Raw genomic sequence first — 57,221 nt, forward strand, 5'->3', positions numbered from 1 at the left:
GCCGAGCTCCTCGTCGACCTCGCGGTGCAGCGCGGCGACGACGGTCGCGTCCTCGGGCTCGACCCCTCCACCAGGCGTGAGCCAGTACGGGTCGACACCGGGCTTGGTGCGCTTGATCAGGATGAGGTCATCGCCGTCGAGCAGGACGGCGCGGGCCGTGCGCTTGACCACGGGGCGTTCGGTCATGGCAAGAGCGTGGCCCGGGAAAGCCGGTCTGAAACTCCTGTCGGCCGACCGGTCACCAGTCCACAGCAGCCCGCACCAGCCACTCGTGCGCCCGCGCGATGTGCGGGAGGCCGAGCGTGCCGGTTCTGGCGACGAGGAAATACGTGCGGAGCGGGGGTACCGGCGGGTCGAGCAGCGCCACGACCTCGCCCCGCTCCAGCGCGCTCTCGCACAGATAGCGCGGCAGCACGGCTAGGCCCGCACCCGCTGCCGCGCACTCGAGGACCGCGCGGAGGTCCGGTGCGATCACGGCGGCGGCCGCGGCCGGACGGCTGTCGAACACCGTTGCCCAGTAGCGGGATACCAGGGGGAGGCTCTCGTGCACTTCGACCACCGGCAACTGCTCCAGCAGTACGGAGCCCTTGTGCCGCAGCGCCCCGGGTCCCAGACGCCCTGCCCAGCGCGGGGCGGCGACCAGGATGTGCTCCTCGTCGCAGAGAGTGGTCGACGTCAGCAGACCCCCGCGTGGACGAGCCGTGGTGATGGCCAGATCATGATGTCCTGCCGCCAGCCCTTCCAGCGTGTCCTCGGCGTTCGCGACCAAGGTGCTGCGCAGCGCGAGTCCCTGGGAGACCAGCGGGGTGAGGGCGGGCAGCGCCCGTACGGAGGTGAATTCGGGGGGCCCGGCCAGGTGCAGCGTCCGTACCCCCGACCGGTCGTCGAGCCCCACCTCGACGATGTCGACCAGCGCGTCGAGGTGAGGGGCGGCCCGGTGGGCGAGCTCGTCGCCGACGGTGGTCGGGGTCACCCCACGTGCCCTGCGCAGGAAGAGTGGACGGCCCAGCTGCCGCTCCAGCGCCCGTATCTGCGAGGTGACGGCGGGCTGGGACACCCCGAGCAGGGCTGCGGCCCGGGTGAACGATCCGGCTCGGTGCACCGTGACGAACGTGCGCAACAGAGCCAGGTCCATGGTCCGTCCCTCCCACATCCGCGTGACGCTGCGCCGTCCCGTACCGCCGGCCGCAACCACCTCAACCATAAATATGTCGATAGGTCGCTGTCGTTACTGTGATTGGACACTGACGCACAGTCAACTAGCCTTGTACAGACGGTTCTCGGTGCAGAACCGGGGCGGTCCGAGCCACGAGGGGGGAGGCTCGGACCGTCCGTCCCGGGCAGGACCGGTTCGGTGGACGGGGACGCCCGTCCCGGCCGGTCCTGCCAGGACCGGAGGAGCCGGCCGGTCAGCGCCCGGATTCGTCCAGCGCGCGTTCCACGTCCGCCAGCAGGTCCTCGGGGTCCTCGGCGCCGACCGAGAACCTGATGAAACCCTCGGGCACCGCATCCCCGCCCCAGCGTGCCCGGCGCTCGGCGGTGGAGCGCAGGCCGCCGAAGCTGGTCGCGTCGTCGACCAGCCGCAGTGCCGCGAGGAAGCGCTCAGCGGTCTCCTTGTCCGCCAGCACGAAGGACACCACGGAGCCGAAGCGCCGCATCTGGCGCACGGCGACCGGGTACGAGGGGTCACCCGGGAGGCCGGGGTAGCGCAGCCCCGTCACGTCCGTGCGCCCGGCCAGGGCCTTCGCGAGCATCGACGCCGTTCCGCACTGGCGGTCGATGCGGAGCTGCAGCGTGGCCAGGGAACGGTGAGCGAGCCAGGCCTCCATGGGGCCCGGAATCGCGCCGGCCACCTTGCGCCAGCGTCGCACTCCCGCGGCGAGCTCCGGGTCCCGGCAGGTCACATGGCCGAGCAGGATGTCTCCGTGGCCCGTCATGCCCTTGGTGTCGCTGGCGACCGAGAAGTCCGCCCCCAGGTCGAGGGGACGCTGACCGAGAGGGGTGGCCAGGGTGTTGTCGACCGCGACCAGCACGCCCGCGGCGTGCGCGGCGTCGGCGAGTCTGCGCACATCGCAGACGTCGAGCCCGGGGTTGGACGGCGTCTCGAGCCACAGCAGCTTCGCCCCGTCGAGGAGCGCTGCCTGGGCGTCGCCGCCGGTCGGTGCCGTCCGCACCTCGACGCCGTAGGCCTCCAACTGCTCACGCACCAGGGGGAGCGCCTGATAGCCGTCGTCGGGCAGGACCACGGCGTCACCCGTGCGCGCCTGGGACAGCAGCACGGCGGAGACGGCGGCCATCCCGGAGGCGAAGACCGTGGTCTCGGCCTCCTCCCCCGGTGCCTCCAGCTCGCCGATGGCGCGCTCCAGGTGTGTCCAGGTCGGATTCGTGTCCCGGCCGTAGGTGTAGGGGCCGACCGGCTCGCCGGACAGATGGAAGTGCGCGGCGAAGACCGGACCGGGGAGTGTGGGCTCGTACTGCTCCGGTTCGGGCAGGCCGGCCCGTACGGCGCGTGTCCCGTCGCCCGTGTTGCTCATGCTCGTCTCCTCGTCTCGCCGGTGTCCAGCAGTCCGTGCCGCGCTGTGTGATCGGTTCGGATCAGTCCTCGTCGGGGAGGACGACGTTGAGCGCCCAGGACACGACGGAGATGATCAGCCCGCCCAGGACCGCGGTCCAGAAGCCGTCGACGTGGAAGTTCAGATCGACGACGCCGGCCAGCCATGAGGTGAGCATCAGCATCAGGGCGTTGACCACGAGCGTGATCAGCCCGAGTGTCAGGATGAACAGGGGCAGCGTGAGGAGCTTCACGACAGGCTTGACGACGAAGTTCACCAGGCCGAAGAGCAGAGCCACAACGATCAGCGTGAGTACCTTGCGCCCGGTGTTGTCACCGGTCAGCGTGATGTCGTTGAGCAACCAGATGGCCACGGCCAGCGCACCCGCGTTGGCGAGCGTCTTGACTACGAAATTCTTCATGTGTCTGATCGTGGCAGACATGATCGATGGCGGACACCGTCGGGACAGAGCGGTACGGGCGCGAAGGGCGGACGGACGATGAAGGCATTCAGACTGGACGAGCTGGAGGCGGAACGCGCCGCCAACGAAGGCGCCTACCTGCAGTTCATCCGGGAACGCAACATGTCCGTCGGCCTGTACGCCCTGGACGCCGGGGCGCTCGATCCGCAGGAGCCGCACGGGCAGGACGAGGTGTACTTCGTCGTCAGCGGGCGCGCCTCGATCACGGTCGGCATGGAGACCACGCAGGTGGGGCGGGGGAGCGTCGTCTACGTACCCGCGGGGACGCCCCACAAGTTCCACCACGTCACCGAGGACCTGCGGGTCATGGTGATCTTCTCCCCGCCGGAGGGCTGAGCACCGCCCGGGGGACTCCACCGGTCCGGAGCTCTCCCGGGCCCCGCCGTTCCCTAGGGGATCGTTCAGGGGACTTCAAGGGATCCCGGGCCCCCGCCGGCCACCCCCGCGCCTCTAGCATCGGAGCAAGGAACTCAGAGAGACGAGGTAGCGGCGATGGCGGTGCGGGAGATTTTCGCGGGGATGCCCTGGTGGGTGAAGTGGGTCGCGGTGCCCCTCATCGCGATCGTGGTGTTCGGCGGGCTCATCGCCAGCGTGGTCGGGTTCGTCATCGGCCTGCTGTTCAAGGCGCTGGTCTTCGTCGTCCTCGTGGGCGGCCTGGTCTTCGTCGTGCGGAAGTTCATGTCCTCGTCCGAGCGCAGCGACTGGTAGCGCGGGCGGGGCGGCGTGCCGGATCACGCGGCGCCGGGGGGCCGCGTGACGGGTGGCCCACCCGTTGATTAGCCCAGCTGAGCTAAGTCCAGGACGAAACCTCTCCCGTGACTGTGTGTGCCGATACAGTGGCGTACCGCTGCCGCCAGCTGGGAAATGACGGTCCGTCACCATCCTGCCCAGTGGTTTGTGCGACCGTCCGGTCTCCGGACCCCAGGCTCGCGGCGGGCCCGTGGGGGCGGCCTCCGCGGGAGGGCTGACAGCCCGTCACCATGCCTGGGGGTGACCTGTGACCACGGCATCGAGTACCGCTGTCCCGACGTTGATCGGTTCGGTTCAGCGGGCGCTGAGACTTATGGAGGCTGTGGGCACCCATCGGGACGGGGCGCCGGCGAAGCAGCTCGCCAGGGAGGCCGGCCTTCCCCTTCCCACCGCCTACCACCTGCTGCGGACCCTGACCCATGAGGGTTATCTGCGCAGGGAGAACGGCGTCTTCCTGTTCGGGGCCGCAGCCGAACGGCTGGGTGGGGGCCCGGCGACTCCGCGTCCCGGAGTGATCGTCGACTCGCTCGCCCACTGGGCGGACGTCATCGGTGCCCCTGTGTACTGCGCCCTGTACAAGGATGGCGAGATCGAGATGGTCGCCGTCGCCGATACCCCTGCCGTGCCCGCGGTGCACGAGTGGGCCTCGTTCCGTGAGACAGGGCATGCCCACGCCCTCGGCCAGTGCCTCCTGGGGCAGCTCGACGAGCGGGCGCGCGAGGACCATCTGGACCGGCACCCCGTCCGGCCGCTGACGCGTTACTCCGTAAGGGACCGTCAGGCGTTTCTGAAACGACTGAGATCGATGAAGCGTACGGAACCCGTCGTCGAACGGCAGGAGTACGCCATGGGAACGGTCTGTGCGGCCATTCCGATCACCGTGGGGTCGGCCGTGGCGGCCATGGCTGTTTCTCTCCCCTTGCACCAAGAAGAACGGTTGCTCCCCGCAGTCGAACAACTACGCTGTGAAGTGACCACCCTCTTGCGCTCGTTCGTGTTCTCTATCAGTATCTGAAAAATCACTCCTTGTGATCTGCTATCGCGTGCATCACGATGGCGTCAATAGGGCCATGGGGGATCATTCCTGGCCAGATTCATCTACTGCGGGGTTGAACGATGCGCGAGTCGGTTCAAGCAGAGGTCATGATGAGCTTCCTCGTCTCCGAGGAGCTCTCCTTCCGTATTCCTGTGGAGCTCCGGTACGAGGTCAGCGATCCGTACGCGATCCGGATGACCTTCCACCTGCCGGGCGACGCCCCCGTCACCTGGGCATTCGGCCGCGAGCTGCTGCTCGACGGGCTCAACAGCCCCAGCGGTGACGGCGATGTGCACATCGGCCCGACCGAGCCCGAAGGTCTGTCGGATGTGCACATCCGCCTTCAGGTCGGCGCGGACCGTGCGCTCTTCAGGGCCGGCACGGCACCGCTTGTGGCATTTCTCGACCGGACGGACAAGCTGGTGCCACTGGGGCAGGAGCACACGCTGGGTGACTTCGACGGGAATCTGGAAGAGGCGCTGGGCCGCATCCTCGCCAAGGAACAGAACGCCGGCTGAACAGGAAGGCCCGGCTGAACATCGAACACCGGCGGACCGGGGCCGTGCGTACGGTGCCTCGGCTCACGCCTTGCGGCGTCGGCCCCTCCCGGTCCGCGCGGGTGCAGGAGCTCCGGCTTCCGCGCCGAGCCCCGTGCGGTCCGCGGAGACCACCAGGGCCGCGAGCACCGTCGTCACCGGCACCGAGGCGACCAGCCCGATCGACCCGACCAGCGTCCGGACGATCTCCTCCGCGACCAGTTCGCTGTTGGCCACCGTGCCCACGCTGCTCTGCGCGATCGAGAAGAGCAGCAACAGGGGAAGCGCCGCGCCGGCGTAGGCGAGCACGAGCGTGTTGACGACCGAGGCGATGTGGTCGCGCCCGATCCGGATGCCCGCCCGGTAGAGCCCGCGCACGCCCATGGTCGGGTCGGCCTGGTGCAGTTCCCAGACCGCCGATGTCTGGGTGACGGTCACGTCGTCGAGCACACCGAGCGAACCGATGATCACACCGGCCAACAGCAGGCCGCTCATGTCGATCTCCGGGTACAGCCCGTGGATGAGGCCGGTGTTGTCGTCCGTGTTGCCGGACAGGCCGGCCCAGCCGATGAACAGGGAGCCCAGCAGCCCGATCAGCAGCAGCGAGATGAGTGTGCCGATCACGGCCACCGAGGTGCGCGCCGTCAGACCGTGACAGGTGTAGAGCGCGATCAGCATGATGGCGCTCGCCCCGATCACGGCGACGACCAGTGGATTCGAACCCTGCAGGATCGCCGGAAGGATGAACAGGGTCAGCACACCGAAGGAGACGGCGAGCGCGATCAGCGCCATCAGCCCGCGCAGCCTGCCCACCACGACCACTGCGAGGGCGAAGATCCCCGCGAGCAACGCCATCGGCACCGTGCGGTCGACATCGGTCACCGAGTACTGCAGATCCCGCGGCGCGTCCGGCGCATAGGCCACGACCACCCCCTGGCCGTCGTGCAGTTGCCGCGGCGCATCGGGCTGGACGACCTCCACGAACGTACGGCCCTTGTCCGCACCGGTCGTCACCTCGACCGTGGCCTTCTTGCACCGGCCCGACTGCTCGTTGACGGCCTCCCGGCCCGAGGCGGTGGAGGTGTCGCCGGTCGCCGGCACCTGTGAGGCGTTGACGTCCGCGCAGTCGACCGCGACGACCTTCGTCACCCGCCCGTCCTGGGTCTGCCGGTCGAAGCCGACGCCGGTGCGCTCGTGGGCGGGTGCTCCGCCCGGCCAGAAGGCCACGAGGCCGACCAGGACAGCGGTGGCGAAGGGGATCACCACGGCCGCGATGACCTTGCGCAGGTGCTTGGACACGGGTGCGGCGGGGCCGTGGCTGTGTGAGTGGCCGTGCGCATGACTCTGCGTGCTGCCTGATGCGGGGCCGTGGGGTTCGGGGGCGCTTCCGGGGGACGTCACCCGGCGATCATCCCAAGAACAGGGGAGGCCCTCTGGCCAGCACGCCAGATGGGAGGTTAGCGTGGAGGCACATTTGTACACGCGGGAGCTCGGAGCACCGGGCTGAGAGGGCGCTGACCTCCGTATATCCGTACGGGACACGCTGCGCCGACCGCCGAACCTGTTACCGGGTAATGCCGGCGTAGGGAGTAGGTCTGATGACCACAGCGGACGCACGCACGCCTGCCTCGACGCAGAATGCGCGGAATGCGCAGGATGCGGAGAACAACGAGGCCGGGAAGTCCATCGGATGGCACAAGGGGTACGTCCAGGGCACGCGCCCGGATCTCCGTGTGCCGGTCCGTCAGGTGCACCTCACCAACGGCAAGGACGTGACGCTGTACGACACGTCCGGGCCGTACACCGATCCCACCACCGACACCGACGTACGCCGCGGGCTCGCCCCGCTCCGTGAGAACTGGATCATCGCGCGCGGGGACACCGAGGAGTACGCGGGCCGTCCCGCGCGTCCCGAGGACGACGGGCTCAAGCACACCTCGCCGCGAGGCGGTCTGCGCAACCTCGACGCGGTCTTCCCCGGGCGTCCGAGGCAGCCCCGGCGCAGCCGTGACGGCAGGCCCGTCACGCAGCTCGCCTACGCCCGCCGCGGCGAGATCACCCCGGAGATGGAGTACGTCGCCATCCGGGAGAACGTCGAACCCGAGGTCGTGCGCGAGGAGATCGCCGCGGGCCGGGCCGTCCTGCCGGCCAACGTCAACCACCCGGAGATCGAGCCGATGATCATCGGCAAGCGCTTCCTGGTGAAGGTCAACGCCAACATCGGCAACTCCGCGGTCACCTCCTCCATCGAGGAGGAGGTGGACAAGATGACCTGGGCCACCAAGTGGGGTGCCGACACGGTCATGGACCTCTCCACCGGCCGCAACATCCACACCACCCGCGAATGGGTCCTGCGCAACTCCCCCGTGCCGATCGGCACCGTCCCCCTCTACCAGGCACTCGAGAAGGTCGACGGCCGGGCCGAGGAGCTGACCTGGGAGATCTACAAGGACACGGTGATCGAGCAGGCGGAGCAGGGCGTCGACTACATGACGGTGCACGCCGGTGTCCGGCTGCCGTACGTCCCGCTGACGGCCCGGCGCAAGACGGGCATCGTCTCGCGCGGCGGTTCGATCATGGCGGCCTGGTGCCTGGCGCACCACAAGGAGTCGTTCCTGTACGAGCACTTCGAGGACCTCTGCGAGATCCTCGCGGCCTACGACGTGACGTACTCGCTGGGCGACGGCCTGCGCCCCGGCTCCATAGCCGACGCCAACGACGAGGCGCAGTTCGCCGAACTCCGCACGCTCGGTGAGCTCAACACCGTTGCCAAGCGGTTCGGCGTCCAGACGATGATCGAGGGCCCGGGACACGTCCCGATGCACAAGATCAAGGAGAACATCGACCTCCAGCAGGAGATCTGCGAGGAGGCGCCGTTCTACACGCTGGGCCCCCTGACCACCGATGTCGCTCCGGCGTACGACCACATCACCTCGGGCATCGGCGCCGCGATGATCGCCTGGTGGGGGACGGCGATGCTCTGCTACGTCACGCCCAAGGAGCACCTCGGGCTGCCGAACCGTGACGACGTGAAGACAGGCGTCATCACGTACAAGATCGCCGCTCATGCGGCGGACCTCGCCAAGGGGCACCCCGGGGCGCAGGAGTGGGACGACGCCCTGTCCGACGCCCGCTTCGAATTCCGCTGGGAGGACCAGTTCAACCTGGCGCTCGACCCGGACACCGCGCGGGAGTTCCATGACGAGACCCTGCCGGCCGAGCCGGCGAAGACGGCTCACTTCTGCTCGATGTGCGGGCCCAAGTTCTGCTCGATGAAGATCTCCCACGACATCCGGCGGGAGCACGGGGACGGACAGGCCGAGATCGAGGCGGGGATGGCCGAGAAGTCCAAGGAGTTCGCGGCGGCGGGCAACAGGGTCTATCTGCCGATCGCGGACTGACTTCGGCCGCACGCCCCCTGTGGGCGACGGTGCCGTCCCCGCCGCCACGGCGGGGGCGGCACCGGGCCGTGCCGGATCGCTCCGACTGCCGCTCCGGACCCGGCCGGATCACTCCGGCTGGTGCTCCGGGCCGCCGAAGTCCGGGCTGGTGAAGTCCGGGCTGGTGAAGGTGGGACGCGGGCCGGCCGAGGGGCCGTCCTCCGGCCCGGAGAAGTCCGGTCTGCTGTAGCCGATCTTCGGGATCCGGTTGGCCGAGCGGTGGGGTGTCCGCGACGCGGGCCCCGCCGTCGGGTCGGCCAGTGCGTCCCGGAGGAAGGGCAGGATGCCGCGCTCCAGCAGGGCGTGGCGCCAGGCCTCCCGGGCGCGTGCGACGTCCTCCGGCTCCTCCTCCTCGTCCACGGCGGGCAGCGCGGTGGCGCCGTTGCGCAGCGCGGTGACGAGGAGCCCCACCGCGGCGGCCAGGATGGCGGCGGCGGCGACGGCCGCGAAGAACCAGCCGGCGGCGACCATGGTTGCGGCGAACGCCGGGGCGGGGTCGAGTGCCTTCAGCAGGTACCCGATCAGCAGGAATATCAAGGCGGCGGCACCCGCGAGGACGGGCGCCAGCACGGTGATCACCGCCAGGGTCCCGGCGCCCGTGGGATCGGCCTCGTCCGTCACCGGCCCCAGGACCGATGTGCCGTCGTCCGTGTCGCCCGGCCCGCGGAGCTCGCCGCGGACCTGCACGTAGTGGTCGTACTCGGTGGCGGCCGCCGCCGTGATCAGGGGCGTGGCCTCGAGCGCCATCGTCCGCAGCTGTTCCGTGTTGAGACGGTCGCCGACTCCGTCCAGATCCGGTCGTTCATGAGCATGACGCAGCGCGTCGGCGAGGATCCGCTCGTACTCGGGGCGGTCCTCGGCCAGCAGGTGCGGAGCGCTTTTCATCTGCATCCCCCGATGCTCCGTAGGGCCTGACCGACCGTGCGGGCCGGGCGATCGGGCGGAAACGGAGGAGAGCCTGCCACTGATACGCCGATGGTAGAGCGCCTACGGCACGCGGTGACAGGGGGTTTCCGGAAATAGGCCCAGGCGTCGACGGAGTCGGGTCGTGATGCGTTTTCCCCGGCACCCGTCAGTCATGCAGGGGAAGCTGGACGACCAACAGCTTTCCGGCCATGGTCACCCCGCCGTCCATGGCGATGGCGAGGCCCTCCGCGTAGACGTGCGGGCCGTCCACCACGGGGCGTTGCGTGTCCTCGCCGTCCTCCGACCCGACCTCGCCGAGCAGGTACGGAATAGGGCTGTGACCGTGGACGACGCGCTGCCCGCCGTAGGTCGACATCAGTTCGCGGACGGCCTGTGCGCCGCCCTCGTCCCGGAAGGCGAACCGCTTGGTGAGCTTGCGGAAGAGGTCCCAGCACTCGTCGGCGTCATTCCGCGTGAGAATGGCGTGCACCGTGTCGTTGACGTCCTCGATGGTGGCCCCGTAGTCGAGATAGGCCGTCGTGTCGGAGTGCATCAGCAGATGCCCGTCCTCCTCGACGACCGCGTCGAGCCGCGCCATCCACTGGAGATGGACGTCCTGGAGCCGTTCCATGTCCGTCTTCTGGCCGCCGTTGAGCAGCCAGGCGGCCTGGAAGGTCGCGGTGCCCGCTCCGGAGTTCACCGGGGTGTCGCCGAACCGCTTGGCGCCGAGCAGCAGCAGCTCGTGGTTGCCCATGAGGGCCTTGCAGTACCCGCCCGCGGCCGCGGCCTCGGCGGAGAGGCGCATGACCAGGTCGATGACGCCGATGCCGTCCGGACCGCGGTCGGTGAAGTCGCCGAGGAACCACAGCCGGGCGTTGCCGGCCGCCCACCGCCCTTCGGTGTCGACGAGGCCCTGCTGGTGCAGGGCTGCCAGGAGCTCGTCCAGGTAGCCGTGGACGTCGCCGACGACGTACAGCGGGCCCCGGCCGGACCCGTCGGAGGCCCGGGCCTCCGGGACGGTCCGTACCTGGACGGTGTCACCCCGGTTGATCACTGGCAGGTCGCGCTCGGTGGGGGTGTACCCCTCCGGAGGCTCGTCGCCCACCGCGACGTTGCCGGGGTGCGGCAAGCCTGGCTGGTGCGGCAGGCGTGGCTCCATCGGCACCTGCGCATACGGCGGTACGCGGAAGTCACGCAACGTCGCAGTCCGCACTACGGGTTCCTGACCGGCCCCCTGAGTCATCGACCCCTCCACCACCGTCGCGCCTCCGTACACCTGACGGGCCCTGCCTGGTAGAGGTGGTCCGCGGTGTCGTGCGCCCATCATAGGAATGCGGATCGTGCTGTGTGACGCACCAGGGGTGGTGAATCCGTGCGCACACCTGGTTCATCGGCCGTTTGGTCCGGATTAATCCGATCAGTCCCCGGCGGGTGACCGCGGAGGGCTGACCGTGGTGCGCGGAGGGCGCCGCTGCGAGGACGTCCGGACGATGAGCTCCGTCGGTATCACCTGCTCCACCGGACCGTCGTGCACGACTCCTTCGATGGCGTCGATGAGGAGCTGGACGACCGCCGTGCCGATCCTGCGGGGTTTCAGCGAGAGCGTCGTGATCGGAGGCTCGGTCGACGCGTACACCGTGGACTCGCTGCAGCAGACCAGCAGGAGGTCCTCGGGGACCCGCAGGCCGTAGCGGCGGGCGGCGGCGAGCAGATCGGTGCCGTTGGGATCGAAGAGTCCGTAGACGGCGTCAGGGCGGTCCGGGCGGGCGAGGAGGCGGTCGGCGGCTACGGCGCCCGCGCAGGGGTCGTGGGCCGGATAGGACTCGTAGACCGGGTCCTGGCCGACCCGTTCGCACCAGTGGAGGTAGGCGGTGGTGGAGAGGCGGGTGTACGTGTCGGTGGTGGTGCCGGTCAGCAGCCCGATGCGGCGGGCTCCCGCGGCTGCGAGGTGGTCCAGGAGGTCGAGGACGGCGGCCCGGTGGTCGTTGTCGACCCAGGCGGTGACCGGAAGGGTGCCGGCCGGGCGCCCGTCGGAGACGACGGGCAGACCCTGTCGCACGAGTTCGGTGACCACCGGGTCCTGGTCGGAGGGGTCGATGACGACCGTTCCGTCGAGTGCGACGTTCGACCAGACGTCGTGGCGCGAGGTGGCCGGGAGGATCACGAGGGCGTAGCCACGGGCGAGCGCGGCCGATGTGGCGGCTCTCGCCATCTCCGCGAAGTACGCGAACTCGGTGAAGGTGAAAGGTTCATCCCCGTACGTGGTCACGGTCAGGCCGATGAGCCCCGACTTGCCTGTGCGGAGGGTTCGGGCCGCCGCGGACGGGCGGTAGCCCAGCCGTTCGGCGACCTCGCGGACATGGCGGCGGGTGGCGTCCGGGAGCCTGCCCTTGCCGTTGAGCGCGTCGGAGACGGTCGTGATGGAGACTCCGGCCGCCGCGGCTACATCCCGGATCCCCGCCCGTCCTTGCCGACCGTTGCGCCGGGGCGTCTCTGTCCGGCTCACCTGGTGCTTCCCTGCTGCTGTCATGGCGAGCCGATAGTAGGGCTCCTGCGCCGGGTTGGGCCGGTCGCATATGCGCACGTTGACAGGCACGTTTCTGCATGATCGAAGAAGTGTAAATGCCTTGCAAATCAAGGGTGTTGAGGCCTTAAAGATCAATGTGTCATGCATCGACGCGCGTGAACCTGCTGAATGGTCCATGTCTCGAAGAGGTCTCAACTCACCTGTTCGAGGGATGCGCGCCACGGAGTGAGCGACCGGCGCGCGGAGGAATGGGCGGCGCTCCCCCTCCCGAAGCCTGCCGGAGGGGTGCACGACCGGCCTTTCGGGCCGGAGGGGGCGATTTCGGATCCTGGCCATTCGCACAGGTGCCCAATCCTCATAAGGTGAGCAGTATTGATGTGTACGGACGGTCGAGGAGGACCTGCGGTGAGCGAGACGAGCCCCAAGCTGCGCGCCGAGCTGGACGGCGTCCCTGCGTATGTGCCGGGCAAGCCGGCCGCAGCGGGAGGACCGGTTGCCTTCAAGCTCTCCTCCAACGAGAACCCGTACCCCCCGCTGCCGGGCGTCATGGAGTCGGTGCTCGCCGCCGCCGCCGGTTTCAACAGGTACCCGGACATGGCCTGCACCGGCCTGATGAACGAGCTGGCCGACCGTTTCGGTGTGCCGGTATCCCATCTGGCCACCGGTACCGGCTCGGTGGGCGTCGCCCAGCAGCTGCTCCAGGCCACCTCGGGCCCCGGCGACGAGGTGATCTACGCCTGGCGTTCGTTCGAGGCGTACCCGATCATCACGCAGATCAGCGGTGCGACGTCGGTCAAGGTGCCGCTGACCGCCGGTGAGGTGCACGATCTCGACGCCATGGCCGGTGCGATCACCGACCGGACACGGATGATCTTCGTCTGCAACCCGAACAACCCGACCGGGACCGTGGTGCGCCGGGCGGAGCTGGAGCGGTTCCTGGACCGCGTGCCGAGCGACGTCCTCGTGGTGCTCGACGAGGCGTACAAGGAGTTCATCCGGGACGCCGATGTGCCGGACGGCATCGAGATCTACCGGGACAGGCCCAACGTCGCGGTCCTCCGGACCTTCTCCAAGGCGTACGGCCTGGCGGGCCTGCGGGTGGGCTTCGCGGTGGCGCACGAGCCGGTGGCGGCGGCGCTGCGCAAGACCGCCGTCCCGTTCGGTGTCAGCCAGGTCGCCCAGGACGCCGCGGTCGCCTCGCTGCGCGCCGAGGACGAGCTGCTGGGGCGGGTCGGATCGCTGGTGGGCGAGCGTGCCCGGGTGTACGACGGGCTCGTGCGGCAGGGCTGGACGGTGCCGGAGTCGCAGGCGAACTTCGTCTGGCTGCGCCTCGGGGACCGCACGCTCGACTTCGCCGCGGTCTGCGAGCGTGCGGGCGTGGTCGTGAGGCCGTTCGCCGGTGAGGGCGTGCGGGTCACGATCGGGGAGGCGGAGGCCAACGACGTGTTCCTGAAGGTGACGGAGTCCTTCCGTCAGGAGGGATAGCGGCACCGACGCCGCACGACGGACCTCCGGTGGCCCCGGACCTCGATCACCGAGGTCCGGGGCCACCGTGCTTCCGTGCCTCGGCTGCCTTCTCCGCGGGCGCGACCCTGTCCGGTTTCGGACGACCCGACCGGTGCGGCTGGAAAGGACCCCCCGCGCGACGCTCTCGAAGACATGTGCGCCATAATGCTTGTGAATGTGAACGCGTTCACAAGCGCGCCCCATTTCTCCCGTGATCGGGTGGATCAATGGGGCAAACCGCGGCTGTGATCACGGCGACGTAAGGAGAAAGTCGTGGACCTGGCTCTGGCGCCGGAGACTCTGGCGCGATGGCAGTTCGGCATCACCACCGTCTACCACTTCCTGTTCGTCCCTCTGACGATCTCTCTCGCCGCGCTCACCGCCGGCCTGCAGACCGCCTGGGTGCGCACGGAGAAGGAGAAGTACCTCAGGGCCACGAAGTTCTGGGGCAAGCTCTTCCTGATCAACATCGCGATGGGTGTGGTCACCGGCATCGTGCAGGAGTTCCAGTTCGGCATGAACTGGTCCGACTACTCGCGGTTCGTCGGTGACGTCTTCGGAGCCCCGCTCGCCTTCGAGGCGTTGATCGCCTTCTTCTTCGAGTCCACCTTCATCGGCCTGTGGATCTTCGGCTGGGACAAGCTGCCGAAGAAGATCCATCTCGCCTGCATCTGGATGGTCTCCATAGGCACCGTCCTCTCGACGTTCTTCATCCTGGCGGCCAACTCCTGGATGCAGCACCCGGTCGGCTACCGCATCAACAAGGAGCGCGGGCGCGCCGAGCTCACGGACTTCTGGCACGTGCTGACGCAGAACACCGCGCTCGCCCAGTTCTTCCACACGATCACGGCGGCCTTCCTGGTCGGCGGCGCCTTCATGGTGGGCATCGCCGCATTCCACCTGGCACGCAAGAGGCACATCCCGGTCATGCGGACCTCGCTGCGGGTCGGGCTGGTCACGGTGGTGATCGCCGGCCTTCTCACCGCCGTCAGCGGAGACGTGCTCGGCAAGGTGATGTTCAAGCAGCAGCCCATGAAGATGGCCGCCGCCGAAGCCCTGTGGGAGGGCGAGGACGGGGCGCCCTTCTCGCTCTTCGCGGTCGGTGACGTCGCCGAGGGGCACAACACCGTCGAGATCTCCATCCCGGGGATCCTGTCCTTCCTCGCGGACGACAGCTTCACCTCGTACGTCCCCGGCATCAACGACATCAACAAGGCGGAGCAGGAGAAGTACGGTCCGGGCGACTACCGTCCCAACATCCCGGTCGCGTTCTGGAGCTTCCGCTGGATGATCGGCTTCGGCATGGCGTCGTTCGGGCTCGGTCTGCTCGGGCTGTGGCTGACACGACGCAAGTTCCTGCTGCCGCCGGCGCTGCGCACCGGCGAGGACGAGGTGCCGAATCTGGTCCTCCTCAAGAACACGGTGCTGAACCCGAAGTTCGCCAGGCTCTACTGGATCACCGCGCTGTGGACCATGCTCTTCCCGCTGATCGCCAACTCCTGGGGCTGGATCTTCACCGAGATGGGGCGGCAGCCCTGGGTGGTCTACGGGGTGTTCCAGACCCGCGACGCGGTCTCCCCGGGGGTGTCGCAGGCAGAGATCCTCACCTCCATGATCGGGTTCACGGCGCTCTACGCGGTGCTCGCCGTCATCGAGGTCAAGCTCCTCCTGAAGTACGTGAAGGCCGGGCCGCCGGAGCTCACCGAGGCCGACCTCAACCCGCCCACCCGGATCGGCGGCCACGACCAGGACGCCGACCGGCCCATGGCCTTCTCCTACTGAGATCAAGCGGAGCTGAGAGATGGAACTCCACGACGTCTGGTTCGTGCTCATCGCCGTCCTGTGGACCGGCTACTTCTTCCTGGAGGGATTCGACTTCGGAATAGGGGTCCTCACCAAGCTGCTGGCCCGGGACCGCAAGGAGCGCCGGGTCCTGATCAACACGATCGGGCCGGTCTGGGACGGGAACGAGGTGTGGCTGCTCAGTGCGGGTGGCGCGACCTTCGCGGCCTTCCCGGAGTGGTACGCCACGCTGTTCTCCGGCTTCTACCTGCCCCTTCTGGTCATCCTGCTCTGCCTGATCGTGCGCGGAGTGGCCTTCGAGTACCGGGCGAAGCGGCCCGAGGAGCGCTGGCAGACCAACTGGGAGCACGCGATCTTCTGGACCTCGCTGATCCCGGCCGTCCTCTGGGGCGTGGCCTTCGGGAACATCGTCCGCGGCGTGAAGATCGATGCCGACATGGAGTACGTGGGCAACCTCTGGGACCTGCTCAACCCCTACGCCGTCCTGGGCGGCCTGGTCACGCTGTTCCTCTTCACCTTCCACGGAGCCGTGTTCGCCGCGCTCAAGACGGTCGGGGACATCAGGGCGCGTGCCCGTGGGCTGGCCTTCAAGCTGGGCCTCGCCACCGCGGTGCTCGCTCTGGGCTTCCTCGTCTGGACCCAGGCGGACAACGGCAACGGACGCAGCCTGGTGGCGATGATCGTCGCCGTGGTGTCGCTGGTCCTGGCCATCGGCGCCATCGCGGCGGGACGTGAGGGCTGGTCCTTCGCGTTCTCCGGCGTGACCATCGCGGCTGCGGTCGCGATGCTCTTCCTGACGCTCTTCCCGAACGTCATGCCGTCCTCGCTCGACGACGCCTGGAACCTGACGGTCTCCAACGCTTCGTCCAGCCCTTACACCCTCAAGATCATGACCTGGTGCGCAGGGATCGCGACTCCGGTGGTGCTGCTCTACCAGGGCTGGACGTACTGGGTCTTCCGCAAGCGCATCGGCACGCATCACATCGCCGATGCCCACTGAACGCATCGAGGCCCACTGAGCGCACCGGCGCGTGGTGACTGCGCCGATGCGCGGTGACCCACTGATGCGACGTACTGCACCTGCCCGTGCACCGAACTAGCTGAGCGAACGACATGAGCTCACTGGGGAGCTGTTTCACGTGAAACCGATCGACCCGCGTCTTCTCCGGTATGCCGGGGCCACCCGGTTCTTCCTGGCGGCCGTCGTGGCGCTGGGGCTGGCCGGAGCGGCCCTGGTCATCGCGCAGGCCATGCTCGTCGCCGAGGTGGTGGTGGGCGGGTTCGAGGACGGCCTGACGGCTGCCGGACTCCGCACACCACTGCTACTGCTGGCCGCCGTCGCGCTGGGCAGGGCGTTCGTGGCCTGGCTGACCGAACTGGCCGCCCACCGGGCGAGCTCGGCGGTCAAGTCCGAACTCCGTGGTCGGCTCATGGAGCGGGCCTCCGGCCTGGGCCCGGACTGGTTGAGCGAGCAGCGCACCGGGTCGCTGATCGCTCTGGCCACCCGGGGCGTCGACGCCCTCGACGACTACTTCTCGCGCTATCTCCCCCAGCTCGGGCTCGCGGTCGTCGTGCCCGTGGCGGTGCTGGCCCGGATCGTCACCGAGGACTGGGTCTCCGCGGCGATCATCGTGGTGACACTGCCGCTGATCCCGCTCTTCATGATTCTGATCGGCTGGGCCACACAGTCCCGGATGGACCGTCAGTGGAGGCTGCTGTCACGGCTGTCCGGACACTTTCTCGACGTGGTCGCGGGGCTGCCCACGCTGAAGGTCTTCGGGCGGGCCAAGGCGCAGGCCGAGTCGATCCGCACCATCACCTCGCAGTACCGCCGGGCCACGCTGAAGACGCTCCGGATCGCCTTCCTGTCGTCCTTCGCGCTGGAGCTGCTGGCGACTCTCTCCGTGGCCCTGGTCGCGGTGACGATCGGGATGCGGCTCGTCCACGGAGAGCTCGACCTCTACACGGGGCTGGTGGTCCTCATCCTGGCGCCGGAGGCCTATCTCCCGATCCGCCAGGTCGGCGCCCAGTACCACGCGGCTGCGGAGGGCCTCTCGGCCGCCGAGGAGATCTTCGCGGTACTGGAGGCCGAGCCCGCCGCCGCGGGATCCCAGGACGTGCCGCGGTCGCTGCGGCTGGAGCTGGAAGGGGTGACGGTCCGGCACGACGGCAGGACGGAGCCCTCGCTGGACGCGGCGTCGCTCGTGGTCGAGCAGGGGGAAACCGTTGCCCTGGTCGGTCCCAGCGGGATCGGCAAGTCCACCCTCCTCAACGTGGTGCTCGGATTCACGGCACCCGACGAGGGGCGGGTACGGGTCGGGGGAACGGATCTGTCCGCCCTCTCCCCCGAACGCTGGCATGAGCAGATCGCCTGGGTGCCCCAGCGCCCCCACCTCTTCGCCGGGACGATCGCGGAGAACGTGCGGCTGGCTCGCCCGGACGCGGACGACGAGGCGGTCGTGGCCGCGCTGCGGGAAGCGGGGGCGTACGACTTCGTGGAGGCGCTGCCGGACGGTACCGGGACGCCGCTGGGTGAGGACGGCGCCGGGCTCTCCGCGGGGCAGCGGCAGCGGCTCGCACTGGCGCGGGCCTTCCTGGCCGATCGGCCTCTGCTGCTGCTCGACGAGCCGACGGCGAGCCTGGACGGCGAGACGGAGGCGGGCATCGTCGACGCGGTACGGAGGCTGGCCATGGGACGCACCGTGCTGCTGGTCGTGCACCGGCCAGCGCTGCTCTCGGTCGCGGACCGGGTGGTGGCACTGGAACCGGTGGCCTCCGGGGTGCTCCCCGGGCGGGAGGAACTGGACCACCCGGTGTCCACGGGTGTTCCCGCCGTTCAGGGGGTGGCGGACGAGGCCGAGCGCCCGGGCGCTCGGGAGCACGCTCTCGGGTACACCGCCGCGCCGTTCGCGGACACCGCTCCCAGGGCCGGAGGCCGTGTGCTGGCCCGGGTCCGGGAGGCTGCGGGCTCCCAGCACGGGAAACTGGTTCTGGCCCTGCTGCTGGGCAGCCTCGCCGTGGGATCGTCCGTCGGCCTCATGGCTGTATCCGGATGGCTGATCTCCCGCGCCTCCGAGCAGCCTCCGGTGATGTATCTGATGGTCGCCGTCACCGCGACCAGGGCCTTCGGCATGGGACGGGCGGTCTTCCGCTACGCCGAGCGGCTGGTGTCCCACGACGCGGTGCTCAGGATGCTCGCCGAGCTCAGGGTGGCCGTGTACCGCGGACTGGAGCGCATCGCGCCCGCCGGCCTCCGCGCGACGCGGCGGGGCGATCTGCTCTCCCGGCTGGTGTCCGACGTGGACACGTTGCAGGACTACTGGCTGCGCTGGTTGCTGCCCGTGGGAACCGCGCTCGGGGTCGGTGCGGGAGCCGTCGCCTTCACCGGCTGGCTGCTGCCGGAGGCAGGCGCTGTCCTGGCGGCCGGTCTGCTTCTCGCCGGTGTGGGCGTGCCGTGGCTGAGCGGTGCCTGCGCCCGGCGCGCCGAGGGCAGGCTGGCGCCCGCCCGGGCCGCACTTGCGGTCCGGGTGGCCGACCTCCTCGGCGGGACGGCCGAGCTGGCCGTCGCGGGTGCGCTGCCCGCCCGTAGGGACCAGGTGCGCGCGGCGGACACCGTCCTCACGAGGATCGCCTCGCGCGCGGCGGCCGCCACCGCACTGGGTGGCGGGCTCTCCGCCCTGATCTGCGGGCTCACGGTCGTGGGCGCGGCAGTCGTCGCGCTGCCCGCGGTGTTCGACGGACGGCTGGAGGGTGTGGAACTCGCCGTCGTCGTCCTCACGCCCCTCGCGGCCTTCGAAGCCGTCACGGGACTGCCGCTGGCGGTCCAGTACCGCCAGAGGGTCAAGAGCAGCGCGGAGCGTGTCTTCGAGGTGCTGGACGCCCCGGTGCCGGTCGCCGAACCGGCCGAGCCCGCGAAGGCGCCCGCATCGCCCTTCCCGCTCGACGTACGAGGACTGTCGGCCAGGTACGAAGGCGCGGAGCGCGACGCCCTGCACGCCGTCGACCTGACGCTGCGCGCCGGTGAGCGGATCGCGGTCGTGGGGATGTCCGGCTCGGGAAAGACCACGCTCGCCCAGGTCCTGCTCCGCTTCCTGGACGCGCGTGAGGGGACGTACCGTCTCGGCGGTGTCGATGCCTCGGCGCTGGACGGGGACACGGTCCGGACCTTCGTCGGGCTGTGTGCCCAGGACGCCCACGTCTTCGACAGCTCCATCCGCGAGAACCTGCGGCTCGCCGCCACCGGGGCGGTGGACGGCCGGCTGCGCGACGCCCTCGCCGCGGCCCGGCTGCTGGACTGGGCCGACTCCCTCCCCGACGGCCTCGACACGATGGTCGGCGAGCACGGTGCCCGGCTCTCGGGCGGTCAGCGCCAGCGCCTCGCGCTGGCCCGTGCGCTCCTCGCCGACTTCCCCGTGCTCGTGCTCGACGAGCCCGCGGAGCACCTCGACCTGGCGACGGCGGACGCGCTGACAGCCGATCTGCTGGCCGCCACCGAAGGGCGTACGACCGTGTTGATCACCCATCGGCTGGCCGGGCTCGACGCGGTGGACGAGGTCCTGGTGCTGGACGAGGGCAGAGTGGTGCAACAGGGGCCGTACGCCGTTCTGGCGGCGCAGGACGGCCCGCTGCGCCGGATGCTCGAACGCGAGCAGCAGCCGGCGCCCACGGGCACGGAGCAGTTGCGGCCGGTGGGAGCGGTGCCGGTGCCGCTCTGAGGGCCACCTCCTGACACCGCTCCACTTTCCGGACCATTCGGTGCTTACTAGGCTCAGTTCATGTCCGAGCCGGATCCGAAGGACTCGCCCGGAGCCGCGCGGCCGGCCACCGGAAGCCTGCGAGGGCTGTCCGCCGAGCTGATCGCGCGCGTGCCGCAGCTGCTGGAGGCGACGAGGTCCGTCGGTACGGGCCTCGAGCTCCACTCCACACTCGAACGCATCTGTGAGACCGCGGCCGAACTCGCCCACGCCCGCTACGCGGCCATCGGCGTCGTGGAGGAGCCCGGTGACAGCCTCTGCGACTTCATCACGCACGGAGTGCCCGAGGAGGTCGGCCGGGCGATCGGCCGCCCGCCCGACGGGCACACCGGCCTCCTCGGCGCCCTGATCCAGGAGGGCGTGCCCATCCGGCTGGAGGATCTGGAGGCCGACCCGCGCTTCGCCGGATTCCCCGCCGCGCACCCGAAGATGCGCTCCTTCCTCGGAGTTCCGATCCGGGTCCAGGGGAAGATCTTCGGCAACCTGTACGTGATGGAGAAGCGCGGCGGCGCGACGTTCGGGGACGACGAGCTGCACATGCTGCGCGTGCTGGCAACGGAGGCAGGGATCGCCATCGGCCATGCCCGGACCTACGAGGCCGCCCGGCAGCGCGGACAGTGGATCGACGGATCGGTGGCCGTCACCACCGCCCTGCTCTCGGGTGGAGACGCGGACGAGGCGCTCACGGTCGTCGCGGAACAGGCGCGCCGCCTCGCCGACGCCGCCGCCGGGATCGTGCTGCTCCCGGCCGCGACAGGAGGCCTCGAGATCGTCGCCGTCGCGGGGGACCGGCCGTCAGCCTCCCTCGGGGTGATCATCCCGCCCCGGAGCCCTGTGGTGGCCGCGCTCCTGCGGGGTGAGGAGGTGTTCCTCGACGACGCGGCGACCGATCCTCGTATGGTCACCAGACTGGCGGACCAGTTCGGCCCGCACATGCTGCTCCCCCTGCGCAGCGGAGGGCGCGTGCTCGGAGCGCTCGCCATTCCCCGGCGCCGGGGAGGCCGGCCGTTCACCGAGGCGGAACGGACGCTGGCCAGTCACTTCGCCGCACAGGCGGCCCTGGCACTGAAACTGGCCGAGGCGCAGCGGGACCGGGAGAGGCTCGTCGTCTACGAGGACCGGGACCGGATCGCCCGGGACCTCCACGACCTCGTGATCCAGCGGCTGTTCGCCACCGGGATCATGCTGGAGGGCGCACAGCAACGCACACCGGTGCCTGCCGTGCGGGCCGGTATCGGGCGGGCCGTCGACGAGCTGGACGTGACCATCCAGGAGATCCGTACCGCCATCTTCGCGCTGCAGCAGGAGCCCGCCGAGGCGCCGTCGGGGCTGCGGACCCGGGTGCTGCGGGAGATCAACATGGCGGCGGTTCCGCTGGGGTTCGCGCCGTCGCACCGATTCGTGGGTCCTGTCGACTCACTGGTGGGGGAGCTCGCGGGCAAGAACCTCATCGCCGCCCTGCGCGAGACGCTGTCCAACACCTTCCGCCACGCGCGGGCCTCGCGTGTCGAGGTGAGCGTCGACGTGACCGCCGTGCTGCCCGACGGGCGGGACGCGGTGCGGCTGACCGTCGCGGACGACGGGGTCGGCATCCCGGAGGGCGGTCGGCGCAGCGGCCTGCGCAACCTCGCCAGGCGTGCCGAGTCGCTGGGCGGCGCGAGCTGGTTCGGGCCGGGGGCCGGGAAGGACGGCAGCGGTACGACGGTCACCTGGCAGGTCCCGTTGTGACGCCGCCGGAACCGTCCGAGGCGGGCGGTTCCGGCATGCGGCCTCAGCGTGCTGCGAGGATCCGTTCGATGACGACCGCGACACCGTCCTCGTCGTTGGTGAGCGTCACACCCGATGCGGCCGCCAGCGCGGCCGGATGGGCGTTGCCCATGGCGAACGAGGCGCCGGCCCAGCTCAGCATCTCCACGTCGTTCGGCATGTCACCGAACGCGACCACCTCGGCCGGTGCGATCCCGCGCTCCGCGCAGCAGGCTGCGAGCGTGGCGGCCTTGGAGACCCCGAGGCCGCTGATCTCCAGGAGGGCGGTGGGGCTGGACCGGGTGAAGGACGCGAGGTCCCCGGCGACGTCGCGGGCGAGGGCGAGGAAGGCGTCCGGGGCCAGCTCGGGGTGGTGGGCCAGGACCTTCAGGACCGGTGTTCCGGTGCCCGGGGCCTCCTCATGGAGCAGCTTCTCCGCGACGGCGACCGTGGCACCCGGGTCCATGTGGAACGGCGGGTAGGCGGGTTCGTAATGGATGCCGGTGGCCAGCTCGACGGCGAACGACACACCGGGCGCGCTCTCGCGCAGGAGCGCGACCACGTCCAGGGCGGCCCGGCGGTCCAGTGGATGGACCTTGAGCAGGCGTCCGTTGCGGAGATCGGCGACGGCTGCCCCGTTCCCGCAGATCGCCATGCCGTGGCCCTGCACGTGAGGGCTGACGACGTCCATCCAGCGGGCGGGCCTGCCGGTGACGAAGAAGACCTCGATTCCCGCCTCCTCGGCGGCTGCCAGTGCGGCGGTCGTACGGTCGGACAGGGTCTTGTCGTCGCGTAGGAGGGTGCCGTCCAGATCGGTGGCGATCAGCCGGGTCACGGCAGGCAGAGGCGAGTCGGTAGCTGAGGTCACCCCTGCATTCTCCCGCACGGAGTCGCACGGGCGTGCAGAGGGGCGCACATCTGAGAGGGTGAGCCTGTGAGCTGGAGAACCTGACGGGGGCATATGCCGAAGGCTCCACGGCTTTCGGCAGCCGGAGGCGGCGCCCGGAACCGAGCCGGGTGCCGTCCCCCGAGGGAGCGTCGGCCGCCGGTCAGCCGAGCTGGGTCAGGGCCTCGGTGGCGATCTGCTCGAAGATCTCCGTGTCCATGGCGAAGTCGGAGTCCGGCACCGGCCAGTGGACGACGATCTCGGTGAAGCCGAGGTCGAAGTGTGTCCCCGCGAAGTCCACGAACGCGTCGAGGGACTGCAGCGGCCGGCCCGGGGTGAAACCGGTGAGCAGGATCTTGTCCAGCTCGGCCACGTCACGGCCGACCTCCTCGCAGGCCGAGCCGAGCCGGGCGATCTGACCGTGGACAGCTGCCACGGACTGCTCAGGGGTACCGGTCTCGTACAGCTTCGGATCACCGGTGGTCACCCAGGCCTGGCCGTGGCGCGCGGCGAGCTTCAGGCCCCGTGGCCCGGTGGCGGCGATCGCGAAGGGCAGCCGGGGGCGCTGCACGCAGCCGGGGATGTTCCTGGCCTCGTTCGCGGTGTAGAACCGGCCCTCCTGCGTCACGGCGGGCTCCCGGAGCAGCCGGTCGAGCAGCGGGACGAACTCGTCGAAGTGGTCCGCCCGTTCGCGCGGGGTCCACGGGGCCTCGCCGCTCCCGCGCAGCGTGGTGGCGTCGAAACCGCTGCCTCCGGCGCCGATGCCGAGGGTGATCCGTCCGCCGGAGACGTCGTCCAGCGTGATGAGGTCCTTGGCCAGCGTCACCGGATGCCGGAAGTTGGGCGAGGTCACGAGGGTGCCCAGACGCAGGCGCTCGGTGGCCGCCGCCGCGGCGGTCAGTGTGGGGACCGCCCCGAACCACGGGCCGTCACGGAAGGTCCGCCAGGCCAGATGGTCGTAGGTGTACGCGGCGTGGAATCCCAGCTCCTCGGCGCGTACCCACAGGGGCCTGCCGCCGTCGTGCCAGCGGCGGATGGGGAGGATCACGGTGCTCAGTCGGCGGGAGGAGGTCATGACGACGACTCTACGGCGATGTCCCCGGGCTCCTGCGGACGGATGTCCCCGGGCTTCCGCGGACCGCTGTCCCCAGGCTTCCGCGGACAGCCCGTGAACGTCGGACGTGCAGGAGGAAACCCTGCGGCGGGCGGACGGGCGGACGGGCGGGCGGCGGTGATCGCGGGGCTCCGGTGCCGGGTGACGCTGGGACGGTCGAGGAGGTAGTCGAGCAGCTCCGGCCCGAAGCGGTGTACCGACGGGGAGACCGGCCCATCGCCGGTCATGAGCCTCGGCGACCTGTGTACGGGTCCGGGAGGCTCGGAGCGCCGAGCGGCGTCCGGTCAGTCGCGCAGACGTAGGAAGGCCGGAGGTACGGCGTCGGTGAGCCACACCCCGTTGGCGCTGACGTGGAAGAGGTGCCCCGCCCGGTGCATGGCTCCCGCGTCCACGGCCAGGACCACCGGGGCGCCGCGCCGGGCGCCCACGCGGACCGCCGTCTCGCGGTCGGGCGAGAGGTGGACGTGATGGCGGTTCATGGGCCGGAGCCCCTCGGCCCGGATGGCTTCGAGCGTCGGTGCCACGGTGCCGTGGTAGAGGTACGCGGGCGGCTCGGCCGGGGGCAGGCCGAGGTCCACCGGGACGGAGTGGCCCTGGTTCGCACGGATGCGACCGCCGTCGACGGTGAAGCGCCGCTTGTCGTTGACCTCGACGACGTGGTCGAGCTCGTCGCGGGTGATGGTGAAGCCCTGCCGTGCGCAGGCCTCCAGCAGCTCGTCGACGGTCACCCAGCCATGAGGGTCGAGAACGAGACCTATCCGGCCGGGCTCGTGCCGCAGATGCTTCGACAGGTATTTGGACACCTTGACGGTGCGGCGTTCATCCATCCCGTCAGAGTGCCCTCGGTGTTCGCGGGGCGCACCTCGATTTCATTCGACGTTCGCGGTGATTGCTGCGGCCACCAGGTTTGATCCACAGCCAACTCGGTTTATCCACAGGCCTTTTGACGAATCTGTGGACAACTGGCGTCAGCTATATGCAGTTTGCGCAACTCGCTCTATTTTCAATGCATATATACATGAATGCACCTTATTCGTCGTCGAACTACCCCCTCGTATCGTCGACATCATCAAGTCAGCTGTCACGCGGCGGTGTTGCAGGACAGCCAGGTCCGAGGCGCAAGCTCAGTTCAGAACAACGCACTTGTAAAGCTCGACCTCTCAACTCCGTTGTGGTTACAGAGGTGGCTTCAGGCGGGCGACTCCGCGCAGCAGGCGAGGGCTGATCCTCTGCAGCAGTCGTGCGCCGCGCGCCTCGGGAGTCACCGGCACCACGGCCCGGTTGTGCACGACCGCATCGAGGATCGCGTGGGCCACCTTGCCCGCAGGGTAGTTGCGCAGGCTGTACAGCCGAGCCGCCCGCTTGCGGAGGCGCTGCTCCTCGACCTCGTCGACTCCGGCGAAGTGCGCGGTCCCTGTGATGCCCGTGTTGACAAAACCCGGGCATATCGCGCTCACTCCGATCGACCGGTCGGCCAGCTCCGCGCGCAGGCACTCGCTGAGCATCAGTACCGCGGCCTTGGACGTGCTGTAGGCGGGCAGCGCACGGGACGGCTGATACGCGGCGGCCGAGGCGACGTTGACGATGTGGCCGCCCTGCCCCCGGTCGGCCATCTGCCTGCCGAAGATCCGGCAGCCGTGGATCACTCCCCACAGATTGACGTCGAGAACCTTCTGCCAGTCCTCGGTGGTGGTATCGAGGAAGGAACCCGAGAGGCCTACCCCGGCGTTGTTCACCAGGACGTCCACGACGCCGTGTTCGGCGGCGACCTTCTCCGCGAGCTCCTCCATCGCCTGCTCGTCCCCGACGTCCACCACTTCGGCCGAGGCCGAGGGCGCGCCGATCAGACGTGCCGTCTCCACCGTGCGGGCGACACCCGTCGCGTCGCGGTCCACGGCGACGACTCGCGCTCCGGCCTCGGCGAACGACAGCGCGGTCGCCCGCCCGATGCCTGAGGCCGCGCCCGTCACGAGCACCAACTGGCCTGCGAATCGGGAGGCATGGGGACCGGAGGCCGCCGTGTGCCGTGTCTCGGGAACGGCGGAGGCGTCCTGACCGCCCCCTTCCACGTCGAGGGCGAACGCGCCGATCCAGGAGGCCAGCTGATCCGGCCTGGTGCGGGGGACCCAGTGCTTCGCCGGCAGGGTGCGCCGGACCAGCCGAGGCACCCACGCGTCGAGTTCGTCGTAGAGCGACGGTGAGAGGAAGGCGTCACCGGTCGGGGTGACCAGCTGGACCGGGACGTGGGCGTACGCGTCCGGGCGCGGACGGCGGAGGCGGGCGCGGACGTTGTCGCGGTAGAGCCATGCCCCGTGCGCCGCGTCCTGGGGGAGCGAGTCCGTCGGATACCCGTCCGCCGGCACCTTCTCCATCCGCTGCAGAATCCGTGGCCACTGTCTGCCGAGCGCCCCGCGCCAGGCCAACTCGGGCAGGACCGGTGTGTGCAGTGCGTACACGTACCAGGACTTGGCGCCCTGGCCGAGCAACTGCCCCACCCGACGCGGGCTCGGGTGGGAGATCCGCCCCTTGATCCAGTGCCCGAAATGGTCCAGGGACGGCCCGGACATCGAGGTGAACGAGGCGATGCGCCCCTTGGTGCGTTCCACGGTCGCGAATTCCCAGGACTGGACCGAACCCCAGTCGTGGCCGACCACATGGACCGGCCGGTCCGGGCTCACCGCGTCCACGACCGCGAGGAAGTCGTCGGTCAGCTTCTCCAGCGTGAAGCCGCCCCGCAGCGGCCTGGGAGCTGTCGACCTGCCGTGGCCCCGGACGTCGTAGAGCACCACGTGCCACTCCTCGGACAGTCGGTCCGCAACCTCGGACCAGACCTCCTTGCTGTCCGGATAGCCGTGCACCAGCACGATCGTGGGCCGTGACGGATCGCCCGCCTCGGCGACACACAGCTCGACCCCGCCCGTACGCACCCAGCGCTCGCGCGCGCCTCGCAGATCCACGCAGCCTCCTCGTCCGGTGCCCGCGTTGCGGTACGCGTCCGTAACGTGACACCGCTGCAATGTGGCAACCGACCCCCCGCCGCGTCAAGGGATGCCCGGAACCTGTGGACAGCGGCCTGTGGACAGGCGGCGCCGTACGGCGCGGCCAGGCCGAGCGCGGGCCCGTCGCCCTGGTCGGTCTCCCGAGGCGGCCGGGGGCTCGATGCCCTCCCTCGTGGGGTCCCCCTACGGGTCCGTACGCCTGGAGGCTGACGCGGATACAACCGCCTGGGCTGACGACTCCCGCGGTGCGCGCCACTACCTTCGAAGACGTGACTGTGATCGCAACCGAAAGTCTGAGCAAGCGGTTCCCGAGGGTGACCGCGCTTGACCGGCTCTCCTTGGACATCGGACCGGGCGTCACCGGCCTGGTGGGTTCCAACGGGGCCGGCAAGTCCACACTGATCAAGATCCTTCTGGGTCTGTCCCCCGCCACCGAAGGCCGGGCCGCGGTGCTCGGGCTCGACGTCGCCACCGAAGGCGCCGCCATCCGGGAGCGGGTCGGGTACATGCCGGAACACGACTGCCTGCCTCCCGACGTCTCGGCGACCGAGTTCGTCGTCCACATGGCGAGGATGTCCGGGCTGCCGCCCACCGCGGCGCGTGAACGCACCGCGGACACCCTGCGCCACGTGGGGCTGTACGAGGAGCGCTACCGTCCCATCGGCGGCTACTCGACCGGTATGAAGCAGCGGGTGAAGCTGGCCCAGGCCCTGGTCCATGACCCGAAGCTGGTCCTTCTCGACGAGCCGACCAACGGCCTGGACCCGGTCGGCCGCGACGAGATGCTCGGCCTGATCCGCCGTGTCCACACCGACTTCGGCATCTCGGTGCTGGTCACCTCGCACCTCCTCGGAGAGCTCGAGCGGACCTGCGACCACGTCGTCGTCATCGACGGGGGCGCGCTGCTCCGCTCCAGCTCCACCAGCGACTTCACCCGGACCACCACGACGCTGGCGGTCGAGGTCACCGACAGCGACACCCATCCCGACGGAACGGACGCCCTGCGCCGGGCCCTCACCGCGGCCGGGATCACTCTCGTCGGAGCCGACGGACTCGACGCCGAAGGACTCCCGGGAGCCGGCCACATCCTCCTGGTGGAGGCGACGGGCGAGGAGTCGTACGACGTGGTCCGTGACAGCGTCGCCCAGCTCGGGCTGGGGCTCATCCGGATGGAACAGCGGCGCCACCACATCGCCGAGGTCTTCCGCACCGAAGCGGCGCCCCGGGCGGCCGAGGCCGTGACTGCGGGTGCCGGACAGCAGAAGGGGAGCGGTCGCGATGAGCACTGAGACCGGAACCGTGGCCGGGAGCGACACCTCCCGGATCCACAACATCGGATACCGCTCCTACGACGGTGTCCGTCTGGGACGGGCCTACGCACGGCGGTCGTTGTACTCGCAGTCGCTGCGGGGCTCGTTCGGACTGGGCAGGTCCGCCAAGTCCAAGGTGCTGCCGATGCTGCTGTGCGGGGTGATGTGCCTGGTGGCGCTGATCCTGGTCGCGGTCGCCATCGCCACGCCCAACATGACGAAACTGCCCATCAAGTACACGGACTTCGCGATCTACCTTCAGGCCGTGATCGGACTGTTCATCGCCTCGCAGGCGCCGCAGTCCGTGTCCAGGGACCTCCGCTTCAAGAGCGTGCCGCTGTACTTCTCGCGTCCGATCGAGCGTGTCGACTACGTCCTCGCGAAGTTCGCCGCGATGGCCTCGGCCCTGCTCATCCTCACCGGGCTGCCCCTCGTCATCCTGTACGTGGGCTCGCTGCTGGCCAAGTTCGACTTCGCCGACCAGAGCAAGGGCTTCGGACAGGGGATGGTCTCGGTGGCGCTGCTCTCCGTGCTGTTCGCCGGGCTCGGACTCGTGGTCGCCGCGCTGACACCGCGCCGGGGCTTCGGCGTCGCCGCCGTGATCGCCGTACTGACCATCACCTACGGTGCGGTTTCCACGGTCCAGGCGATCGCCTGGGAGACGAACTCGGCCGGTGCCATCACCTGGCTGGGGCTGTTCTCGCCCATCACTCTGATCGACGGGGTGCAGACCGCGTTCCTGGGCGCCGCCTCCGCCTTCCCCGGCGGTGAAGGACCGGGCACCGCGGCCGGTGCGGTCTATCTGATCGTTGTCCTCGCGCTCGTCGCCGGCTCGTACGCCGTACTGATGCGCCGTTACCGGAGGGTCGGGCTGTGACCACCATCGAGATCGACCACACCTCCCGCTGGTTCGGCAACGTGGTCGCCGTCAACGACGTCAGCATGACCGTGGGACCCGGGGTCACCGGGCTGCTCGGCCCCAACGGAGCCGGGAAGTCCACACTGATCAACATGATGGCCGGCTTCCTGGCGCCGTCCACCGGCAAGGTGACGCTCGACGGCACACGGATCTGGCGCAACGAGTCGGTCTACAAATCGATCGGGATCGTGCCGGAGCGTGAGGGAATGTACGACTTCCTCACCGGCCGTGAGTTCGTCGTCGCCAACGCGGAGCTCCACGGACTCGGCGACGCCGCCGCGGCCGGGGCGCTGGCGACGGTCGAGATGGAGTACGCGCAGGACCGCAAGATCTCGACGTACAGCAAGGGCATGCGCCAGCGCGTCAAGATGGCGTCCGCGCTGGTCCACGACCCTTCGGTGCTGCTGTTGGACGAGCCGTTCAACGGCATGGACCCGCGCCAGCGGATGCAGCTCATGGAGTTGCTGCGCCGGATGGGCGCGGAGGGCCGCACCGTGCTCTTCTCCTCCCACATCCTCGAGGAGGTCGAGCAGCTCGCCTCGCACATCGAGGTGATCGTGGCCGGCCGCCACGCGGCGTCCGGGGACTTCCGGAAGATCCGCCGGCTCATGACGGACCGGCCGCACCGCTATCTCGTCCGGTCCAGCGACGACCGGGCCCTCGCCGCCGCGCTGATCGCGGACCCCTCGACGGCGGGCATCGAGGTCGACGTCACGGAGAAGGCGCTGCGCATCCAGGCGGTCGACTTCGGGCGGTTCACCACGCTGCTGCCGAAGGTCGCACGTGAACACGGCATCCGGCTGCTCACCGTCTCCCCGTCCGACGAGTCCCTCGAATCGGTCTTTTCCTATCTCGTAGCGGCCTGAGTAGTGGCCGATAAGGAGCTGTGAAGCGTCATGTACGACCCCACAGTCGCCCGGCTCACGTACCGGGCCCTGCTCGGCCGGCGCCGGGCCGCCATCCTGTTCGTCCTGCCGGTCCTGCTGGTGGCCATCTCCGTGGCGGTACGGACGTTCGCCGGAGCCGATGACGGCGTCGCCTCGGGGGTGCTGGGCGGTTTCGCCATCGCCACGATGGTCCCGCTGATCGGTGTCATCGCCGGGACCGGTGCCATCGGGCCGGAGATCGACGACGGTTCGATCGTCTATCTGCTGGCCAAGCCGGTGAAGCGGCCCACGATCATCTTCACCAAGCTGATCGTCGCCGTCGCCGTGACGATGCTCTTCTCGGCTCTGCCGACGTTCGTCGCGGGCCTGATCCTCAACGGGAACGGCGGACAGATCGCCATCGCCTACACGATCGCGGCGCTGGTCGCCTCGATCGCGTACAGCGCGCTGTTCCTGCTGCTCGGCACGGTCAGCCGGCACGCCGTGGTCTTCGGCCTGGTGTACGCGCTGGTGTGGGAGGCGCTGTTCGGCAGTCTCGTCCCGGGCGCCAGGACGCTGAGTGTGCAGCAGTGGTCCCTCTCGGTCGCGGAGAAGGTGGCCGGGGACGGCCTGGTGACCTCGGACGTGGGTCTGCCGCTCGCGACGTTCCTGCTGGTCGGCGTGACCGCCGTGGCCACGTGGTACGCGGGTCAGAAGCTGCGGGCGCTGAAGCTCGCAGGCGAGGAGTGAGACCGGCCCCGCCGCACACCGTTGCAACCCCCGCCCCTCGGGCGGGGGTTGTTCCGTGCGAGGGGCAGCCGGGTCGCGTGACTGTACGTTTTTCGGCTCGTTGTACAGGGTGCGTGGAGGCAACTGGAATCTGTGGCGTCGAGCTTTCGTGAATTCGGGGAATGCCGGCAGTGGTGAGGCGAGCGCCCGCCCGGCCGGTCATCGGGTGAGTGGCAACCGTGAGCGACCTCCGCCCTCGCAGCCCGGGGACAGGGCGCTCCTTGTCATTCCCGCGCACGCACGAGAGGCACACCCATGCCCACGGAAGTCGCCCTGCTCGAATCCCAAGCCCTCCGCGTCGAGCAGATGGGGCGCGTCGAAGTCCTCGACAAGGTCAAGAGCCTTGCCATGCTCCCGGACGGAATTCACCTTCGCACCGAAGAGGTGGCTCGTTACTTCGAAGTATCCACAGCCTCGGTCAGGAGGCTGACGGACCGGCATCAGAAGGAGCTGGCCGGCAACGGCATGACGGTGCTGCGAGGCGCTGAGCTGCAATCCTTCCATAGCGACATGGTGTCGCTATGGGAGGGGGAGGGTGCGGGAAGTTATCCACAGGCGGCTACTCAGCTCCGGCTCTACACCCGCAGGACCGTGCTCAACGTCGCGATGCTTCTTCGCGACAGCGACATCGCGCGCAGCGTCCGCACCCACCTTCTCGACGCGGAGGAGGAGCTGCGGGCCTCCTACGTCTCGCTCGACAGGCGCGTCACCCGCATCGAGGGATGCCTCGCCGACGTGGGAAGCGCGCTCCAGGAGCTCGGTCCCGTGCTCGGCCGGATGTCGCAGCGGCTCGACTCCCTCGACCGGAAGCTCGGTGTGACGTACCAGGTCGTCGGTGCGATCAGCCTCCGGCTCACCGATGTCTCGCAGGACGTCCTCCGGCTCGATGCCCGCATGGACGACCTCGCGCACCGGTTGAGGGATCTGGGCCGCCGCAGGAGCGGCTGACGCACGGCCGGGGGCCACCGGATAAATGGGTGGTCCCCGGACGGCGGTCTCGGGCACAGTGAGGGGAACGGCACGGAAGGCGCCGTTCACGGACCGGGAGAGGAGCACGGCGATGACCAGGAGTCCGAGTCCGTCGTGTTCCCGACAGGGCGGTCCCCAGCCGACAGCGGCGCGGTAGCTCCATCAGCTGCCCGCGCAGTCGCCGCGGCAGGACCCCCCGGGTGGCCCTTCGCGCGTCTCGCGCGCCGGCCACCTCCCGGAGGATTGGCCGAGTGGTAAGGCAGCGGCTTGCTAAGCCGTCGTCGGGGCGCGAGCCCCGCGCGCGTTCGATCCGCGCATCCTCCGCCCCAGCTCGAAGAACCGGCCGGCCCCCGCCCTAGGCGCGCGTGGCCGTCCGGAGCAGTTCCTCCAGGACCAGGGCGATGCCGTCGTGCTCGTTCGACGCGGTGATCTCGTGGGCCACGGCCTTCAGGTCGTCGTGCGCGTTGGCCATGGCGACACCGTGCTGCGCCCAGCCGAACATGGGGATGTCGTTCGGCATGTCACCGAAGGCCAGCGTGTCCGACGCCTTGAGTCCCAGACGGCGTGCCGCCAGCGAGAGGCCGGTCGCCTTGCTCAGCCCCAGGGGCAGGATCTCCACGACGCCCGGGCCCGCCATGACGACGTTCACCAGACTGCCGACGGCCTGCCGCGCGGCCTCGGCCAGGGCGTCGTCGTCGAGCTCCGGATGCTGTATGTAGACCTTGTTCAGCGGAGCGGTCCACATCTCGGCGGGGTCCTTCATGAAGACGGCGGGCAGCGGTCCTTCCTGCACCCGGTAGCCGGGCCCGACCAGCACCTCGCCCTCCAGCCCGTCACGGCTCGCCGCCAGCGCGAGCGGTCCGACCTCCGCCTCGATCTTGGACAGTGCCAGCCCCGCGAGCTGCCGGTCCAGGGTGAGGGAGGTCAGCAGCTTGTGCTCGCCCGCGTGGTAGACCTGCGCGCCCTGGCCGCAGACCGCGAGGCCCTGGTAGCCCAGGTCGTCCAGGATGTGCCGGGTCCACGGAACAGCTCGTCCCGTGACGACGATGTGCGCCGCGCCGGCCGCGGTGACCGCGGCCAGCGCCTCCCGGGTCGGGCCGGAAACGGTGTGGTCGTCGCGCAGCAGGGTGCCGTCGAGATCGGTCGCGACGAGCTTGTAGGGGAAGCTCACTTGGAGACCGGCTCCAGAAGCTCGCGTCCGCCGAGGTACGGACGGAGGATCTCCGGCACGCGCACCGAACCGTCGGGCAGCTGGTGGTTCTCCAGGATCGCCACGATCGTGCGCGGTACGGCGCAGAGCGTGCCGTTCAGCGTGGACAGCGGCTGTACCTTCTTCCCGTCGCGCATCCGGACGGAGAGCCGGCGTGCCTGGAACCCGTCGCAGTTCGACGCGGAGGTCAGCTCGCGGTACTTGCCCTGGGTCGGGATCCACGCCTCGCAGTCGAACTTGCGCGAGGCCGAGGACCCGAGGTCACCGGTGGCGACGTCGATCACCTGGAACGGCAGTTCCAGGCCGGTGAGCCACTGCTTCTCCCAGTCCAGGAGCCTGCGGTGCTCGGCTTCGGCGTCCGCCGGATCGACGTACGAGAACATCTCGACCTTGTCGAACTGGTGCACGCGGAAGATGCCCCGGGTGTCCTTGCCGTACGTGCCCGCTTCGCGGCGGAAGCACGGCGAGAAGCCGGCGTACCGCAGCGGCAGCTTGTCGGCCTCGATGATCTCGTCCATGTGGTACGCCGCGAGGGGGACCTCGGACGTGCCGACCAGGTAGTAGTCGTCCTTCTCGAGGTGGTAGACGTTCTCCGCGGCCTGGCCGAGGAAGCCCGTGCCCTCCATGGCGCGCGGACGCACCAGGGCAGGGGTCAGCATGGGGACGAAGCCGGCCTCGGTGGCCTGCGCGATCGCCGCGTTGACCAGGGCCAGCTCCAGCAGCGCGCCGACGCCGGTCAGGTAGTAGAAGCGCGATCCGGACACCTTGGCGCCGCGCTCCATGTCGATGGCACCCAGTGACTCGCCGAGCTCCAGGTGGTCCTTGGGCTCGAACCCCTCCGCGCCGAAGTCACGGATCGTGCCGTGCGTCTCCAGGACGACGAAGTCCTCCTCGCCGCCGACCGGCACGTCCTCGTGGACGATGTTGCCGAGCAGCAGGAGCAGGCGCTTGGCCTCTGCGTCGGCCTCGTCCTGCGCGGCGTCGGCAGCCTTGACCCCGGCCTTCAGCTGGTCGGCCTTCTTGAGGAGCTCGGCGCGCTCCTCGGGAGTGGCCTTGGGGATCAGCTTCCCGAGCGACTTCTGCTCGGAGCGGAGTTCGTCGAAGCGGACGCCGGACGACCTGCGCAGCTCGTCGGCGGAGAGAAGGGCGTCGACGAGCGCGACGTCCTCTCCACGGGCGCGCTGGGAGGCGCGAACACGGTCGGGGTCCTCACGGAGCAGGCGAAGGTCAATCACCCCTCAAGGCTACCGGTGCGGGGATCCACCGCTCGAACCGATATCGGCGAGCGTGGCGCTTTGCCCGAATTGCCGGAATCGATAATCCTGGAGGGAATCACGGCGGGCCTGGAGGGGGGATCGTCAATAAAAGGGTCTCATTGCCTCGAAAAGGGAACAAGCGCTCCGGCTGCTTGACGCATCACCGTTGTGTGCGGCGGGAGTTGGCGGCAGTCGGGGGTGCGCGTTGTCCACAGGGAGTCGTTGATCCATTTAGTTATCCACAGGCTGTGAAGAAGATCTGTGGACACCGGAAGAGATCGTTCCGAAAGCGGCATCACGGGGCAAGGATTCGATGCTCAAACCTCATCCGTGCACTCATTCGGGTGGGTATTCCCCGCCTCAATGAGTTGATCAACGGAATTGGGGGACACGGGGGGAGGTGTGACCCCGTGAGGGATCCAGGGCTACTGGGGCGATTTGTCGACCATGTCGGGGTGCGGTGTCGACTTGTCCCCAGGGGAAGAGGGTTGCCTGTGGATAACTCTGGGTGTTCTGTGTAGAACAAGAGATCCGATGGTAGGACCGGGCGCGTCGACCGGCAGGCAGGGCCGACAGGAATCCCAGCCGGCCCCTCCCCGCAGCACGTGGAACGCAACGCAGCACGCAGAGCTCAGGCCCGGTCGTCCTCAGGCCCGTAGGTCCTCAGACCCTGCCGTCCTGGCTCCGGGCCAACCAGTCGGACGCCTCGGTGAAGTCCGTGTCCGACGTCCCGATCCGGAGGGGGCTCACGTCTTCGGACGTCACCCCTGCCCGCGGATACGAACCCAGGAACCGCACATTCGGGCAGATCCGCTTGAGCCCCATCAGCGCCTCGCCGACACGGCGGTCCGCGATGTGGCCCTCCGCGTCCACGGCGAAGCAGTAGTTGCCGATGCCCTCCCCGGTCGGCCGGGACTGGATCAGCATCAGGTTGACCCCGCGCACGGCGAACTCCTGGAGCAGTTCGAGGAGCGCACCCGGACGGTCGTCGCCGAGCCAGATGACCACGGAGGTCTTGTCGGCTCCCGTAGGGGCGGACGGCCGGGCGGGGCGCCCCACCAGCACGAAGCGCGTCTGGGCGTTCTCCGCGTCGTGGATCTCCGTCACCAGCGGCTCCAGGCCGTAGGTCGCCGCGGCGAACTCGCCGGCGAAGGCCGCGTCGTAACGCCCTTCCTGGACCAGCCGGGCACCATCCGCGTTCGAGGCCGCCGACTCCCACACCGCGCTGGGAAGGTGGGCCGCCATCCAGTTGCGCACCTGGGGCTGCGCGGCCGGGTGGGCGGTGACGGTCTTGATGTCCGACAGCTTGGTCCCCGGACGCACCAGCAGCGCGAAGGTGATGGAGAGCAGTACTTCGCGGTAGATCATCAGCGGGGCGCCCGTGGTCAGCTCGTCGAGGGTCGCGCTGATCCCGCCCTCCACGGAGTTCTCGATGGGGACGAGTGCCGCCGCGGCCTGCCCGCCGCGCACCGCGTCCAGCGCGGCCGGCACCGAGACCATCGGGACGAGTTCGCGGGTGGCGGCTTCGGGGAGAGTGCGGAGGGCCACCTCGGTGAAGGTGCCCTCGGGGCCGAGGTAGGCGTAGCGCGTGGCTGACATACGGTCACCCTAATGGGCCGACGGACGGGGCCGTGCGCCTTACGCCTCCAGGAGTCGCTGCCCCACGTACTCCCCGGACGCGGCCCCTCCGGGTACGGCGAAGAGCCCGCTCGCCTCGTGCCGGATGAACGGCGAGAGCGCGTCCCCCCGGTCGAGTTTGCGCTGGACCGGGATGAAGCCCCTGAACGGATCGGCCTGCCAGCAGATGAAGAGAAGCCCCGCGTCCGGGGTGCCGTCGTCCGCGATGCCGTCGTGGTACGAGAACGGGCGGCGCAGCATCGCGGCGCCACCGTTCTTCTCGGGGGAGGAGATCCTGGCGTGTGCGTTGCCGGGGACCAGCAGCTTGCCGTCCGGTCCTGCCTTGTCCAGATCCATCGCCGTGTCCTCCGAGCCGCCGCTGAGCGGGGCGCCGTCCGCCTTGCGGCGGCCGATGACCTGTTCCTGGCGCTTGACCGTGAGTGCCTCCCAGTCGTCCAGGAGCATCCTGATCCGCCGGACGACGGCGTAGGAGCCGCCCTCCATCCAGGCGTACGCCGCCGAGTCTCCGGACGGGACGAAGATCCGCTCCTGGAAGTCGCTCTCGGCAGGCTTCGGATTGTTGGTGCCGTCGACCTGGCCCATCAGGTTGCGTGCGGTCATCGGCCGGTCCGTGGCGCCCGGGGTCCGGTTGAAGCCGTTCATCTGCCACCGCACCCGGGCCGTCGAGCCGGCCTCCTTCTGGAGGGCGCGCAGTGCGTGGAAGGCGACGAGCGCGTCGTCGGCCCCGACCTGCACCCAGAGATCGCCGTCGGACCGTCTGGCGTCGAGGTGGTCGGACGAGAACGCCGGCAACGGGTCCAGGGCGGGTGGCCGGTGGCCGGTCAGACCGGTGCGTGTGAAGAAGGTCCGCCCGAATCCGAAGGTGACGGTCAGGGAGGACGGACCGGCGTCCAGGGCGATCCCGGTGTCGTGGTCCCGGCCGCCCTCCGCCGGCTCACCGGCCATCAGCCGAGCCGCCACGGCCGACCAGCGGCGCATCAGGGCGGCTGCTTCCGTGCGCCCCGACCCGGGCGTCAGGTCGAAGGCGACCAGGTGCCCGCGCGCCTGAAGCGGAGTGGTGATCCCCGCTTGATGTTTCCCGTGAAACAACGCCTCGGCCGAGCCGACCGTGGTCAGCGCTGCCGGTGCCTCCCCGCGGGACGCGGCGTAGCCGCCGGCTCCGCCGGCCGCGCCCAGGACGAGGCCTGCGGCACCCGCTGCGCCCGCGCCGCCGATCAGCCGCCGCCGGGAGACGACGCCTGCGCCACCGGCCCTTGCGCCACCGGCTCCTGCGCCACCAGCTCGTGCGCCACCGGTCCCTGGTCCGTCGCGGCGGACGGGAGTGGTGCTGTTGCCCTTGGGGGCGTCCTTCTTCTTGCTCACCCTGCTCAGCCGATCTTCACGTTCTTGTCGATGGTCGTCTGGTCGATGTCCGACGTGCGCACGGTCACGGCGACCTTCCAGTCGCCGGCCATCGGGATCTGTACGCCGGAGGCCGTCCAGTGCCCCTCGGTGAGGTGGTCGGGGAGGACCGGGAGCGGGCCGATGTCCTTGGACTCCAGGGTGAAGGCGAGCTTCACCTCGGGTACGTCCAGGGGGCGTTCGTCCGGCCCGTCGATCCAGAGGTGCACGTTGTTGGCACCGGTGCCGCCGGGCGAGATGTCCAGGCGTACCGTCCCCTTGCCGTTCGAGCCGCCGGTGTCGAAGGGCAGGCTCAGATTCACCTGCCCGCCGGTCACCGGCGCCGGGGCCGAGGTGGTGCTGCCGCGGGCGGCCTCCTCCTCGGTGCGGCCGGGTTCGGTGGACGTCAGGATCGTCGTCACGACGAGCAGCACCACGGCGATGCCCGTCTCCACCAGCACGGACCGGCGCAGTCCGGAGCGGTCCGGATCGGCGTCACGGACGCGCTTCTCCTCCGTCGCCGTCAGGGCGGCTCGCTGACGGGAGAGCTGGGCGGCCCGCTCCGGATCCACGTCCTCGCCGGGTAGGACGGCCGGTTCGGCCGCTTCCGTGGCCACCGCCGTTTCTGCAGTTCCTGCCGCTTCTGTCGCTACCGTCGCGTCCACGGAAGCAGCGGTGCCCCCGGGCTCGGCGGCGCGCTCGGTCAGCCGAGCCGTCCACCGCCGCGATACCCACGCGACCCCGACGAGTACGGCGACGAGCGCCACCTTGACGAGCAGCAGCTGCCCGTACCGGGTACCGGTCAGCGCGGACCACGAACCCACCTGACGCCATGACTGGTAGAGCCCGGTGGCGGTGAGGACGAGCACGCTGCCGAACGCCATCCGCGAGAACCGCCGTACCGCGCCAGTCGTGATGTCCGGCGTCCGGTACAGCGCGACCAGCAGTGCGGCGAGCCCGCCCAGCCAGCCGGCGACGGCCAGCAGGTGGAGCACGTCGACGGGCATGGCGATGCCCGGCTGGATCCCCGTCGAGGCGTGCTCGGCCAGGGCCCAGGTGCCGGCGATCCCCGCGGCGATGACCGCTCCGCCGGTCGCGAGCCCGAAGGTGAGGTCCTTCTTCTCCCTCTCGTCCTCGCGCTTGGCGTACGCCCCGAAGAGGACGGCGATGAAGAGCGCGGAGGCGCCCAGGAGCAACAGCCGGGAGACCAGTGCGGCCCCCGGCTTGGTGTCGAGGACGGCCTGTAGGCCGTCGAGGTCGAAGGCGTCCGCGAGCTTGCCGGACCCGGTGTACGGGCTGCGCAGGAGCAGCATGGCGAGCGTGGCCGCGGTGAGCGTGACCCAGCCGCGGACGACGAGACGCTGCAGAGGCCGGGCCGCCGCCCCGCGCTGCCAGCAGGCGAGCACGAACGCCGACCCACCCGCGAGCAGGATGAATCCGGCGTAGGCCGCGTAGCGCGCGATGCCGTAGAGCGCGCCCACGAGGCCCCCGCCCGCTTCGCCCGAGGGCAGCGCGACGGTGGTCTCCGAGGGGGCGCCGACGGAGAAGGTGAAGGCTCCGGAGACCGGGTGGCTGTCCGCGGAGACCGCCTGCCAGGCCACGGTGTAGGTGCCGTCGGGGAGGCCGCTGTGGAGCTGGACGCCGTACCGTACGGCGCCACCGCCCGTCAGGTCGCGGGGAGCGCCGTCGTCGGCCCGCTTCCCGGTCGGGTCCAGGACCCGGATGGAGTCGTCGCTCATGGCGATCTGCTCGGAGAAGGTGAGGGTGACCTCCTCGGGTGCGGTGGCGACCACCGCCCCGTCCTGCGGGTCGCTCCCGGTGAGAGCGGCGTGCGCGGACGCGGGGCTCGCGCCGGCCAGCACCAGGCCGAACAGCAGGCTGATCAGCGCGGCGAGGAGCGCGACCGCGGCGTGCGGCCGTCGTATCGGGGAGGGCCCGGAGTGCGGGGCGGTGACCGTCATGGGGTGTCAGTACCTCAGCTCTTCTTCGGGTTGTAGGTGGTCTCCTTCACGGGGATGTCGACCGTGATGGGGTCGGCCTTCTCGAAGTGCAGCTCCACGGAGACCGTCTCCCCCGGCTTGGGCTGCTGCTTCAGGTCCGAGAACATGATGTGGTTGCCGCCGCGTTCGAGATCGAGCTCGCCACCGGCGGGCACCTCGAACGACGTGACCATGCGCATCGTCCGGTTCTTCGTCTCATGGATGGAGACGTGGTCGGAGAGGGTGCTGGTCACCGAGGTGAGCCGGTCGGTGGCGTCGCCGCTGTTCTTCACGAGGAGGAAGCCGGCCGCCATGTCGCTGACGGGCTGCGGCATGAAGGCCCCCGTCACCTCCAGCCGCGGCACGCTGTCCGAGGAACACGCCGTCAGCGCCAGCCCGGTGGTGAGGGCGAGGACGCCGGCGACGGCAGTGCGGCGGTTCACGGGGTCTCCCCCTTGACGAGCTCGGGGAGGTCCTCGGTGTAGTCCTCGGCGGTGGTGTCCTCGCTGTAGAGCACGTAGCCCTGGTCGGTCTTCGGGGAGAACGCGATGACCTGGGCACCGTGCATCGAGACGACCGTGCCGTCCTTCTCCTTCTTCGGCGGGTCGATGCCGATGCCGATCTGCCGTGCTCCCGCCTGGATGGTCGGGAAGTCGCCGGTGAGGCCGGTGAAGTCGGGATCCTGGGCCCTGAGCCAGCTGCCCAGGGACGCCGGGGTGTCCCGCTCGGGGTCCGTCGTGACGAAGACGACCTGGAGCTTGTCCTGGTCGGCCTTGGGCAGGGCCCGCTTGGCTACGGCGATGTTGCTCATGGTCAGCGGGCACACGTCGGGGCAGTTGGTGTAGCCGAAGTAGATGAGCGTCGGCTTGCCCTTGGTCTTCTCACGCAGGTCGTACTTCTTGCCGTGCGTGTCGGTGAGCACGAGGTCCGGCTTGGTGAACGGCTGGTCGAGCACGGTGGCGGGCTCGGACCCGGTCCCGGAGGAGACCTCGGCGACGGAGTTGTCCGCCGAGTCCCCTCCGTTGCCGCACGCCGACAGGGTCAGTGCGGCCACGGCGGCGAACGCCGCGGCCAGCACCGTCTTCTTGCTGTGCATGGAGAGCTGATTCCTGATCTGTGAATGCGGGTGGTGGAGCCGGTGGGATCAGGCGTTGCGGCGTCGGCCGGCGAGCACGCCGAACCCGACTCCCGCGATGCCGACGACGATGCCGACGATGCCCAGGACGCGGGCGGTGCTGTCGCTGTTCGACGAGGACGAGTCGTCCGAGGACGCTGTCGTCTCCTTCGCCTTCTCCGTCTCGCCGCTCTTCTCGTCCGCGGCCGCGCCGTGGGCGTCCGCGGCCGGGGCCGTCAGCGCGAGGACGGGAGCCGGGCTCTCGGGCTCTTCGCCGCCCTCGGTGGGCTCCTCGATCCAGCGGACGACCTCCTTGTTGCTGTAGGTCTGGAGCGCCTTGAAGACGAGCTGGTCGGCGTCCTCGGGAAGCTGTCCGACCGAGAGCGGGAACTGCTGGAAGAAGCCGGGCTCGATCCCCTTGCCGTCCGCGGTCCAGGTGACCTTGGAGACGGCTTCGTTGATCTTCTTCCCGTGCACGTCCAGCGGTTCGGCCAGCTTGCTCTTGGTGACGGCGATCTTCCAGCCGGCCACCGGCTGCGGGCTGACGGACGCCAGCGGGTGGTCCGTCGGGAAGTTCACCTCGAGCTTCACGGTGGAGGCGTCGTCGCGTTCGTTGGGGACCTTGAAGTTGACGGTGGCGTAGCCGCCCTTGGCGGCCTCGCCCTGCGGCTGCACGCTGACGTGCGCGGAGGCGGTACCGGCGAGCAGCAGGACGGTGGACGCCGCGACGCCGCCGACGAGGGAGATACGGGAAAGGTTCATGGCAGGGATCACTCCACAGGTCACGCGAGAAGGTGGTCCGGCGCGCGGAGGCGCGACGGCATCACGACCACCTCTTCACCGGAATCCCGGAGGAGGGGTCGCGTCAGGCTGCGTGTACGTATACGGGCGGCGGCCCGCGCCTGATCACCATGTGCTGCAGTGGGTCCCCGGTGGTCGGTGCGGCGGAGTCCGCAGCGCTACGGAGGGTGCGGGGTCCGGTTGTGGGCCGGCCCGGAAGTCCCGCACGCAGGGCGCGTACGAGGGCCATGGCCGCCCGCAGCGCGCGCAGCCGGGCCCCGGCCGCCAGCTGCCGGCCGCCCTGCGCCGACAGCCTGGCCAGCCGGAACAGTGCGATCTCGCCGCGGCGGAGCAGCCAGCCGGTGGCCAGCGCGGCGAGCAGGTGCCCGAGGATCATGGGCAGGCTCGGCAGGCAGGACATCACCGTCGCCAGGACCGAAGGGCCGGCCGCGGAAGCGGTGTCGTGGGCGGCTGCCGCTCCGGAGGCCAGGTGTGTGTGTCCCTGGGCCACGGCCGCCGGGTCCAGGCCGGCGGTGCTCACGATGCGATGGGCCTCGCCGGCGGTCAGCTGCGCCGGTCCGGCACCGCACACCAGGCTCGCGGCGAAGCGGATCAGGGAGTCGTCCCCGGAGCCCGTCGCGGCGGCTGCCGTGTGCCGCCCGAGCCCGAACAGGACGTGCAGGGCGAGTTGTCCGGCGGCGAGGGCGGTGGTGATCGAGAGAAGGGTCCGCTCACGTCCGGCGAGCGCCGCCGTGACGGCGAAGACCCCCGCGAAGCCCGCGGGCAGGGTCCACCCGGACACACCCACCCCCGCGGCGAGCCCATGTCCGGCCGCGGCGAGCACGACACAGACCGCGGTGAACACCGCGGTCCTCAAAAGCCGCATACCGGCTCCGGCGCGTGCGACAGACATAGACATGGCCGGGTCATCATCCCACTGGGCCCCCGGTCTCCGTACGGCAGGTCCGGAAGGTCGGCATCCGTCCCCATCAGGGAGTGATCAGGGGGTGTTGCACCTGTTCATGGGTGCTCCGGCACCCGCACCCGGGCCGGGCCTACACCGGCGAACGGAGTGTCCACATCCGCCGAATGAGCGCTGTCACGGCGGATCCGTGCTTACGAAGCTCTTGTCGCGGCAATACGTAACGGTATGTCGAGCCGCAGCCAGGAGGCTGGAGCATGAGCATGTGGTGGTCACTCCATTTGCGGCGCGAAGCTGCGAGCGTTCCGCTCGCCCGTCGGTTCCTGCTCGGCACCATGGAGACCGCGGGGGTGGACCCGGACATCTCCTACGACCTCTCCGTCGCACTCAGTGAAGCCTGTGCGAACGCCGTCGAACACGGCGGCGACCGCAGGGACGTGGGTGGGGCCGGAGGCACGGACATCGCCCCCGCACACGGCGGGCAGCCCGGTCACGCCTGCGGGCAGTACCGGGTCACCGCCTATCTGGACGGCGAGAAATGCCGTATCGAAGTCGCCGACTCGGGACCCGGTTTCCCTTCACGGCGCACGCTTCGCACCGTCGCACAGCCATCCGCCGGGCATCCGTCGGATCCGCAGCCGTCCGCCGGTCAGCCGGTGGGCGACCCTTCGCACGCGCGCACCGCGGTGCACCCTCCCGCCACGTCGGAGAGCGGCCGCGGACTCTGTCTGATCGAGGAGCTCGCCGATCACGTCCACTTCGGCAACCGGCCGGGGCGTGGAGCGGTGGTGAGCTTCGACAAGATCCTGAAATGGCGGGAGGGCGCGCTGCTCATGGTGTCCTGAGCGGCACGCCCTCCGGCGCACGGGGCACGGTCCTCCGCGCCGGCCGTGTCAGCCCTTGAGCCGGGCCATCCAGGCCTCGACGTCGTCGGCCCGGCGCGGCAGCGTGGCGGACAGGTTCCGGTTGCCGTCCTCGGTCACGAGGATGTCGTCCTCGATCCGGACGCCGATGCCCCGGTACTCCTCGGGCACGGTCAGGTCGTCGGCCTGGAAGTACAGTCCGGGCTCGACCGTGAGGCAGACCCCGGGTTCCAGGGTGCCGTTCACGTACGACTCCGTACGGGCGGCGGCGCAGTCGTGGACGTCCATGCCGAGCATGTGGCCGGTGCCGTGCAGCGTCCAGCGGCGCTGGAGGCCGAGCTCCAGGACCTTCTCCACGGACAGGTCGCCCAGCAGGCCCCACTCGACCAGCTTCTGGGCGAGGACCCGCTGCGCGGCGTCGTGGAAGTCCCGGAAGGCGGCTCCGGGCTTCACGGCCGCGATGCCGGCCTCCTGGGCCTCGTAGACCGCGTCGTAGATCTTGCGCTGCAGCGGTGAGAACGTGCCGTTGATGGGCAGCGTCCGTGTCACGTCGGCGGTGTAGAGCTCGGTGGTCTCCACCCCCGCGTCGAGCAGCAGCAGTTCGCCGGAGCGGACGGCGCCGTCGTTGCGGACCCAGTGCAGCGTGGTGGCGTGCGGGCCCGCGGCGCAGATCGAGCCGTAGCCGATGTCGTTGCCGTCGACACGGGCGCGGAGGAAGAACGTGCCCTCGATGTAGCGCTCGCTGGTGGCCTCGGCCCTGTCGAGGACCTTCACGACGTCCTCGAAGCCGCGCGCCGTGGCGTCGCAGGCCTTCTGCAGCTCGGCGACCTCGAAGGCGTCCTTGACCAGACGGGCCTCGGAGAGGAAGACGCGCAGCTCCTCGTCGCGCTCCGCGGTCACCTTGTCGGTGAGAGCGGCCTCGATGCCCGCGTCGTGACCGCGGACGACGCGCACCGGGCCGGTGGCCTCGGCCAGTGCGGAGGCGAGCTCGCGGACGTCCTTCGCCGGGATGCCGAGGAGCTGCTCGGCCTCGGTCAGGGAGTTGCGGCGGCCGACCCACAGCTCGCCCTGGCCGTCGAGCCAGAACTCGCCGTTCTCGCGGTCGGAGCGGGGCAGCAGGTAGACCGTCGCCTCGTGCCCGCCGTCGGCCGGCTCCATCACCAGGACGCTGTCCTGGGTCAGGTCGCCGGTGAGGTAGGCGTACTCGGTGGAGGCGCGGAAGGCGTACTCGGTGTCGTTGGAGCGGGTCTTCAGGTTGCCCGCGGGAACGACGAGCCGCTCGCCGGGGAAGCGCGCGGAGAGCGCGGCGCGGCGGGCGGCGGTGTACGGGGCCTGGGCGATCGGCTCCAGGCCGTGCAGCTCCGTGTCGGCCCAGCCGGATTTCATGCTCTCGGCGAGCTCATCGGAAATGCCCGGGTACAGGCCGTTCTTCCGCTGCTTGATCGGCTCTGTCTCTGCTGTTTCCGGGGTCTCCGGGGCGAGCTCCTCAGACACGTTATGTCCTCCTTGTACGACACTGGACCCTCTCCATCGTACGGGCGTGCGGAAGGGGGCCCGGTGCCGGAAGACCTCTCGCCGTCCGGCGCCGGCGGACGGTGGCCCTCAGTCGAAGCGCGCGGCCAGCAGGACGATGTCCTCGGTGCCGTCGCTCCCGTCCGGACCGTCGGGCAGGACGGCCCTCAGGATGTGGTCGGCGACCGCCCCGGGGTCCTGCCGCAGGACCTTCGGCACACCGGCGGCGGCCGAGTGCAGGCGCGCGAACGCCCGGTCCATGGTGTCGCCGGTGCGGCGGAGCAGCCCGTCGGTGTAGAACAGCACCGTTTCGCCGGGGCGGGGCGTGAATTCCACGCTCGGCGCCTCCCAGCAGGAGAGCATGCCCAGCGGCGCGGAAAGTGTGGTCTCCACGAACTCGGTGCGCCGGTCGCCGGTCACCAGCGGAGGTGTGTGCCCCGCTCCCGCCAGCACGATCGTGCGCCGGTCCGGCTCGCAGTACGCGAAGAGGGCGGTAGCCGCTCGGGCCGGCTCGGTCAGCCGCAGCAGGAGTTCGAGGTCGGAGAGTACGGCGACGGGGTCCTCGCCCTCCATCACGGCGTAGGCGCGCAGTCCGGCGCGGAGCCGGCCCATGGCGGCCAGGGCGGTCGGCCCGGAGCCGCCGACCGAGCCGACCGCCAGGCCGAGCGCGTTGTCCGGGAGGGGCAGCGCGTCGTACCAGTCGCCGCCTCCCGCGGGTGCGGCCCGGTGGCGTGCTGCCAGCCGTACTCCGGGGATCCGGGGCAGCCTGCTGGGGAGGAGCTCCTCGGCGATGGCGGCGGCGTCCGCCCTGACGCGTTCCAGCTCGAGCAGGCGGGCCAGATGTTCGGCGGCGTAGCGGGCGTACACCCCGACGAGATGGCACTGGCGTTCCAGGGGCTCGGCCGGTTCGTCGTACAGCCAGACGGCCGCACCGAGCCGGCCGGCGGTTCCGGTGGCGAGGGGCTGTGTGTAGCTGGCGGCGTATCCGAGCTGTGCGGCGACTTCGCGGCAGCGGGGGTCGAGGCCGGTGTCGCCGAGGATGTCGGGGCTGGCCAGGGGGGTGTCGGTGTCCGGGAGGCCGTCGAGGAAGCGGCCGTGGGCGGTGGCGCTGCGCGGGACCGTCTCGATGTGTCCCAGTTCGGCGTGGGCGAGACCGAGCCCGATCGTCCGGGAGGGCCCACCACCGTCGGCGGGTTCGAGGACGAGGAGCCCCCGGCCCGCTCCCACGAGGGCGGCTCCGGCGCCCAGGAGCTCGTGGAGGGCGCTGTCCAGGGTGCTGGTCCCGGCCAGCCGTTCGGTCAGTTCGTGCAGGGTGGTGAGGTCGGAGACCCAGCCGGCCAGCCGGTCCTGGAGGAAGGCCCCCGGTAGGGGGAGCGCACCTTCCGTGGGCGCGGCAGTGTGCGTTGAAACGGGAACCATGGGATCGATTCCAGCCACTTTCGGAAGGTGGGGGGCGCTCATGGCAAGCGGCTTTCCGACCGGTGCGTTGTGTCGAATAGCATCGCAAACCCCCATGTCGTTCTGCGCCGGTATCGGCGCAGCCACAGGTACACGCACCCACATCTACACGCACAAGTAAGGTGATGTCCAGCATTGTCCTTACGGTATTTATGGCGCCGTGAGAGCGAGAACTTGGCTGAAAAATGCACCCCCGGACCGCTTTTTGCGATCGACTGGGTGCGCTCGACAGGGGGCGCCCTCGGGGTGAAATGCCGGAGGGAGCGTCATTCCGGGCATGCTGGGTACGTAATCGTGGATGGCCAGGGGCAGTTGCCACCGCCCCGGAACCCGACAGCGAGCCCGGGCGTCCACACTGTTGACGCCCGCCCGCCCACCGCCCGAGTGGCGGGGTTGCACAAGGTTCGGCACGCGCGGTGCGCACGCGGACCGTGCGTCGTATCGACTGGACTCGGCTCGGCTCAACCCGGTTCGACTCGGCTCAGCTCCATTCTGTTCGGTTCCACTCTGCTCGGCTCGGCTCACGCTCGGTACCGACCATCCATCCGTACCGCAGACCCGATGAGCGGGCACGCACAGCGAAGAGACGCACACGTGGTGTAACGAGCACGTGGTGTGATGTGGACCTCGGCGTTCAACGGAAAGGAACGAGCGCTCATGCGCGAGATCCTCGGAAGGCGACGCAGGCACCGGCCCCGGCGCAAGGGAAGTTCCGCCCAGCTCGACGCGGCACTGATCTGTGCGACCGTCCGGAAGTGGCCCGTGCTCCCCGGAGCAGGGCTGGCGACGGGAGCCGTACGCGGCGAACGCGGCCGCGGCTGCGCCTGTCCCGACCCCGAGTGCGCCGTACCCGGCGCACATCCCTTCGATCCCGGTCTCCTCGCGGCGACCACCGACGCACGCATGGTGCGCTGGTGGTGGACCAACCGGCCCACCGCACCCGTCCTCCTCGCCACCGGCGGCCAGGCGCCCTGCGCGCTGAGCCTCCCGGCCGTGGCCGGGGCGCGGGCGCTGACCGCGCTCGACGCCATGGGGCTGCGGCTCGGTCCCGTGGTGGCGACCCCCACCAGGTGGTCGCTGATGGTCGCCCCCTACACCCTGGAGCGGCTCGGCGAACTGCTGCACGCCAAGGACCGGGTTCCCAGCTCCCTGCGGTTCCACGGGGAGGGCGGCTACCTCGTCCTGCCTCCGTCCGAGGTGGGTACGGGGCAGGTGCGCTGGGAGCGCGCGCCGGAGACCGGGAGCGCCGTGCCGTGGCTCCCGGATGTGGAATCGGTCCTGGACGCGCTCGTCGAGGCGAGCAACGGGGCTCCGGACGGCGGCAGCCGCCTCGCCTACTGAGCGGGCGCGGCGGTGCGGTGACGCGGGAACGGCGGGCGGCTCACTCGTTCAGGGGTGTGGGGCCGCCCGGTTTCCGCGTGGACGGGCGGGCGGTGTGCCGAGCGGGCGCAATTCCCGCCCGGTATATCCGGTGGCCGCAGGCTTTCTGACGGCCCTTTCCGCAGATTGCGGAAACGGTGCACGCGGTGCTGCCGGTGTGAATGTTTCCCGGGTGCCGCGCGCCATTCCGTCCGACCGCCGGGCATCCTGGATTTTCTGTCCGAAAGCGAACGCCCCGCAGGGCCGGAGGCCCGGTGCGGGCGCTGCTCAGGAGCGGAACGGAAAGGTCCCGCACATCGGGAGCTGCCGGGGTGGGGACCTGGGGCGGACGGATGCGGGAGGGCGGGAGGCAGGGTGCGTGCCTGCCGGTCGCCGCAGGTCGCCGAGGAGCTGCATGCTCCGGCGTGCGCCCCGGCCCTCCGGGCCCGGAAACGAGGACGTCCGGCCGCTGGCGACGGGGGATGCACCAGCGACCGGACTTCCAGAACCGTAACAAGAGATCTGCCGTGAGCAAATTCGATCTCGCCTATTCGGACAGCTATTTACCGACGGGTACGGCGAGTTGTGACGGGGGTCACCATCGCGCCCCGGCTCTCGTCACTGTCAGCTGAGCGTCACTTGGCGGTTGGTGAGCCCGCCGCGCGCCCTGCGCTCCTCGGCCGTGAGCGGAGCATCTGATCCGAGGGCCTCGGAGAGCCGCTCCGCGAACTGCGCCGCGGGCTTCTCGCACTCCTCGGCACCCATCGCGCTCGGCAGGTCCCAGACCGGGACCATCAGCCCGTGGGCGCGGAACGAGCCCACCAGGCGGGTCCCTTCGCCGAGCGAGGAGACGCCCGCCGCGTGCAGCCGGGCGAGGGCGTCGAGGAGCTGCTCCTCGGGGTGCGGCATGACCCACCGCAGGTGGTTCTTCTCAGGCGTCTCGCACCAGTAGGCGGCATCCACGCCGGAGAGCCGGGTGGTGGGGATGGCCGCCGCGTTGGCGCGCTCCAGGGAGGCGGACACCTCCGCCGTCGCGCTCGAAGCGTCCGGGACCCAGAACTCGAAGCCGGAGTGCACGACCGGCTCGAACGCGGCGGCGGGGTCGAGGACGTCCTGGAGCCGCGGGCCGTCGGCGGGCACCCGGCGGGCGGTGACCGGCGAACCGGGCTCCGCCTCCAGCGCGCGCTGGAGAGTGTCCGCGAGATCGCGGCTGAGGTCTCCGGACGAGGTGTCGTTCTGGAGGGCGAGCAGGACGGAGCCGTCGTCACGGCGCAGCGCCGGCCAGGCCATCGGCAGCACGGTCGCGAGCGACACGGACGGCACGCCCTCGGGGAGGCCGCCCTTCAGCGTCAGCTCGACGGTGGCGGCGGGGACCAGCTCGCGCAGGGCGATCCAGTCGCACTCGCCGGAGATTCCCTCGAAGGGGCGCTGGACCAGCTCGGTCACGGCGTGGGCGGCGGCGCGTCCGTGACACGCCTTGTAACGGCGGCCCGAACCGCACGGGCAGGGCTCGCGGGCCCCTACGACCGGGATTTCACCGTCCTTGAGCTGCGGCTTCCCGGCCTTGGACTGAGGGCGCTTCTTGGCCATGGTGGGCGTTCTCCCGATTGCGACAGTGCGGTCTCGGGCGCGAGCCTAGCCGTCCCTGTCACTGCCCGGGCACACCTGTCGCGGCACCCTCGCGGCCCGCCCCGCGGTGCCGCGCCCCGTACCGTTCTCAGCCCGCGTCGTCGAAGGCGTCGAGAGCAGCGGCGAGCTCCAGTCCGTCGAGCGAACCGAAGCCACCCAGTCCGTGCAGCCGGTCCAGCCCCGTCAGCCCGGACCGGTCGCGGCGTGCCGGCATCCCGCGGGACGCGGACGCCGTCGCGAAACCGCTGTGACCGTGATCCGTGGAGACCAGCGCCCAGACGGTGACCTCGCCGGCCGTGTCGTCCCGTACGCCCCACTTCTGGGCGAGGGCGCTGATGATGTTGAGCCCGCGCCCGCCGCGCGCGGTGACCGACGGGGTGGCCGGGACCGGCCTGGTCGGTCCGCCGCCGTCCGTGACCTCGACGGTCAGGTCCCCTTCTCCGTCCACGCGCCACGCGGCGCGGATGTCGCCGTCACCCACCTCGGAGTGCTGCCCCAGCGGCCTTCCGTGCCGACAGGCATTGCTGAGGAGTTCGGAAAGGATCAGTACAGCGTCGTCGACCACGGTGTCCGAGACCCCGTTGCTGCGCAGTTGCTCGCGCATACGGTGCCGCGCCTGCCCCACGCCCGCAGGGCCATGGGGTACAGCCATGCTCGACGACGTCGGCACTTCCTGTGCCACCACAAACGCCACCCCCGAGACCTCCTTTGTCCCACGCCACGGATTGGATGCCCTCCTGGACTGCGCCGGAAACCGGCCAAAGCCCTGTCAGTGATGCACTCGTAACGATCGATTGCGGAGTGAATGCGCCGGTGCACCCCCGGTAACTGATGTTAAGAGCGGCCAAGTTGTGACAGAACCTGTTTGGGACGGTTCGTGATGATTGCTTCCACCCCGAGGCGCACGCAGAGCTCGACGTCCTCCGGCTCGTTCACGGTCCACACGTGCACCCGGTGCCCCGCCCGGTGCAACCGCTCGATGTACCCGGGGTGATTGCGTACGATCCGCATCCCCGGGCCGGCGATGCGGGCCCCGGCGGGCAGCCGTCCGTCGCGCAGCCTCGGTGAGACGAACTGCATCAGGAAGACGGTGGGCAGGGTGGGGGCCGCGGCCCTGACGCGGTACAGGGAGCGCGCGGAGAAACTCATCACGCGTACCGGAGACGGCCCGTCCGCCGGCGGGGCGTCCAGGCCGAAGCGCTTGAGCAGCTGGAACAACCGCTCCTCGACCTGGCCGGCCCAGCGCGTGGGGTGCTTGGTCTCGATGGCCAGCTGGAGCGGCCGGCCGGCCGCCCGGACGTCGTGGGCGAGCTCGAGCAGGCGTTCTAGCGTGAGTACGGACGTGAGCTCGCCGGGCACCGGATCCCAGTCCGGGGACTCCTCGTGGTCCTTCCAGGATCCGAAGTCGAGGGCGGCGAGATCGGCCAGTTCCAGTGCGGAGACGGCGCCCCTGCCGTTCGACGTGCGGTTCACCCTGCGGTCGTGCACGCAGACGAGCTGTCCGTCCGCCGTGAGGCGAACATCGCACTCCAGGGCGTCGGCGCCGTCCTCGACGGCCTTCCGGTACGCGGCCAGGGTGTGCTCGGGGGCGTCGTCCGAGGCTCCGCGGTGGGCGATGACCTGGATGGGAGGCTGTTCGGAGGGTAGGCGTGCGTGGGTCACCGCGACATCGTGTCACCGGGACGCGTCGGGTGCTGACACCTTGTCGTGTAGGACCGTTTTGCCTGATGTAAAGATTGGTGTGCGGATGCACAGGTCCTGCTTACAGTGGCCTGACGTGCTGTGGGAAAAGCTGACTGCAGACACGTGCACAGCGGATCTCTTGCCGAATGCCGAGTGGAACCGAGGAGTAAAGAGCTGTGAGCACCGAGAACGAGGGCAACGAGGGCACCGCGGTTCCGTCCGTACCGCCCGCACCTCCCGTGCCGGCTGCCGCTCCTGAGGGCATCCCGCAGGGAGGCCCGCCCGCGCCGGAGGCCCCGCCTGCCGCACCCGCGGACGCGCCGACGGCCCGGATTCCGGGCGCCACGCACCAGGACGGGACCGACCCGTACGCCGCCGGGCACGAGCAGCACCCGTATGCGCCGCCGTCGCCGCAGCAGCCTCCGGCAGACTCGGCCGCCTGGCCGCCGCCCCCTCCCACCGTCCCCTCGTACGCCGACGGCGGCAGCCCCCCGGTCTGGGGAGCCCCGGTGCCCTCGGAGCCCGAGCCCCCGCGCAAGCGCCGCGCGAGCGGCCTGGTCGCCGCCGTGGCGGTGGCAGCCCTGGTCGCGGGCGGCGTCGGCGGAGCCCTCGGCTACTGGGCCGCGGACAGCAACGACTCCAGCTCCTCCGGGTCGACCACCGTCGCCGCCTCCAACAGCCCCAAGGACTTCAAGCGCGAGGCGGGCACGGTCGCGGGCGTCGCGGCCGGCGCGCTGCCCAGCGTGGTCACGATCGACGCGCAGTCCGGCGACGGTGAGGGCGGCACGGGCACCGGCTTCGTGTACGACAAGGAGGGCCACATCCTCACGAACAACCACGTGGTGGCCTCCGCGGCTGACAGCGGCCAGCTGACGGCGACGTTCTCCAACGGCAAGAAGTACGACGCCGAGGTGGTCGGCCGGGCGCAGGGTTACGACGTGGCCGTGCTGAAGCTGAAGAACGCCCCGGACGGACTGACCCCGCTGGCCCTGGGCGACTCCGACAAGGTCGCGGTGGGCGACTCGACCATCGCGATCGGAGCGCCCTTCGGCCTCTCCAACACGGTCACCACGGGCATCATCAGCGCGAAGAACCGGCCGGTCGCCTCCGGTGACGGGTCCAGCAACAAGAACTCGTACATGAGTGCCCTGCAGACCGACGCCTCGATCAACCCGGGCAACTCGGGCGGCCCGCTCCTGGACGCCGGCGGCGCGGTCATCGGCATCAACTCCGCCATCCAGTCCACCAGCGGTGGCGGTGTCGGCCAGTCCCAGGCCGGCTCGATCGGCCTCGGCTTCGCCATCCCGGTCAACCAGGCGAAGAACGTCGCCGAACAGCTGATCAAGACGGGCCAGCCCGTCTACCCGGTGATCGGCGCGACGGTGACGATGGAGGAGAAGACCGGCGGCGCCGTCATCTCGGACGAGGGCGCGGGCGGCACCCCCGCCGTCACTCCGAACGGCCCCGCGGCCGAGGCGGGGCTGAAGGCCGGTGACGTGATCACCAAGTTCAACGACACGGCGGTCGAGAGCGGCCCGACGCTGATCGGCGAGATCTGGACCCACAAGCCGGGCGACAAGGTCACGCTGACCTACAAGCGCGACGGGAAGACGGCGACGGCCGAACTCACCCTGGGCGAGCGCAAGGGCGACAGCTGACCGGCTAGGCTGTCCCACGCATCGAGCCGGTCCGGCCACCGGGCCCGGCTACGAAGCGGGGTGGGTTGCCCGAGCGGCCTAAGGGAACGGTCTTGAAAACCGTCGTGGCGCGAGTCACCGTGGGTTCAAATCCCACACCCACCGCAGCAGGTCAGAGAAGTAGCAGGTCAGAGGGCGGGTCTCCGGTACGGAGGCCCGCCCTCTGCGTTCACCTTGTCTCACCCCGTGCCCCTGATTCCCGATGCTGACCAGGGCGTGTGGGCCATGCGCGGGCCAGGATCGGTCCTACTCCTCGGCGCGAAGCCCCAGCTCAACGAGCCGGTTGGCCGCTGCCGATCCGCCCTTGAGGAGCTTGGCGTAGAACCGGTAGAGCACTGCGAGGCTGTGGCCGGCGCGGGAGGCGGCCTCCACCGGATCCATGCCGGACTTGATCCACAGCGAGATCGCGGCGTGCCGCAGTGCGTAGGGGACGTCCGCGAGCGGGGTACGCAGCTCCTGTTCGCTGAGCACGGTCTTGCGGGCCTTGCTCCAGACCTCGGAGTACTCGTTAGACGTGAGGCGACCGCCACGTGCCGCCCGGAACAACCTGCCGTCCGGGGCGACACCGAAGCGCTCGATATGGGAGCGGACCATGCGGACGTAGACCGGCGGTACAGGGACGGCGCGTACGGCCTTCCGCGCCCGGTGCTTCAGGCCGCGTTCGTCGTGAGACTTCCCGCTGTCGGTCCAGCCGCCCCCAACCTCGGGATGACTCTCCGACACCAGCACTTCCCCCCACGCCTCCGGCTCGGTCTCCGGGGGCAGGACGAAATCCGACTCCCGCAGCGCCACGGCCTCACCCGGGCGCGTCGCCACGTAGTAGACGGCCCCGTAGAACGCCTCCAGATGTTCGCCACGGTCGCTCTGCTCCGCCACGGAGGCGAGCAGCGCCCGAGCGAGCCGAGGACCGGGCACCCAACGGAAGTCGACTTCGTCTGAGGTCTTAGGAGCCGCCCAGTCCACCGACAGGAACGGGTGACGAGTGAGGAGCGCTCGCTCCTCCACCGCGTACCGGAAGGCGTTGCTCAGCACCATGCGCTTCCGGTTCGCGGTGTTCTCCGCCGCAGGCTTCCCGTTCAGAAGCCTGGAAAGGGCCGTCAGCGCCGCGCGGACATGCTCCGGCTTCGCTGCTTCGTCCACCCGCATTGAGTGCCGCCCCACCCACTCCAGCGCCCTCCGGATGTCGTCAGGGGGCTCTTCGGCCTCGCCCCGCGAGATGAGCTGACCCTTCGGGCCGTCCACGGCTCGGAATGCCCACTGGTAGAGGGCATTCCGGAGCACTCGGGCATCAGGGCGGGTGCCGCCGGTGCTGGCGGTAAACACAGGCGTTACGACCGCCAGGGATTCCGCGATGCTCGCCCGGTGTTTCGCTGCCGCCCCCGGCCACTTCATCAAGGCGTACGCCCTGGCATGCTCGATCCATGTCGGCATCGCGAGGGCGGCAAGCTCCTTTTCTGGAAGCCCGGTCTCCTCGTCGAATTGCTGCCCCGCCCGTAGAGCGGCCATGAGCTGCGAGCGGCGGCCGTCTGCCTGCGGTTTGAGTGGGAAGCTCTTCGAGTGCCCCTCGGCTCCGACGCGCCAGCGGACTTCCCAGGGCTTCGGCCGGCCTTTGCGCTGCCGGATGGACCAGATGACGACTTCGAAGGTGAGCATGTCTCTCCATGAAGAGAGGGCCCGCCTTGGCGGGCCCTCTCGGATCTCGTCGGTGCGCACTCAGGCGGCTTCCTCGTACCTGGCGAGCCAGGCGTCAAGGTCGGCGCGGCGTACGCGCACCTGGTGGTTGGGGAGCTTGATGAGCTTGGGGGCGAGGCCTCGGGCACGCAGGCGATAGAAGGCGGCGCGGCTCATGTTGAGTTCGGCGAGGACATCGGGGAGCTTGAGCATCTGAGGGCGGGCCATGGTGCTACTCCTCTTCGAGAGGGTGTCGCTTCTTCGCTCTGGGGGATCCGCAACATCCGCCACGCCGCAACATTGCAGGTCAGCGGCCTGAATCTGTGGCGGATGCCGTTTCTGTTGCGGATAGGTGCCGCCGCGCGCGGGCGCGGCGGCATGTATCGGGCGGGTGGTGTCAGACCACGCTGCGGAGGGTGGGTGTGGCGGATTCGGCGAACATGTGGCGGGTCCCGGAGGGGTTTTCCGCCACAGATTCACCCGCGTTGACCTGCGGTGTTGCGGATGTTGCGGATGTTGCGGATTCCTGGGGGGTGGGGCGGCAGTAGCGGTTCCACGCGTCGGTGAGGTCTTCGGCGTAGTAGCCCTTGGGGGTGGTGCTGCCTACCCGGATGCCCTTGGGCTTGATCGGGGTGTTGTCGGGCCGCACGTACTGGCTCAGGAGCTTGGAGAGCCGTCGGGCGGTGAGCGGCTTGATGGCCTGTCCGTCCTCGCTGAGGTCGTCCCAGGGCGCGTCGTCGAGGGAGAGGAGGACTTCGAGGATGGCGGCGGTGGGCATCTTGTCGACGCCGCAGAACACCTTGTCGCGCAGGTCGGTCAGCAGTCGCACCCCGAGGGAGGCTTCGTCGTTGCTGGCCGCGGACTTGATGAGCTCGATGCACGCCGCGCGGGCCCGGGTCGGCCAGTGCCCTCCGGCCGCGTCCGCGACCGCGAGGAGCGGTTCCCACACGTCCGCCGGCCGGTCGGTGACGCCCTCGGGCATGTCGGGCCAGGCTTCGGCGACCTGGTCGTGGAGGGTGGCGGTCCAGTCGGCGAGCCGGTCCCGGAGGATGTGGCCTTGCTTCTCGTGGACGCGGCGCCGGTAGGGCTCGCACTTCTCGTTGGGGGCCTTCTTCCGCATGCGGATGATGACTGACCTGGTCAGGATCGTGTCGGGCAGGGAGCCGAGTCCGGCCATGGCGACCGCGCAGAACGAGGGGAAGAACGCTGCCTTCTGCTCGGATCCGTCGCCGACGCAGCGCAGGGACTTGGCGCCGCGCCGGTAGCCGGAGTTGAGGAAGCCGCGGACTTCCTCGTTGCCGCCGGCCTTGGGGCCGAAAACGGTGTCGATCTCGTCGAAGAGGAGGGTGGGTGTTCCCTCGTCTGCGGAGACGAGTCGGAACAGGGCGTTCGCGGAGGCGTTCACGGTCGTTGCCGCGCGGGGGGTGAGGGTTTCGATGATCTCCAGGGCTCGTGACTTCCCGGAGCCGGGTTCGGGGCTGAGGAAGGCGATGCGGGCGGTGCCGTCGAGGGCGTCCATCAGGTGGGCGTGTGCGTCCCACAGGGCTACGGCGACGTAGGCGTGTTCGGTGGGGAACACGTTGAACCGGCGGTGGAAGGCTTCCACCTCGTCGAGGAGGGCGGCGCCGTCGATGGGTGGGGTGGGCGTCGCGGTCATGCGGCGGTCCTCCTGGTCTGGGTAGTGGTGTGGGGGCATTTGCCGACGGTGGCGCGGGTGTTCAGTTCGAGGACGGCTCGGCGGCCCCGGGCGCGTTCGTGGTGGCCGCAGGCGCACAGCCAGTCCGCTTCGGGGACTTCGCCGTAGTCGAGGCCTCGCACGTGGAGACCGGGCTGAATGCCGGACACGGTGCCCGTGTGCAGGTCAGGACGAACAGCAGTGGGGACGCCTTCGGCGACGACTTTCGGCGCCTCATCGCTCATGTGGGCCGGGCTGGTTCGGCGAGGCTGGCGCGGGTTGGGCAGGCTTTTCAGGAGGGGGTCGGGCCGGGTGGTCATGCTGTCTCCGGTCGTGGCCGGCAGGTGCGGATGGACCAGTCCAGGGCGCTGGCGATGGTGGCGCGGCACTCGGCCGGAGCGAGCCCCGCGGTCTCGCCCGCCTCCTGAAAAGCCGCTTCGACGACGTGGCGGGGAAGGTCTCCCCACGCCACGAACCGGCCCACGGCCCGTACGGACGCGAGCAGGGTGGCGTTCCGCCGGCCTTCCAGCGCGGCCCTGACGGTCTCCCGCTCGCGCTGGAAGGCGGTTTCGGCGTACCTGTGGACCCGCAGAGGCGCGGGAGCAGCACCGGGTGCCGGGGTGGACGGTTTCGGATGTGCGGGCATAAGGGTCTGCCGGAGCCATCCGGGCAGGGGGTTGATGAGGGCGGGGCCGTCGACGGCATAGCGGTGACCGTTGATGATGCTGCCGGTGGCGACGACGTATCCGCCCCAAGCCCTGGTGTCGACGAGGGGTGCGAGGGTTCCGGCGGTGTTGTGGAGGCGGGCGGCGGCGGGGGCGGAGAAGTACAGGTGTTGGCCGCCGCTCGCGGTCCGGATCGTGCGGGTGCGGGGCACCGGGTGTCCGGCGCGCTCGCAGAGCGCCGTGAAGGTCGTCACGCCGCAAGGCGTGTCCGTGCTGCTGTTGGGCTTGGGCCTGTCGAGGTCGATGATGACAAGCCCGGATGGGCCGGTGGCCAGGCCGATGTTCCATGCTCCGGTGGACCAGGCGGCGCGGATGCGGTCGGGGTCGGTGGTGGCGCGCTGCTCCCACTTCAGGTGGCCGGTGGTGCAGGGGCCGGTGCGGGGGCAGGCGCTCTCGCCGTGGAGGGCGGGGCGCTTGGCTCCGGGGTGGAGCGGGAAGACGTGCCAGCCGCGTTCGGCGGCTTGTAAGGCTGCGGACAGCAGCGCGGACGGGGCGTGATGGGTCATGCTGGAGTTCTCCAGTTCTCGTGAGTGAGCTGCTGGACGAGGGCGGCCCCGGATCATTGGCGTGAGACAGGGGCCGCCCTTTCAGGTCCAGTGGCTTTCAGGTGGGCTTGTTGTGGCGCGCGCGGTGTGCGCGGACACGGCAAGCGGGCGAGCAAAACAGGGCGGGCCGACCGCGTGAGGCGTGCGCAAGGGCATTACCGCAGTCGTTGGCTGCGCAGGTGTTTTCGTTTCGCATTGCGTTACGCAGTTCGGCCAGAGGCAGGGCGGGTGCCGTG

The 57,221-nt window shown here is 70.1% G+C and carries 50 protein-coding genes, 2 tRNA genes and 1 riboswitch (2 of these 53 only partly in view); of the genes, 20 read left to right on the forward strand and 32 right to left on the reverse strand.

The genetic code is table 11. The annotated features are described in order from the left end of the window. The 4 genes from ACFUNE_RS17700 to ACFUNE_RS17715 all read right to left on the reverse strand — a co-directional run. A protein-coding gene (locus tag ACFUNE_RS17700) for an NUDIX domain-containing protein (RefSeq protein WP_383568169.1) crosses the window boundary here: on the reverse strand, positions 1-186 show its start. Its footprint begins 294 nt before the window's first position; only the first 186 of its 480 coding nucleotides appear in the window; the start codon lies at positions 184-186; the stop codon falls past the left edge of the window. Between the two features lie 52 nt (positions 187-238). Beyond that, the gene (locus tag ACFUNE_RS17705; RefSeq protein ID WP_383568664.1) at positions 239-1,135 is read right to left on the reverse strand and encodes a LysR family transcriptional regulator; all 897 of its coding nucleotides are present in this window, start codon (positions 1,133-1,135) and stop codon (positions 239-241) included. Positions 1,136-1,409: 274 nt separating this feature from the next. Beyond that, positions 1,410-2,534, reverse strand: coding sequence for a cystathionine gamma-lyase (locus ACFUNE_RS17710; protein ID WP_383568172.1), 1,125 nt, complete (start codon positions 2,532-2,534; stop codon positions 1,410-1,412). A 61-nt stretch (positions 2,535-2,595) separates the two neighbouring features. Next, entirely contained in the window at positions 2,596-2,973 is a 378-nt protein-coding gene (locus ACFUNE_RS17715; RefSeq protein WP_383568175.1) for a phage holin family protein, read from the reverse strand. A gap of 78 nt (positions 2,974-3,051) precedes the next feature. On the opposite strand from ACFUNE_RS17715, the gene ACFUNE_RS17720 reads away from it, so the two are divergent. The 4 genes from ACFUNE_RS17720 (at position 3,052) to ACFUNE_RS17735 (ending at position 5,337) form a co-directional block, all read left to right on the forward strand. Next, the gene (locus ACFUNE_RS17720) at positions 3,052-3,369 is read left to right on the forward strand and encodes a cupin domain-containing protein (RefSeq protein ID WP_383568178.1); all 318 of its coding nucleotides are present in this window, start codon (positions 3,052-3,054) and stop codon (positions 3,367-3,369) included. 162 nt (positions 3,370-3,531) lie between these two features. Then, on the forward strand, positions 3,532-3,741 hold the full coding sequence (locus ACFUNE_RS17725) for a DUF5326 family protein (RefSeq protein ID WP_383568667.1): 210 nt from the start codon (positions 3,532-3,534) through the stop codon (positions 3,739-3,741). Positions 3,742-4,030: 289 nt separating this feature from the next. Beyond that, complete coding sequence (locus ACFUNE_RS17730) at positions 4,031-4,798, forward strand: IclR family transcriptional regulator (protein WP_383568181.1); 768 nt, start codon at positions 4,031-4,033, stop codon at positions 4,796-4,798. Between the two features lie 101 nt (positions 4,799-4,899). Beyond that, positions 4,900-5,337, forward strand: a complete 438-nt coding sequence (locus ACFUNE_RS17735; RefSeq protein WP_073750747.1) for an SsgA family sporulation/cell division regulator — start codon at positions 4,900-4,902, stop codon at positions 5,335-5,337. Positions 5,338-5,400: 63 nt separating this feature from the next. On the opposite strand, the gene ACFUNE_RS17740 is transcribed toward ACFUNE_RS17735, so the two are convergent. Next, positions 5,401-6,756 carry a YibE/F family protein gene (locus ACFUNE_RS17740; protein WP_383568185.1) on the reverse strand — a complete coding sequence of 452 codons (1,356 nt, stop codon included), beginning with the start codon at positions 6,754-6,756 and terminating at the stop codon, positions 5,401-5,403. A 71-nt stretch (positions 6,757-6,827) separates the two neighbouring features. After that, positions 6,828-6,961: riboswitch (TPP riboswitch) on the forward strand. Between ACFUNE_RS17740 and thiC the strand changes: the two genes are divergently transcribed. Beyond that, positions 6,954-8,756 carry a phosphomethylpyrimidine synthase ThiC gene (thiC, locus tag ACFUNE_RS17745; RefSeq protein WP_383568188.1) on the forward strand — a complete coding sequence of 601 codons (1,803 nt, stop codon included), beginning with the start codon at positions 6,954-6,956 and terminating at the stop codon, positions 8,754-8,756. It overlaps the preceding riboswitch by 8 nt. Positions 8,757-8,864: 108 nt before the next feature. Here thiC and ACFUNE_RS17750 read toward each other — a convergent pair whose 3' ends face one another. From ACFUNE_RS17750 to ACFUNE_RS17760, 3 genes are all read right to left on the reverse strand, one after another. Further along, positions 8,865-9,686: a hypothetical protein gene (locus ACFUNE_RS17750; protein ID WP_383568191.1), complete on the reverse strand. Its 822-nt coding sequence runs from the start codon at positions 9,684-9,686 to the stop codon at positions 8,865-8,867. A 181-nt stretch (positions 9,687-9,867) separates the two neighbouring features. Then, complete coding sequence (locus ACFUNE_RS17755) at positions 9,868-10,959, reverse strand: metallophosphoesterase (protein ID WP_383568193.1); 1,092 nt, start codon at positions 10,957-10,959, stop codon at positions 9,868-9,870. A 159-nt stretch (positions 10,960-11,118) separates the two neighbouring features. Next, positions 11,119-12,231 (reverse strand): LacI family DNA-binding transcriptional regulator, encoded by a 1,113-nt coding sequence (locus tag ACFUNE_RS17760; protein ID WP_383568196.1) that lies wholly within the window; start codon positions 12,229-12,231, stop codon positions 11,119-11,121. Between the two features lie 402 nt (positions 12,232-12,633). Here ACFUNE_RS17760 and hisC point away from each other — a divergent pair, with 402 nt between their 5' ends. The 5 genes from hisC to ACFUNE_RS17785 all read left to right on the forward strand — a co-directional run bounded on the left by hisC (position 12,634) and on the right by ACFUNE_RS17785 (position 22,019). Next, positions 12,634-13,713: a histidinol-phosphate transaminase gene (gene hisC, locus ACFUNE_RS17765; protein WP_383568199.1), complete on the forward strand. Its 1,080-nt coding sequence runs from the start codon at positions 12,634-12,636 to the stop codon at positions 13,711-13,713. 294 nt (positions 13,714-14,007) lie between these two features. Continuing rightward, complete coding sequence (locus ACFUNE_RS17770; protein ID WP_383568202.1) at positions 14,008-15,516, forward strand: cytochrome ubiquinol oxidase subunit I; 1,509 nt, start codon at positions 14,008-14,010, stop codon at positions 15,514-15,516. A gap of 19 nt (positions 15,517-15,535) precedes the next feature. Then, positions 15,536-16,537 carry a cytochrome d ubiquinol oxidase subunit II gene (gene cydB / locus ACFUNE_RS17775; protein ID WP_383568205.1) on the forward strand — a complete coding sequence of 334 codons (1,002 nt, stop codon included), beginning with the start codon at positions 15,536-15,538 and terminating at the stop codon, positions 16,535-16,537. Positions 16,538-16,676: 139 nt separating this feature from the next. After that, positions 16,677-20,252: a thiol reductant ABC exporter subunit CydD gene (gene cydD / locus ACFUNE_RS17780; protein ID WP_383568208.1), complete on the forward strand. Its 3,576-nt coding sequence runs from the start codon at positions 16,677-16,679 to the stop codon at positions 20,250-20,252. Between the two features lie 60 nt (positions 20,253-20,312). Further along, positions 20,313-22,019, forward strand: coding sequence for a GAF domain-containing protein (locus tag ACFUNE_RS17785; RefSeq protein WP_383568211.1), 1,707 nt, complete (start codon positions 20,313-20,315; stop codon positions 22,017-22,019). 43 nt (positions 22,020-22,062) lie between these two features. Here the strand turns inward: ACFUNE_RS17785 and ACFUNE_RS17790 are convergent, their stop codons facing one another. The 4 genes from ACFUNE_RS17790 to ACFUNE_RS17805 all read right to left on the reverse strand — a co-directional run bounded on the left by ACFUNE_RS17790 (position 22,063) and on the right by ACFUNE_RS17805 (position 26,994). After that, a complete protein-coding gene (locus tag ACFUNE_RS17790) occupies positions 22,063-22,905 on the reverse strand; it encodes a Cof-type HAD-IIB family hydrolase (RefSeq protein ID WP_383568214.1) in 843 nt (280 codons plus the stop codon). Between the two features lie 181 nt (positions 22,906-23,086). Beyond that, positions 23,087-23,998, reverse strand: coding sequence for an LLM class flavin-dependent oxidoreductase (locus tag ACFUNE_RS17795; protein WP_383568217.1), 912 nt, complete (start codon positions 23,996-23,998; stop codon positions 23,087-23,089). A gap of 323 nt (positions 23,999-24,321) precedes the next feature. Beyond that, positions 24,322-24,864 carry an RNA 2'-phosphotransferase gene (locus ACFUNE_RS17800; protein WP_383568220.1) on the reverse strand — a complete coding sequence of 181 codons (543 nt, stop codon included), beginning with the start codon at positions 24,862-24,864 and terminating at the stop codon, positions 24,322-24,324. A gap of 348 nt (positions 24,865-25,212) precedes the next feature. Further along, positions 25,213-26,994, reverse strand: a complete 1,782-nt coding sequence (locus ACFUNE_RS17805; protein ID WP_383568223.1) for an SDR family oxidoreductase — start codon at positions 26,992-26,994, stop codon at positions 25,213-25,215. Positions 26,995-27,311: 317 nt separating this feature from the next. Here ACFUNE_RS17805 and ACFUNE_RS17810 point away from each other — a divergent pair, with 317 nt between their 5' ends. The 6 genes from ACFUNE_RS17810 (at position 27,312) to ACFUNE_RS17835 (ending at position 32,213) form a co-directional block, all read left to right on the forward strand. Further along, on the forward strand, positions 27,312-28,325 hold the full coding sequence (locus ACFUNE_RS17810) for an ABC transporter ATP-binding protein (RefSeq protein ID WP_383568670.1): 1,014 nt from the start codon (positions 27,312-27,314) through the stop codon (positions 28,323-28,325). Further along, entirely contained in the window at positions 28,315-29,223 is a 909-nt protein-coding gene (locus ACFUNE_RS17815; protein WP_383568226.1) for an ABC transporter permease, read from the forward strand. Before ACFUNE_RS17810 ends, ACFUNE_RS17815 begins: the two co-directional genes overlap by 11 nt. Next, positions 29,220-30,131: an ABC transporter ATP-binding protein gene (locus ACFUNE_RS17820; RefSeq protein WP_383568229.1), complete on the forward strand. Its 912-nt coding sequence runs from the start codon at positions 29,220-29,222 to the stop codon at positions 30,129-30,131. The genes ACFUNE_RS17815 and ACFUNE_RS17820 overlap by 4 nt, the downstream gene beginning before the upstream one ends. Positions 30,132-30,161: 30 nt before the next feature. Beyond that, a complete protein-coding gene (locus tag ACFUNE_RS17825) occupies positions 30,162-30,881 on the forward strand; it encodes an ABC transporter permease (protein ID WP_383568232.1) in 720 nt (239 codons plus the stop codon). Between the two features lie 294 nt (positions 30,882-31,175). Further along, positions 31,176-31,868 carry a hypothetical protein gene (locus ACFUNE_RS17830; protein WP_383568235.1) on the forward strand — a complete coding sequence of 231 codons (693 nt, stop codon included), beginning with the start codon at positions 31,176-31,178 and terminating at the stop codon, positions 31,866-31,868. A 258-nt stretch (positions 31,869-32,126) separates the two neighbouring features. Continuing rightward, positions 32,127-32,213 (forward strand) — tRNA-Ser (locus tag ACFUNE_RS17835). Positions 32,214-32,244: 31 nt separating this feature from the next. On the opposite strand, the gene ACFUNE_RS17840 is transcribed toward ACFUNE_RS17835, so the two are convergent. The 9 genes from ACFUNE_RS17840 to ACFUNE_RS17880 all read right to left on the reverse strand — a co-directional run bounded on the left by ACFUNE_RS17840 (position 32,245) and on the right by ACFUNE_RS17880 (position 42,165). Then, positions 32,245-33,060: an HAD family hydrolase gene (locus ACFUNE_RS17840; RefSeq protein WP_383568238.1), complete on the reverse strand. Its 816-nt coding sequence runs from the start codon at positions 33,058-33,060 to the stop codon at positions 32,245-32,247. Continuing rightward, positions 33,057-34,334, reverse strand: a complete 1,278-nt coding sequence (serS, locus tag ACFUNE_RS17845; RefSeq protein WP_383568241.1) for a serine--tRNA ligase — start codon at positions 34,332-34,334, stop codon at positions 33,057-33,059. The genes ACFUNE_RS17840 and serS overlap by 4 nt, the downstream gene beginning before the upstream one ends. Before the next feature lie 684 nt (positions 34,335-35,018). Continuing rightward, complete coding sequence (gene pheA, locus ACFUNE_RS17850) at positions 35,019-35,954, reverse strand: prephenate dehydratase (RefSeq protein WP_383568244.1); 936 nt, start codon at positions 35,952-35,954, stop codon at positions 35,019-35,021. Between the two features lie 39 nt (positions 35,955-35,993). Continuing rightward, positions 35,994-37,355, reverse strand: a complete 1,362-nt coding sequence (efeB, locus tag ACFUNE_RS17855; protein ID WP_383568247.1) for an iron uptake transporter deferrochelatase/peroxidase subunit — start codon at positions 37,353-37,355, stop codon at positions 35,994-35,996. Between the two features lie 5 nt (positions 37,356-37,360). Beyond that, positions 37,361-39,334, reverse strand: a complete 1,974-nt coding sequence (locus ACFUNE_RS17860) for a copper resistance CopC/CopD family protein (protein WP_383568250.1) — start codon at positions 39,332-39,334, stop codon at positions 37,361-37,363. Positions 39,335-39,348: 14 nt separating this feature from the next. Beyond that, on the reverse strand, positions 39,349-39,795 hold the full coding sequence (locus tag ACFUNE_RS17865) for a copper chaperone PCu(A)C (protein WP_383568253.1): 447 nt from the start codon (positions 39,793-39,795) through the stop codon (positions 39,349-39,351). Beyond that, positions 39,792-40,448, reverse strand: coding sequence for an SCO family protein (locus tag ACFUNE_RS17870; RefSeq protein WP_383568256.1), 657 nt, complete (start codon positions 40,446-40,448; stop codon positions 39,792-39,794). The genes ACFUNE_RS17865 and ACFUNE_RS17870 overlap by 4 nt, the downstream gene beginning before the upstream one ends. Before the next feature lie 48 nt (positions 40,449-40,496). After that, positions 40,497-41,228, reverse strand: a complete 732-nt coding sequence (locus tag ACFUNE_RS17875) for a YcnI family protein (protein WP_383568258.1) — start codon at positions 41,226-41,228, stop codon at positions 40,497-40,499. A gap of 103 nt (positions 41,229-41,331) precedes the next feature. After that, positions 41,332-42,165 carry a hypothetical protein gene (locus tag ACFUNE_RS17880; RefSeq protein ID WP_383568261.1) on the reverse strand — a complete coding sequence of 278 codons (834 nt, stop codon included), beginning with the start codon at positions 42,163-42,165 and terminating at the stop codon, positions 41,332-41,334. A 260-nt stretch (positions 42,166-42,425) separates the two neighbouring features. On the opposite strand from ACFUNE_RS17880, the gene ACFUNE_RS17885 reads away from it, so the two are divergent. After that, positions 42,426-43,013, forward strand: a complete 588-nt coding sequence (locus tag ACFUNE_RS17885; RefSeq protein ID WP_383568264.1) for an ATP-binding protein — start codon at positions 42,426-42,428, stop codon at positions 43,011-43,013. A 48-nt stretch (positions 43,014-43,061) separates the two neighbouring features. On the opposite strand, the gene ACFUNE_RS17890 is transcribed toward ACFUNE_RS17885, so the two are convergent. Together ACFUNE_RS17890 and ACFUNE_RS17895 are read right to left on the reverse strand one after the other, a co-directional pair. Further along, complete coding sequence (locus ACFUNE_RS17890) at positions 43,062-44,525, reverse strand: aminopeptidase P family protein (protein ID WP_383568267.1); 1,464 nt, start codon at positions 44,523-44,525, stop codon at positions 43,062-43,064. 108 nt (positions 44,526-44,633) lie between these two features. Continuing rightward, entirely contained in the window at positions 44,634-46,058 is a 1,425-nt protein-coding gene (locus ACFUNE_RS17895) for a PP2C family protein-serine/threonine phosphatase (protein ID WP_383568269.1), read from the reverse strand. 600 nt (positions 46,059-46,658) lie between these two features. Here ACFUNE_RS17895 and ACFUNE_RS17900 point away from each other — a divergent pair. Beyond that, the gene (locus ACFUNE_RS17900; RefSeq protein ID WP_383568272.1) at positions 46,659-47,342 is read left to right on the forward strand and encodes a bifunctional DNA primase/polymerase; all 684 of its coding nucleotides are present in this window, start codon (positions 46,659-46,661) and stop codon (positions 47,340-47,342) included. A gap of 642 nt (positions 47,343-47,984) precedes the next feature. On the opposite strand, the gene ACFUNE_RS17905 is transcribed toward ACFUNE_RS17900, so the two are convergent. The 3 genes from ACFUNE_RS17905 to ACFUNE_RS17915 form a co-directional block, all read right to left on the reverse strand. Further along, on the reverse strand, positions 47,985-48,950 hold the full coding sequence (locus ACFUNE_RS17905) for a DUF5926 family protein (RefSeq protein ID WP_383568275.1): 966 nt from the start codon (positions 48,948-48,950) through the stop codon (positions 47,985-47,987). 127 nt (positions 48,951-49,077) lie between these two features. Next, entirely contained in the window at positions 49,078-49,683 is a 606-nt protein-coding gene (locus ACFUNE_RS17910) for an ATP-binding protein (RefSeq protein ID WP_383568278.1), read from the reverse strand. 140 nt (positions 49,684-49,823) lie between these two features. Continuing rightward, positions 49,824-50,651 carry a glycerophosphodiester phosphodiesterase gene (locus ACFUNE_RS17915; protein WP_383568281.1) on the reverse strand — a complete coding sequence of 276 codons (828 nt, stop codon included), beginning with the start codon at positions 50,649-50,651 and terminating at the stop codon, positions 49,824-49,826. A gap of 197 nt (positions 50,652-50,848) precedes the next feature. On the opposite strand from ACFUNE_RS17915, the gene ACFUNE_RS17920 reads away from it, so the two are divergent. Both ACFUNE_RS17920 and ACFUNE_RS17925 read left to right on the forward strand, forming a co-directional pair. Next, positions 50,849-52,330 (forward strand): S1C family serine protease, encoded by a 1,482-nt coding sequence (locus ACFUNE_RS17920; RefSeq protein ID WP_383568284.1) that lies wholly within the window; start codon positions 50,849-50,851, stop codon positions 52,328-52,330. Positions 52,331-52,389: 59 nt separating this feature from the next. Continuing rightward, positions 52,390-52,474, forward strand: a tRNA-Ser gene (locus ACFUNE_RS17925). A gap of 141 nt (positions 52,475-52,615) precedes the next feature. Here the strand turns inward: ACFUNE_RS17925 and ACFUNE_RS17930 are convergent. From ACFUNE_RS17930 to ACFUNE_RS17955, 6 genes are all read right to left on the reverse strand, one after another. Beyond that, a complete protein-coding gene (locus ACFUNE_RS17930; protein ID WP_383568287.1) occupies positions 52,616-54,082 on the reverse strand; it encodes a tyrosine-type recombinase/integrase in 1,467 nt (488 codons plus the stop codon). Next, the gene (locus ACFUNE_RS17935) at positions 54,083-54,268 is read right to left on the reverse strand and encodes a helix-turn-helix domain-containing protein (protein WP_362035950.1); all 186 of its coding nucleotides are present in this window, start codon (positions 54,266-54,268) and stop codon (positions 54,083-54,085) included. A 169-nt stretch (positions 54,269-54,437) separates the two neighbouring features. After that, positions 54,438-55,697 carry a DUF3631 domain-containing protein gene (locus tag ACFUNE_RS17940; protein WP_383568290.1) on the reverse strand — a complete coding sequence of 420 codons (1,260 nt, stop codon included), beginning with the start codon at positions 55,695-55,697 and terminating at the stop codon, positions 54,438-54,440. Beyond that, complete coding sequence (locus ACFUNE_RS17945; RefSeq protein ID WP_383568293.1) at positions 55,694-56,035, reverse strand: hypothetical protein; 342 nt, start codon at positions 56,033-56,035, stop codon at positions 55,694-55,696. Before ACFUNE_RS17945 ends, ACFUNE_RS17940 begins: the two co-directional genes overlap by 4 nt. After that, the gene (locus tag ACFUNE_RS17950) at positions 56,032-56,946 is read right to left on the reverse strand and encodes a bifunctional DNA primase/polymerase (RefSeq protein ID WP_383568296.1); all 915 of its coding nucleotides are present in this window, start codon (positions 56,944-56,946) and stop codon (positions 56,032-56,034) included. The genes ACFUNE_RS17945 and ACFUNE_RS17950 overlap by 4 nt, the downstream gene beginning before the upstream one ends. Before the next feature lie 97 nt (positions 56,947-57,043). Next, a protein-coding gene (locus ACFUNE_RS17955) for an XF1762 family protein (protein ID WP_383568299.1) crosses the window boundary here: on the reverse strand, positions 57,044-57,221 show its end. The gene runs 461 nt beyond the window's last position; the window shows 178 of its 639 coding nt (coding positions 462-639); its start codon lies beyond the right edge, outside the window — the gene reads right to left on this strand; it ends in the stop codon at positions 57,044-57,046.

Origin of the sequence: Streptomyces sp. NPDC057287 (genome assembly GCF_042667905.1) — a bacterium.
Lineage (GTDB): Bacteria > Actinomycetota > Actinomycetes > Streptomycetales > Streptomycetaceae > Streptomyces.

Bases quoted from the DNA above. Each gene is read 5' to 3' on its own strand.
- ACFUNE_RS17705 (WP_383568664.1), bottom strand. From the start codon at position 1,135: ATGGACCTGGCTCTGTTGCGCACGTTCGTCACGGTGCACCGAGCCGGA.
- ACFUNE_RS17710 (WP_383568172.1), bottom strand. From the start codon at position 2,534: ATGAGCAACACGGGCGACGGGACACGCGCCGTACGGGCCGGCCTGCCC.
- ACFUNE_RS17715 (WP_383568175.1), bottom strand. From the start codon at position 2,973: ATGAAGAATTTCGTAGTCAAGACGCTCGCCAACGCGGGTGCGCTGGCC.
- ACFUNE_RS17720 (WP_383568178.1), top strand. From the start codon at position 3,052: ATGAAGGCATTCAGACTGGACGAGCTGGAGGCGGAACGCGCCGCCAAC.
- ACFUNE_RS17735 (WP_073750747.1), top strand. From the start codon at position 4,900: ATGCGCGAGTCGGTTCAAGCAGAGGTCATGATGAGCTTCCTCGTCTCC.
- thiC (WP_383568188.1), top strand. From the start codon at position 6,954: ATGACCACAGCGGACGCACGCACGCCTGCCTCGACGCAGAATGCGCGG.
- ACFUNE_RS17750 (WP_383568191.1), bottom strand. From the start codon at position 9,686: ATGCAGATGAAAAGCGCTCCGCACCTGCTGGCCGAGGACCGCCCCGAG.
- ACFUNE_RS17760 (WP_383568196.1), bottom strand. From the start codon at position 12,231: ATGACAGCAGCAGGGAAGCACCAGGTGAGCCGGACAGAGACGCCCCGG.
- cydB (WP_383568205.1), top strand. From the start codon at position 15,536: ATGGAACTCCACGACGTCTGGTTCGTGCTCATCGCCGTCCTGTGGACC.
- ACFUNE_RS17785 (WP_383568211.1), top strand. From the start codon at position 20,313: ATGTCCGAGCCGGATCCGAAGGACTCGCCCGGAGCCGCGCGGCCGGCC.
- ACFUNE_RS17795 (WP_383568217.1), bottom strand. From the start codon at position 23,998: ATGACCTCCTCCCGCCGACTGAGCACCGTGATCCTCCCCATCCGCCGC.
- ACFUNE_RS17800 (WP_383568220.1), bottom strand. From the start codon at position 24,864: ATGGATGAACGCCGCACCGTCAAGGTGTCCAAATACCTGTCGAAGCAT.
- ACFUNE_RS17815 (WP_383568226.1), top strand. From the start codon at position 28,315: ATGAGCACTGAGACCGGAACCGTGGCCGGGAGCGACACCTCCCGGATC.
- ACFUNE_RS17825 (WP_383568232.1), top strand. From the start codon at position 30,162: ATGTACGACCCCACAGTCGCCCGGCTCACGTACCGGGCCCTGCTCGGC.
- ACFUNE_RS17830 (WP_383568235.1), top strand. From the start codon at position 31,176: ATGCCCACGGAAGTCGCCCTGCTCGAATCCCAAGCCCTCCGCGTCGAG.
- pheA (WP_383568244.1), bottom strand. From the start codon at position 35,954: ATGTCAGCCACGCGCTACGCCTACCTCGGCCCCGAGGGCACCTTCACC.
- ACFUNE_RS17860 (WP_383568250.1), bottom strand. From the start codon at position 39,334: ATGACGGTCACCGCCCCGCACTCCGGGCCCTCCCCGATACGACGGCCG.
- ACFUNE_RS17870 (WP_383568256.1), bottom strand. From the start codon at position 40,448: ATGCACAGCAAGAAGACGGTGCTGGCCGCGGCGTTCGCCGCCGTGGCC.
- ACFUNE_RS17875 (WP_383568258.1), bottom strand. From the start codon at position 41,228: ATGAACCTTTCCCGTATCTCCCTCGTCGGCGGCGTCGCGGCGTCCACC.
- ACFUNE_RS17880 (WP_383568261.1), bottom strand. From the start codon at position 42,165: ATGTCTATGTCTGTCGCACGCGCCGGAGCCGGTATGCGGCTTTTGAGG.
- ACFUNE_RS17885 (WP_383568264.1), top strand. From the start codon at position 42,426: ATGAGCATGTGGTGGTCACTCCATTTGCGGCGCGAAGCTGCGAGCGTT.
- ACFUNE_RS17895 (WP_383568269.1), bottom strand. From the start codon at position 46,058: ATGGGGGTTTGCGATGCTATTCGACACAACGCACCGGTCGGAAAGCCG.
- ACFUNE_RS17900 (WP_383568272.1), top strand. From the start codon at position 46,659: ATGCGCGAGATCCTCGGAAGGCGACGCAGGCACCGGCCCCGGCGCAAG.
- ACFUNE_RS17905 (WP_383568275.1), bottom strand. From the start codon at position 48,950: ATGGCCAAGAAGCGCCCTCAGTCCAAGGCCGGGAAGCCGCAGCTCAAG.
- ACFUNE_RS17935 (WP_362035950.1), bottom strand. From the start codon at position 54,268: ATGGCCCGCCCTCAGATGCTCAAGCTCCCCGATGTCCTCGCCGAACTC.
- ACFUNE_RS17940 (WP_383568290.1), bottom strand. From the start codon at position 55,697: ATGACCGCGACGCCCACCCCACCCATCGACGGCGCCGCCCTCCTCGAC.
- ACFUNE_RS17945 (WP_383568293.1), bottom strand. From the start codon at position 56,035: ATGACCACCCGGCCCGACCCCCTCCTGAAAAGCCTGCCCAACCCGCGC.
- ACFUNE_RS17950 (WP_383568296.1), bottom strand. From the start codon at position 56,946: ATGACCCATCACGCCCCGTCCGCGCTGCTGTCCGCAGCCTTACAAGCC.